The 56409-nt window shown below is 58.4% G+C and carries 60 protein-coding genes and 2 other annotated features (1 of these 62 only partly in view); of the genes, 52 read left to right on the top strand and 8 right to left on the bottom strand.

Features of this window, described 5'->3' with window-relative positions:
• Positions 1 to 1158: the 3' portion of a replication-associated recombination protein A gene (locus tag Q0Z69_RS03305; protein WP_298029792.1), read on the top strand. Its footprint begins 105 nt before the window's first position; 1158 of the gene's 1263 nt are visible here — the last part of the coding sequence; the start codon falls outside the window, past its left edge; the stop codon is at positions 1156 to 1158.
• On the opposite strand, the gene Q0Z69_RS03300 is transcribed toward Q0Z69_RS03305, so the two are convergent.
• Positions 1145 to 2074 carry a S1 RNA-binding domain-containing protein gene (locus Q0Z69_RS03300; RefSeq protein WP_298029791.1) on the bottom strand — a complete coding sequence of 310 codons (930 nt, stop codon included), beginning with the start codon at positions 2072 to 2074 and terminating at the stop codon, positions 1145 to 1147. The two genes, Q0Z69_RS03305 and Q0Z69_RS03300, sit on opposite strands and share 14 nt — an antisense overlap.
• Positions 2075 to 2159: 85 nt before the next feature.
• On the opposite strand from Q0Z69_RS03300, the gene Q0Z69_RS03295 reads away from it, so the two are divergent.
• The 27 genes from Q0Z69_RS03295 to recN all read left to right on the top strand — a co-directional run bounded on the left by Q0Z69_RS03295 (position 2160) and on the right by recN (position 28046).
• Entirely contained in the window at positions 2160 to 2351 is a 192-nt protein-coding gene (locus Q0Z69_RS03295; protein WP_298029790.1) for a DUF951 domain-containing protein, read from the top strand.
• Positions 2352 to 2557: 206 nt separating this feature from the next.
• Positions 2558 to 3583, top strand: a complete 1026-nt coding sequence (locus tag Q0Z69_RS03290) for a sigma-E processing peptidase SpoIIGA (RefSeq protein WP_298029789.1) — start codon at positions 2558 to 2560, stop codon at positions 3581 to 3583.
• Positions 3468 to 4124, top strand: a complete 657-nt coding sequence (sigE, locus tag Q0Z69_RS03285; protein WP_298029892.1) for an RNA polymerase sporulation sigma factor SigE — start codon at positions 3468 to 3470, stop codon at positions 4122 to 4124. Before Q0Z69_RS03290 ends, sigE begins: the two co-directional genes overlap by 116 nt.
• Before the next feature lie 45 nt (positions 4125 to 4169).
• Positions 4170 to 4399: a binding site (T-box leader), on the top strand.
• A gap of 44 nt (positions 4400 to 4443) precedes the next feature.
• Positions 4444 to 4875: an MmcQ/YjbR family DNA-binding protein gene (locus Q0Z69_RS03280; protein ID WP_367272211.1), complete on the top strand. Its 432-nt coding sequence runs from the start codon at positions 4444 to 4446 to the stop codon at positions 4873 to 4875.
• A 12-nt stretch (positions 4876 to 4887) separates the two neighbouring features.
• The gene (locus Q0Z69_RS03275; protein WP_298029788.1) at positions 4888 to 7524 is read left to right on the top strand and encodes a valine--tRNA ligase; all 2637 of its coding nucleotides are present in this window, start codon (positions 4888 to 4890) and stop codon (positions 7522 to 7524) included.
• Positions 7525 to 7721: 197 nt separating this feature from the next.
• Positions 7722 to 8636 carry a stage III sporulation protein AA gene (locus Q0Z69_RS03270; RefSeq protein ID WP_298029787.1) on the top strand — a complete coding sequence of 305 codons (915 nt, stop codon included), beginning with the start codon at positions 7722 to 7724 and terminating at the stop codon, positions 8634 to 8636.
• Positions 8630 to 9121 (top strand): stage III sporulation protein AB, encoded by a 492-nt coding sequence (locus tag Q0Z69_RS03265; protein ID WP_298029786.1) that lies wholly within the window; start codon positions 8630 to 8632, stop codon positions 9119 to 9121. Before Q0Z69_RS03270 ends, Q0Z69_RS03265 begins: the two co-directional genes overlap by 7 nt.
• Before the next feature lie 23 nt (positions 9122 to 9144).
• Complete coding sequence (spoIIIAC, locus tag Q0Z69_RS03260; protein ID WP_298029785.1) at positions 9145 to 9339, top strand: stage III sporulation protein AC; 195 nt, start codon at positions 9145 to 9147, stop codon at positions 9337 to 9339.
• Between the two features lie 2 nt (positions 9340 to 9341).
• Complete coding sequence (locus Q0Z69_RS03255) at positions 9342 to 9731, top strand: SpoIIIAC/SpoIIIAD family protein (RefSeq protein ID WP_298029890.1); 390 nt, start codon at positions 9342 to 9344, stop codon at positions 9729 to 9731.
• On the top strand, positions 9728 to 10801 hold the full coding sequence (locus Q0Z69_RS03250) for a stage III sporulation protein AE (RefSeq protein WP_298029784.1): 1074 nt from the start codon (positions 9728 to 9730) through the stop codon (positions 10799 to 10801). Before Q0Z69_RS03255 ends, Q0Z69_RS03250 begins: the two co-directional genes overlap by 4 nt.
• The gene (locus tag Q0Z69_RS03245; protein ID WP_298029783.1) at positions 10798 to 11268 is read left to right on the top strand and encodes a stage III sporulation protein AF; all 471 of its coding nucleotides are present in this window, start codon (positions 10798 to 10800) and stop codon (positions 11266 to 11268) included. Before Q0Z69_RS03250 ends, Q0Z69_RS03245 begins: the two co-directional genes overlap by 4 nt.
• Complete coding sequence (locus Q0Z69_RS03240; protein ID WP_298029782.1) at positions 11255 to 11752, top strand: hypothetical protein; 498 nt, start codon at positions 11255 to 11257, stop codon at positions 11750 to 11752. Before Q0Z69_RS03245 ends, Q0Z69_RS03240 begins: the two co-directional genes overlap by 14 nt.
• A 20-nt stretch (positions 11753 to 11772) precedes the next feature.
• Positions 11773 to 12324, top strand: a complete 552-nt coding sequence (locus tag Q0Z69_RS03235) for a SpoIIIAH-like family protein (RefSeq protein WP_298029781.1) — start codon at positions 11773 to 11775, stop codon at positions 12322 to 12324.
• Between the two features lie 102 nt (positions 12325 to 12426).
• The gene (locus tag Q0Z69_RS03230) at positions 12427 to 12804 is read left to right on the top strand and encodes an Asp23/Gls24 family envelope stress response protein (protein ID WP_298029780.1); all 378 of its coding nucleotides are present in this window, start codon (positions 12427 to 12429) and stop codon (positions 12802 to 12804) included.
• A gap of 35 nt (positions 12805 to 12839) precedes the next feature.
• Complete coding sequence (gene nusB / locus Q0Z69_RS03225; RefSeq protein ID WP_298029779.1) at positions 12840 to 13289, top strand: transcription antitermination factor NusB; 450 nt, start codon at positions 12840 to 12842, stop codon at positions 13287 to 13289.
• 81 nt (positions 13290 to 13370) lie between these two features.
• Complete coding sequence (gene xseA, locus Q0Z69_RS03220) at positions 13371 to 14588, top strand: exodeoxyribonuclease VII large subunit (RefSeq protein ID WP_298029778.1); 1218 nt, start codon at positions 13371 to 13373, stop codon at positions 14586 to 14588.
• Positions 14585 to 14821 carry an exodeoxyribonuclease VII small subunit gene (gene xseB, locus Q0Z69_RS03215; RefSeq protein ID WP_298029777.1) on the top strand — a complete coding sequence of 79 codons (237 nt, stop codon included), beginning with the start codon at positions 14585 to 14587 and terminating at the stop codon, positions 14819 to 14821. The genes xseA and xseB overlap by 4 nt, the downstream gene beginning before the upstream one ends.
• A 1-nt stretch (position 14822) precedes the next feature.
• Complete coding sequence (locus Q0Z69_RS03210) at positions 14823 to 15725, top strand: polyprenyl synthetase family protein (protein WP_298029776.1); 903 nt, start codon at positions 14823 to 14825, stop codon at positions 15723 to 15725.
• 268 nt (positions 15726 to 15993) lie between these two features.
• A complete protein-coding gene (locus tag Q0Z69_RS03205; RefSeq protein ID WP_298029775.1) occupies positions 15994 to 16596 on the top strand; it encodes a recombinase family protein in 603 nt (200 codons plus the stop codon).
• A gap of 122 nt (positions 16597 to 16718) precedes the next feature.
• Positions 16719 to 17279 (top strand): hypothetical protein, encoded by a 561-nt coding sequence (locus Q0Z69_RS03200; protein ID WP_298029774.1) that lies wholly within the window; start codon positions 16719 to 16721, stop codon positions 17277 to 17279.
• Between the two features lie 117 nt (positions 17280 to 17396).
• Positions 17397 to 20750 carry a Cna B-type domain-containing protein gene (locus tag Q0Z69_RS03195; protein ID WP_298029773.1) on the top strand — a complete coding sequence of 1118 codons (3354 nt, stop codon included), beginning with the start codon at positions 17397 to 17399 and terminating at the stop codon, positions 20748 to 20750.
• Positions 20751 to 21591: 841 nt separating this feature from the next.
• Positions 21592 to 22152: a hypothetical protein gene (locus Q0Z69_RS03190; RefSeq protein ID WP_298029772.1), complete on the top strand. Its 561-nt coding sequence runs from the start codon at positions 21592 to 21594 to the stop codon at positions 22150 to 22152.
• Positions 22153 to 22165: 13 nt separating this feature from the next.
• On the top strand, positions 22166 to 24028 hold the full coding sequence (dxs, locus tag Q0Z69_RS03185) for a 1-deoxy-D-xylulose-5-phosphate synthase (RefSeq protein ID WP_298029771.1): 1863 nt from the start codon (positions 22166 to 22168) through the stop codon (positions 24026 to 24028).
• On the top strand, positions 24018 to 24833 hold the full coding sequence (locus Q0Z69_RS03180) for a TlyA family RNA methyltransferase (protein WP_298029770.1): 816 nt from the start codon (positions 24018 to 24020) through the stop codon (positions 24831 to 24833). The genes dxs and Q0Z69_RS03180 overlap by 11 nt, the downstream gene beginning before the upstream one ends.
• Complete coding sequence (locus Q0Z69_RS03175) at positions 24830 to 25702, top strand: NAD(+)/NADH kinase (protein ID WP_298029769.1); 873 nt, start codon at positions 24830 to 24832, stop codon at positions 25700 to 25702. Before Q0Z69_RS03180 ends, Q0Z69_RS03175 begins: the two co-directional genes overlap by 4 nt.
• The gene (gene argR, locus Q0Z69_RS03170; protein ID WP_298029768.1) at positions 25699 to 26148 is read left to right on the top strand and encodes an arginine repressor; all 450 of its coding nucleotides are present in this window, start codon (positions 25699 to 25701) and stop codon (positions 26146 to 26148) included. The genes Q0Z69_RS03175 and argR overlap by 4 nt, the downstream gene beginning before the upstream one ends.
• Before the next feature lie 215 nt (positions 26149 to 26363).
• Positions 26364 to 28046, top strand: a complete 1683-nt coding sequence (gene recN / locus Q0Z69_RS03165; protein ID WP_298029767.1) for a DNA repair protein RecN — start codon at positions 26364 to 26366, stop codon at positions 28044 to 28046.
• A 29-nt stretch (positions 28047 to 28075) separates the two neighbouring features.
• Here recN and Q0Z69_RS03160 read toward each other — a convergent pair whose 3' ends face one another.
• Positions 28076 to 28264, bottom strand: coding sequence for a hypothetical protein (locus Q0Z69_RS03160; RefSeq protein WP_298029766.1), 189 nt, complete (start codon positions 28262 to 28264; stop codon positions 28076 to 28078).
• A gap of 139 nt (positions 28265 to 28403) precedes the next feature.
• On the opposite strand from Q0Z69_RS03160, the gene Q0Z69_RS03155 reads away from it, so the two are divergent.
• From Q0Z69_RS03155 to Q0Z69_RS03135, 5 genes are all read left to right on the top strand, one after another.
• Entirely contained in the window at positions 28404 to 28550 is a 147-nt protein-coding gene (locus tag Q0Z69_RS03155; protein WP_298029765.1) for a hypothetical protein, read from the top strand.
• Positions 28551 to 28625: 75 nt separating this feature from the next.
• Positions 28626 to 28868 (top strand) — a binding site (T-box leader).
• A gap of 62 nt (positions 28869 to 28930) precedes the next feature.
• On the top strand, positions 28931 to 30157 hold the full coding sequence (tyrS, locus tag Q0Z69_RS03150) for a tyrosine--tRNA ligase (protein WP_298029764.1): 1227 nt from the start codon (positions 28931 to 28933) through the stop codon (positions 30155 to 30157).
• A gap of 135 nt (positions 30158 to 30292) precedes the next feature.
• Entirely contained in the window at positions 30293 to 31903 is a 1611-nt protein-coding gene (locus tag Q0Z69_RS03145) for an ABC-F family ATP-binding cassette domain-containing protein (RefSeq protein WP_298029763.1), read from the top strand.
• 150 nt (positions 31904 to 32053) lie between these two features.
• Positions 32054 to 33208 carry a hypothetical protein gene (locus tag Q0Z69_RS03140; protein ID WP_298029762.1) on the top strand — a complete coding sequence of 385 codons (1155 nt, stop codon included), beginning with the start codon at positions 32054 to 32056 and terminating at the stop codon, positions 33206 to 33208.
• A gap of 204 nt (positions 33209 to 33412) precedes the next feature.
• Positions 33413 to 33949: a YcxB family protein gene (locus tag Q0Z69_RS03135; protein WP_298029761.1), complete on the top strand. Its 537-nt coding sequence runs from the start codon at positions 33413 to 33415 to the stop codon at positions 33947 to 33949.
• A gap of 47 nt (positions 33950 to 33996) precedes the next feature.
• Here the strand turns inward: Q0Z69_RS03135 and Q0Z69_RS03130 are convergent, their stop codons facing one another.
• From Q0Z69_RS03130 to Q0Z69_RS03120, 3 genes are all read right to left on the bottom strand, one after another.
• On the bottom strand, positions 33997 to 35940 hold the full coding sequence (locus tag Q0Z69_RS03130) for a TRAP transporter permease (RefSeq protein WP_298029760.1): 1944 nt from the start codon (positions 35938 to 35940) through the stop codon (positions 33997 to 33999).
• 78 nt (positions 35941 to 36018) lie between these two features.
• Positions 36019 to 36699, bottom strand: a complete 681-nt coding sequence (locus tag Q0Z69_RS03125; RefSeq protein ID WP_298029889.1) for a TAXI family TRAP transporter solute-binding subunit — start codon at positions 36697 to 36699, stop codon at positions 36019 to 36021.
• A gap of 35 nt (positions 36700 to 36734) precedes the next feature.
• Positions 36735 to 37061 (bottom strand): TAXI family TRAP transporter solute-binding subunit, encoded by a 327-nt coding sequence (locus Q0Z69_RS03120; RefSeq protein ID WP_298029759.1) that lies wholly within the window; start codon positions 37059 to 37061, stop codon positions 36735 to 36737.
• A gap of 262 nt (positions 37062 to 37323) precedes the next feature.
• Here Q0Z69_RS03120 and Q0Z69_RS03115 point away from each other — a divergent pair, with 262 nt between their 5' ends.
• Both Q0Z69_RS03115 and Q0Z69_RS03110 read left to right on the top strand, forming a co-directional pair.
• Positions 37324 to 38172: a MurR/RpiR family transcriptional regulator gene (locus Q0Z69_RS03115; protein WP_298029758.1), complete on the top strand. Its 849-nt coding sequence runs from the start codon at positions 37324 to 37326 to the stop codon at positions 38170 to 38172.
• Between the two features lie 14 nt (positions 38173 to 38186).
• A complete protein-coding gene (locus Q0Z69_RS03110) occupies positions 38187 to 39416 on the top strand; it encodes an MFS transporter (RefSeq protein WP_298029757.1) in 1230 nt (409 codons plus the stop codon).
• Positions 39417 to 39549: 133 nt separating this feature from the next.
• Here the strand turns inward: Q0Z69_RS03110 and dapA are convergent, their stop codons facing one another.
• Both dapA and asd read right to left on the bottom strand, forming a co-directional pair.
• A complete protein-coding gene (gene dapA, locus Q0Z69_RS03105) occupies positions 39550 to 40440 on the bottom strand; it encodes a 4-hydroxy-tetrahydrodipicolinate synthase (RefSeq protein ID WP_298029756.1) in 891 nt (296 codons plus the stop codon).
• A 184-nt stretch (positions 40441 to 40624) separates the two neighbouring features.
• Complete coding sequence (asd, locus tag Q0Z69_RS03100; protein ID WP_298029755.1) at positions 40625 to 41716, bottom strand: aspartate-semialdehyde dehydrogenase; 1092 nt, start codon at positions 41714 to 41716, stop codon at positions 40625 to 40627.
• Positions 41717 to 41919: 203 nt separating this feature from the next.
• On the opposite strand from asd, the gene Q0Z69_RS03095 reads away from it, so the two are divergent.
• Together Q0Z69_RS03095 and queA are read left to right on the top strand one after the other, a co-directional pair.
• Positions 41920 to 43572 (top strand): SpoIID/LytB domain-containing protein, encoded by a 1653-nt coding sequence (locus tag Q0Z69_RS03095; protein WP_298029754.1) that lies wholly within the window; start codon positions 41920 to 41922, stop codon positions 43570 to 43572.
• 61 nt (positions 43573 to 43633) lie between these two features.
• Positions 43634 to 44659 (top strand): tRNA preQ1(34) S-adenosylmethionine ribosyltransferase-isomerase QueA, encoded by a 1026-nt coding sequence (gene queA / locus Q0Z69_RS03090; RefSeq protein ID WP_298029753.1) that lies wholly within the window; start codon positions 43634 to 43636, stop codon positions 44657 to 44659.
• Here queA and Q0Z69_RS03085 read toward each other — a convergent pair.
• Entirely contained in the window at positions 44649 to 44864 is a 216-nt protein-coding gene (locus Q0Z69_RS03085) for a hypothetical protein (RefSeq protein ID WP_298029752.1), read from the bottom strand. The two genes, queA and Q0Z69_RS03085, sit on opposite strands and share 11 nt — an antisense overlap.
• Positions 44865 to 44949: 85 nt before the next feature.
• On the opposite strand from Q0Z69_RS03085, the gene Q0Z69_RS03080 reads away from it, so the two are divergent.
• From Q0Z69_RS03080 to Q0Z69_RS03010, 15 genes are all read left to right on the top strand, one after another.
• Positions 44950 to 45156, top strand: a complete 207-nt coding sequence (locus Q0Z69_RS03080; protein WP_298029751.1) for a helix-turn-helix domain-containing protein — start codon at positions 44950 to 44952, stop codon at positions 45154 to 45156.
• Between the two features lie 40 nt (positions 45157 to 45196).
• Positions 45197 to 46330 (top strand): tRNA guanosine(34) transglycosylase Tgt, encoded by a 1134-nt coding sequence (tgt, locus tag Q0Z69_RS03075; RefSeq protein ID WP_298029750.1) that lies wholly within the window; start codon positions 45197 to 45199, stop codon positions 46328 to 46330.
• A 112-nt stretch (positions 46331 to 46442) separates the two neighbouring features.
• Entirely contained in the window at positions 46443 to 46790 is a 348-nt protein-coding gene (gene yajC, locus Q0Z69_RS03070; RefSeq protein ID WP_298029749.1) for a preprotein translocase subunit YajC, read from the top strand.
• Between the two features lie 66 nt (positions 46791 to 46856).
• Positions 46857 to 47276: a hypothetical protein gene (locus tag Q0Z69_RS03065; RefSeq protein WP_298029748.1), complete on the top strand. Its 420-nt coding sequence runs from the start codon at positions 46857 to 46859 to the stop codon at positions 47274 to 47276.
• A gap of 416 nt (positions 47277 to 47692) precedes the next feature.
• Positions 47693 to 48226, top strand: a complete 534-nt coding sequence (locus tag Q0Z69_RS03060; RefSeq protein ID WP_298029888.1) for a hypothetical protein — start codon at positions 47693 to 47695, stop codon at positions 48224 to 48226.
• A gap of 23 nt (positions 48227 to 48249) precedes the next feature.
• Complete coding sequence (xerD, locus tag Q0Z69_RS03055; RefSeq protein ID WP_298029747.1) at positions 48250 to 49116, top strand: site-specific tyrosine recombinase XerD; 867 nt, start codon at positions 48250 to 48252, stop codon at positions 49114 to 49116.
• Between the two features lie 215 nt (positions 49117 to 49331).
• Entirely contained in the window at positions 49332 to 49802 is a 471-nt protein-coding gene (locus Q0Z69_RS03050; protein ID WP_298029746.1) for a sigma-70 family RNA polymerase sigma factor, read from the top strand.
• On the top strand, positions 49799 to 51193 hold the full coding sequence (locus tag Q0Z69_RS03045) for a DUF4179 domain-containing protein (RefSeq protein WP_298029745.1): 1395 nt from the start codon (positions 49799 to 49801) through the stop codon (positions 51191 to 51193). The genes Q0Z69_RS03050 and Q0Z69_RS03045 overlap by 4 nt, the downstream gene beginning before the upstream one ends.
• Before the next feature lie 140 nt (positions 51194 to 51333).
• Positions 51334 to 51843, top strand: a complete 510-nt coding sequence (ruvC, locus tag Q0Z69_RS03040; protein ID WP_298029744.1) for a crossover junction endodeoxyribonuclease RuvC — start codon at positions 51334 to 51336, stop codon at positions 51841 to 51843.
• A gap of 125 nt (positions 51844 to 51968) precedes the next feature.
• Entirely contained in the window at positions 51969 to 52574 is a 606-nt protein-coding gene (gene ruvA / locus Q0Z69_RS03035) for a Holliday junction branch migration protein RuvA (protein WP_298029743.1), read from the top strand.
• Between the two features lie 15 nt (positions 52575 to 52589).
• The gene (locus Q0Z69_RS03030) at positions 52590 to 53240 is read left to right on the top strand and encodes a suppressor of fused domain protein (RefSeq protein WP_298029742.1); all 651 of its coding nucleotides are present in this window, start codon (positions 52590 to 52592) and stop codon (positions 53238 to 53240) included.
• Positions 53241 to 53302: 62 nt separating this feature from the next.
• A complete protein-coding gene (locus Q0Z69_RS03025; protein ID WP_298029741.1) occupies positions 53303 to 54424 on the top strand; it encodes an immunity 26/phosphotriesterase HocA family protein in 1122 nt (373 codons plus the stop codon).
• A 23-nt stretch (positions 54425 to 54447) separates the two neighbouring features.
• Positions 54448 to 54696 carry a hypothetical protein gene (locus Q0Z69_RS03020; RefSeq protein ID WP_298029740.1) on the top strand — a complete coding sequence of 83 codons (249 nt, stop codon included), beginning with the start codon at positions 54448 to 54450 and terminating at the stop codon, positions 54694 to 54696.
• A gap of 7 nt (positions 54697 to 54703) precedes the next feature.
• A complete protein-coding gene (gene ruvB / locus Q0Z69_RS03015) occupies positions 54704 to 55765 on the top strand; it encodes a Holliday junction branch migration DNA helicase RuvB (RefSeq protein ID WP_298029739.1) in 1062 nt (353 codons plus the stop codon).
• Between the two features lie 129 nt (positions 55766 to 55894).
• On the top strand, positions 55895 to 56409 hold a 515-nt coding region (locus Q0Z69_RS03010; RefSeq protein WP_298029738.1), incomplete at its 3' end, for a sigma-70 family RNA polymerase sigma factor.

Genomic DNA, 56409 nt, shown 5'->3' with positions numbered 1-56409 from the left:
AGCGGGACAGACGCCAATCTGGTGTTCTACGGTCCCTCCGGCACCGGCAAGACCACCATCGCCAACATCATTGCGGAAAGGACCAATAAGACACTGTACCGGCTGAACGCCACCACGGCGACCTTGCAGGACATCAAGGATATCATCGCCGATGTGGGAACCCTGCTGGCCCCTGGCGGCGTACTGCTGTATCTGGACGAGATCCAGTATTTCAACAAGAAACAGCAGCAGAGCCTGCTGGAATTCATGGAAAACGGCAAGCTGACGCTGATCGCCTCCACGACGGAGAATCCCTATTTCTATGTATACGGCGCCCTGCTGTCCCGCAGCACGGTGTTCGAGTTCAAAGCAGTGACGGCCAGAGAGGCGGAAGCCGCCGTTCTGCGGGCGCTGAAGATCCAGCAGGAACGGAGCCAGCTTCCGCTGGACTGGGAGGAAGGGGTCCCGCTGCAGATCGCCACCGCCTGCGGCGGCGACGTGCGGAAGGCCATCAATGCCGTGGAGCTGCTGTGTCAGGCGGCAGTGCCAATAAAGGGCAAGCTGTTTTTGACAAGGAATGACGCTTCTCAGGTGGCGCAGCGCAGCGCCATGCGGTATGACAAGGGCGGCGACGCCATGTATGATCTGGCTTCTGCTCTGATGAAGTCCCTGCGGGGCAGCGACCCTGACGCGGCCCTCCATTATCTGGCGCGGTTCCTGGAGGCGGGAGATCTGATCACGCCCTGCCGCCGCCTGCTGTGCTCCGCCAGCGAGGATGTGGGCATGGCATATCCCCAGGCGGTCTCCATTGTGAAGGCTTGCGTGGATACCGCCATGCAGTTGGGGCTGCCGGAGGCACAGCTGCCGCTGGCTCAGGCGGCAGTTCTGCTGGCTACGGCCCCCAAGTCCAACAGTGTTTCCGCAGGTATCGCCGCTGCCTGGGCGGATGTGCGGGCGGGCCGAACCGGAGATGTGCCTCGGGAGCTGCAAAATGTTCACGCCGACTCCGCTGGCATGGAGCGGGAGCAGGGCTATCTCTATCCCCATAATTTTGCCGGACATTGGGTGGAGCAGCAATACCTGCCGGACATTTTGAAAGACGTCTGCTACTACCAGTGGGGCGACAACAAAACAGAACAGGCCGCCAAGGCCTATTGGGAGAAGATCAAAGGCAAGTGAAATCTGTCTCCACCGGCTCCTTTTCGTAGTTGGGCGGCGAGTAGACCCACCGGTCCAAGGTCCCGTCAGTGATCTGATATCGCAGAGGCTCCGGCACTGCCAGCGGCGGCAGTTTTTCGATGACCTGGAGTTTGATCTTCATCCGGTCCGGGCGGATGCTCTTGATAAAGATAGATACGCCGTCTCCGGGAGACAGTCCTTCCCGAGCGTCTGCCAGCCCGGACAGATTGGGGGACAGCTCAATGAAGCTGCCATAGTCCTTCACACTGCGGACGATCCCACGCACCGTTTCACCGGGAGCGAAGCGACTGGCGTTTTCCATCCAGGTACCCAACAGCTCCCGGTGGGTCAAGGTGATCCGGCGGCGTTCCCGGTCTATGGTCCAAACTGCCGCCAGCAGCTTCTGTCCCTCCCGAAACCGCTCTTTGGCATGACAGACGCGGGAGACGGACATCCGTTCAACAGGGAGCATGGCTACGATGCCGCAGCCGATGTCTACAAAAGCGCCAAAGGATTCCAGGCGCGTGATCCGGCAGGTGAGGACCGCGCCTGGCCGCAGGTGCTCCAAAAAGTACCCCATAGCCCGCTCCTGAACCGCCCGCCGGGACAGCAGAGCCACCGGCGCGCCTTTTTCGTCGGACTGCACGCTGGAAACTGTAAAGCATATCTGCTTGCCAACTCTTGACAGAACGGCAATATCCCGGCTAGCGCCGTTGATCCAGGGGGCGGTGACCTCCTGGCGGGGCATTTGGGCGGCCACACCGTTCAGGGAGAGGTGCAGGGTGTGTTCCGTGTCGCACCGCTGGACGACGCCCTCCAGGATCTGGCCGCTGTCGGCGGCACGCTTCAGGTCCGCAAGGGTATATTTTGTGGGAGGGCGCAGCCCTTCCGGGGGAAATAGGTTGTTTTCCGGCATTATGGGTCCCATCCTATCTGCCGTGGAAACGGCGTTGATAGACTACTATATGCATTGGAAAAGCTTGGATTGACAGGAGGTCGCCATGGAACTGCATCTGCACGATAAAGTGGAATTGAAAAAGCCCCATCCCTGCGGCAGCACCCAGTGGGAGATCCTGCGGGTCGGGATGGACATCAAGCTGAAATGCCTGGGCTGCGGCCATGAGCTGATGGTTCCCCGCAGCAAGGCGGAGAAGAGCATCCGCAAGATCTTGACGGAGGAGGGGACGAAATGAACAAAAAGGCGACACGGGTCATCGCCTTGACCTTGGTAGTGGTGATGATCGTGGCTTTGGTTGCCTCAATGATCGTACCCTATGTATGATATGTGCGCATGGAACGCCCGCCTGAGAAGGCGGGCTTCTTTTTTGCTCGCCTCCCTTTTGCGACGGCTTTTCCCGCCGGCTTGCCCTATAATACTGCCTGAAAGGGAGGCGGGGCCGTGACGGTGGTGTACATAGACAGCGTGTTCGTTCTGAACACGGTCATGGATTACCTGCTGCTGCTGGCCGCTGCGCGGCTGGCAGGCAGGCCCCTGCGGCGAAGACGCTACCTGCTGGCGGCTCTGGCGGGAGGCGTGTACGCGGTGGCGGCGTTCCTGCCGGGCTGTGGATTTCTGACCCATCCCGCCGTCAAGCTGGCGGCAGGCGTTCTGATGGCTTTGTTGGCCTACGGCGGGGAGGAACGGCTGCTGCGGCTGACGCTGTTGCTGTTGGCGGTATCCTGCGCCATGGCAGGCTGCGTGCTGGCCCTAGGCCTGCTGGCAGGAGGCGGCGTGCCGGTGGTAAACGGCGTTTTTTACACCAATGTGGATGCAAAAGTGCTTCTGATCGCCGCTACTTCTGCCTACCTGGTGCTGACCGTGGTGTTTCGGGCAGCCATGCGGCAGGGCATCAGCGGCCAGCTTCTGCCGGTGCGGATCCGCATTGGTGGGCGGTGCGCGGAACTGACGGCTTTGTGGGACAGCGGCTGCGGCCTCCGGGACCCGGTGGGGGGACAGCCGGTGCTGGTACTGGCTCCCGGCGCATTAGACGGTATTCTGTCCGTAGAGCTGCGGCACTTGCTGACGCCGGAGAGGCTTCGATGTCCGGCGGAGCTGCTGGAGCCTCTCCGATCAGCGGCGCCGGAGCTGCGGCCCCGGCTGCTGACCTATCAGGCGGTAGGAACTGGAGGGGGGCTTCTGCTTACTTTACGGACAGAGTGGACGGAGATCGCCGGGACCGCCTATCCCGGTCTGGCAGCAGCCCTGTCGCCAACGGCGCTGGGAGATGGATATGCGGCCCTGTGGGGCGGGGAAAGGAGAAAACGCTATGCTGATTTTTCGAATGGTCCTGCGATGGCTGCTGGACCGCTTGCTGCCTCAGGAGGGCGTCCACTACATCGGCGGCAGCGATACCCTGCCGCCGCCTCTGACCCGGGAGCGGGAGGCGGAGCTGCTGGAGCGGCTGGACGAAGAGAGCGCCCGTAAGGAGCTGATCGAGCATAATCTGCGGCTGGTGGTGTACATTGCCCGGCGGTTTGAGAACACGGGCATCAACATCGAGGACCTGATCTCCATCGGAACCATCGGCCTCATCAAGGCGGTGGGGACCTACCGTGCGGACAAGAACATCAAGCTGGCTACCTATGCCTCCCGGTGTATTGAAAATGAGATCTTGATGTATCTGCGGAAAAACGCTAACCGCAGGGGAGAGGTCTCCTTTGACGAGCCGCTCAACACAGATTGGGACGGCAATGAGCTGCTGCTGTCGGATGTGCTGGGGACCGACGCCGACGTGGTGATGCGCCCCATTGAGGAGGACGTGGACCGCAGCCTGCTGGCGGCGGCTATCAGCGTCCTGTCTCCCCGGGAGAAGCAGATCGTCACCATGCGTTTCGGACTGGGGGGCGGCAGGGAGCAGACCCAAAAGGAAGTGGCGGACCAGCTGGGCATCTCCCAGAGCTACATCTCTCGGCTGGAAAAACGCATTATTTCCAGACTGAAAAAAGAGATTTTACGGTTATCCTGAGCTTGACAATCCAAACCGGGTATACTATACTATCAAGGTATATTGGAAACTGCGAGGATGGGAAGCAGTACCTGGTCAGTGGAAGCCAAGAGAGGGAACGGATGGTGAGAGTTCCCGTGAAGCGGCTGGGGAAGTCGTCCCGGAGCATTGGACTGAAAATGCAGTAGGTTTCAACGGTGATCCCTCCGTTACCGGGGAAGGGCGTCCAGGCGCCCATGAGCGCGGGATATTCCCGAATCCAGGTGGTACCACGGACAGAACTGTTCGCCCTGAGCCGAAAGGCTCAGGGCGTTTTTATTTGACCGGGAGGTGATATGTGATGGAGATGGCGCGCCGGGAAAATGTTTCACAATATATCGAAAGCCGGTACGCGGCGGTGCCGGAGCACCTGTGGGCGAAATATCCGGCCTATGCGGTTTTCCGCAGACAAAATAACCGAAAATGGTTTGCGGTCCTGATGGATGTTCCCCGGAACAGGTTTGGTTTGAATGGAGAAGAGAGCGTCGACATTCTGGACATCAAATGCGACCCGAAACTGGCTGGGAGCCTCCGGGAAAACAGGGGCTTTCTTCCGGCCTATCACATGAATAAGACCAGCTGGATCACCGTCCTGCTGGATGGCTCGGTTTCCATGGAGGAATTGGCGCCCTTGCTGGATATGAGTTACGATCTGGCGGACCACGGCAGGCGGTGTGCGCGGAAGACAGGCTCAGCTGCCGAATCAGAATCAGAACAAAAGTTCAAAAGATAGGAGAATCAACACATGAACAAAGAACTGCCAAAGGTGTATGAACCCCAGCAGGTGGAGTCCCGCATCTATCAGATGTGGGAGGACAACGACTGCTTTGCCAGCACCCCCGACCCGGAGAAAAAACCCTTCTCCATCGTCATGCCGCCACCCAACGTCACCGGTCAGCTCCACATGGGCCACGCCATGGACTCAACCCTTCAGGACATCCTGATCCGTTTCAAGCGGATGCAGGGCTATGAGGCGTTGTGGGTCCCCGGCGTGGACCACGCAGGCATTTCCACGCAGGTGAAGGTGGAGGAGGACCTGCGGGTCAAGGAGGGAAAGACCCGCTATGACCTGGGCCGTGAAAAGTTCCTGGAGCGCGTCTGGGAGTGGAAGGAGAAGTACGGAAACCGCATCGTTCAGCAGCAGAAAAAGATGGGTATCTCCTGTGACTGGAGCCGCTCCCGTTTCACCATGGACGAGGGCCTTTCCAAGGCTGTCCGGGAGACCTTCTGCGAGCTGTATGACAAGGGCCTCATCTACAAGGGCAGCCGCATCATCAACTGGTGCCCCCACTGCGTGACGGCCCTCTCCGACGCGGAGGTGGAATATCAGGACAAGCCCGGCCACCTGTGGTACGTCCGCTATCCGCTCTCCGACGGCTCCGGCGACATCGTGGTGGCCACCACCCGTCCTGAGACCATGATGGGCGATACCGGAGTGGCGGTGAATCCGGAGGATGAGAAGTTCAAGCACCTCATCGGTAAGACCTGCATCCTGCCTATCATGAACCGGGAGATCCCCATCGTGGGAGACGAGTACTGCGAGATCGGCTTCGGCACCGGCGCCGTGAAGATGACCCCCGCCCACGACCCCAATGACTTCGAGGTAGGCCAGCGCCACAACCTGGAGATTATCCGGGTCATTGATGACAATGGCAGGATCAACGAGAATGGCGGCCCCTATAACGGTATGGACCGCTACGAGTGCCGCAAGGCCATCGTGAAGGACCTGGAGGAGCAGGGCTATCTGGTCAAGACCGAGCCTTACAATCACAACGTTGGCACCTGCTACCGCTGCCATAACGACGTGGAGCCGCTAATCTCCGCCCAGTGGTTCGTGAAGATGGAGCCTCTGGCCAAGGAGGCCCTGCGGGTTGTGCGGGACGGCGAAGTGAAATTCGTCCCGGAGCGGTTCGCCAAGACCTACACCAACTGGATGGAGAACGTCCACGACTGGTGCATCTCCCGCCAATTGTGGTGGGGCCACCAGATCCCCGCTTGGTACTGTGACGACTGCGGCCACATCAATGTCAGCCGGGAGGACCCCACCAAGTGCGAAAAGTGCGGTTCCGCCCATCTGACCCGGGACCCCGACGTGCTGGATACCTGGTTCTCCTCCGCCCTGTGGCCCTTCTCGACCCTGGGCTGGCCGGAAAAGACCGAGGACCTGGCCTATTATTATCCCACCTCCGTCATGATCACCGGCTACGACATCATCTTCTTCTGGGTCGCTCGGATGATCTTCTCCGGCTGTGAGCAGATGAAGCAGATCCCCTTCCGCACGGTCCTGATCCATGGCCTGGTGCGGGATGACAAGGGCCGCAAAATGTCCAAGTCCCTGGGCAACGGCATCGATCCTCTGGAGATCGCTGAGAAATATGGCGCTGACGCTCTGCGCTTCAACCTCATCACCGGCAACAGCCCCGGCAACGACATGCGCTTCTACACCGAGAAGTGCGAGGCCATGCGGAACTTCGCCAACAAGGTCTGGAACGCCAGCCGCTTTGTCATGATGAACCTGACCATCGATCACTGCGAGCTGCCCGCGGCGGACCAGTTGGCTCCGGAGGACAAATGGGTCCTCAGCAAGCTGAACACACTGGTGAAGGAGGTCACTGAGAACCTGGACGCCTATGAAATCGGCGTGGCCTCTGCCAAGGTCTACGACTTCCTGTGGGATACCTATTGCGACTGGTATATCGAACTGACCAAGACCCGGCTGAACGGCCAGGACGAGAACGCCAAGCTGGTGGCCCAGAACGTGCTTTGTTATGTGCTGACTGACCTTTTGAAGCTGCTGCATCCCTTCATGCCCTTCATCACCGAGGAGATCTTCCAGGCACTGCCTCATGAGGGCGATTTCATCATGAAGTCCCAGTGGCCGGAGTATCAGGAGGCCCTGAGTTTCCCCGAAGAAGAGGCTGCCATAGAGGCGGTGATGGATACGATCAAGGCTATCCGCGCTCGCCGGGCGGAGATGAACGTGCCGCCCTCCAAGAAGGCGGAGGTGCTGTTGGTCACCACCACGCCGGAGATCTACCGGCAGGGCCTGCACTTTATCCAGCGCCTGGCCTACGCCAGCGAGGTGACCTTCGCCAAAGCGGCCCCCGCCGACGTCAGCAAGCAGGTGTCCGTGGTGACCCACAACGCTACGGCCTATATGCCCCTGAGCGAGCTGGTGGACATGGCCGCCGAGCTGGACCGCATCCAGAAGGAGCTGGAGAAGGCCCGGAATGGCCTGCGGATCGTGGAGCAGAAGCTCTCCAACGAAAAGTTCACTTCCCGCGCCCCCGAGGCGGTGGTCAATGCGGAGCGGGAGAAGGCTGCCAAGTATCAGGAACTGATCACCAAGCTGGAGGAATCCGCCAAGGCAATGCAGGCATGATGCCATAAAGATAAATCACTTTATAGAAAATAAAAACAGGCCGCGTGAGGATACAGTTCCTCACGCGGCCTGTTTTCACGTCTGATACTCTTTGTTCACTTAGATTAGGCTGGCGGAAATTTTTGTGGGACAGACCGTCATAGAGAAGGACGAGCCGTCATACAGTGGAACAGTTAAAGAACGGGAGGGAGACGCGCTTGGGAAAGGACCAGGATATTTTGCGCTATGAGGAAGCCGCCGCCGTGCTGCCCAACCGTCTGCGGCGGCTGGCCATGGCTCTGCCGCCGGAGCGGAAGGCGGCTGTGGAAGAATTTCGCCTGCGGGCTGGCCGCCCCATGACAGTGCTGCTGCCGGATGGGGAACTGCCGTTGGATGCCGTAGTAGAGCCGGAGGAGCTGGAAACGCTCTGCGATCTGGCCACGGAGTTTTCCCGCTACGCCGCGGCAGAGACGCTGCGGGAGGGCTATCTGTCCGTTCGGGGCGGCTTCCGGGTCGGCCTGTGCGGCACGGTGGTGATGAAGGAGGGTGCAAACACCAATCTGAAGGGCTTTTCATCCGCCGCCATCCGCATCGCCCGGGAGCGGCGGGGTGTGGCGGAGCCGCTGGCCCCCAATCTGTTTCCGGAAGGGCGCTTTGCCAGCACGCTGATCCTCTCGCCGCCGGGGGGCGGCAAGACCACGTTGCTGCGGGACATGGTGCGCTGCCTGTCCCTGGGTGAGGCAGAACGTCCGCCCCAGCGGATCGCCCTCATCGACGAGCGGGGAGAGGTGGCGGTGGTCCACCATGGGGAGCCGCAGATGGATGTGGGGCCGTGCACCGATGTACTGGATGCTTGTCCCAAAGCACTGGGTATCCCTATGGTGCTGCGAGCCATGAATCCCCAGATCATTGCTGTGGACGAGATCACGCTGCGGGAGGATATCAGGGCGATGGTGCTGGCGGCGGGCTGCGGCGTTGGGCTGCTTGCCACCATCCACGCCGGAAACACAGCGGAGCTGGCGGAAAAGCCTCTGTACCGCCAGCTGTTGGAGGAGCGGGTGTTTCGCCTGGCGGTGTGCATCACCACAGCGGCGGGAGAGCGGCGCTATGAGGTGGAAGAGCTGCCATGGTGAAGCTGGTGGGGAGCCTGTGCATCCTGGCTGGCAGCGGACTGGCCCGCTGGGCCCGTCTGGCGGAGCGGCGAAGGCGGCGGCAGACGCTGTCGGATATCCTGACGGCGCTGCGGCGGATGGATGAGGAGATCCGTCAGGCCCGCACGATGCTGCCGGACCTGTTGGAGCAGGCGGCGGCGGACTGCGGACCTGACGCGGCAGCGCTGTTCCGGACAGCCGCCCAGGCGGCGGCCCAGGGAGAGGATGTGTCGCGGGCATGGCGGCAGGCGGCGGGAGACCTGCCCCTGGCGGAGGCGGACAAGAGATGCCTTGCCGCCTTGGAGCTGCGGGGCGACGAGGAGCAGGTGCGGGGTGCCATCGCCTTAACGGCCTCCGCACTGGCCCGAAGCGGAGAGGAGCAGGACAAGCGGCGGCAGTCGGAGGACCAGCGGGCTACTGCGCTCTGCTTTTCCGCCGCTGCGCTGCTGGTGATCCTGCTGATCTGAAAATCAACATAGGAGAAGTGCGTATGGATGTGGATCTGATCTTCAAAATAGCCGCCATCGGCATCCTGGTGGCGGTGCTGAATCAGCTGCTGATCCGCTCCGGCCGGGAGGAACAGGCAATGATGACGACACTGGCGGGGCTGGTGGTGGTGCTGATGATCCTGGTGCAGGAGATCAGCGATCTGTTCGACCTCATCAAGACCCTGTTCCGTTTTTGACCGTGGAAGCGGCGGTGCAGGTGACGGTCCTCTGTGTGGTCAGTGCGCTATTGGCGCTGATCCTGAAACGGAGCACGCCGGAATGGGCGCTGCTGCTGGCAGTGGCGGCCATTGGGGCTGCGGCGCTGTTTTTGACAGAGGCCCTTGGGGAAGCGGCGGAGCTTTTACGGGAGTTGACGGAGGGGAGCGGTGTCGATCCGGCGCTGTTTCTGCCGCTGTATAAAACTGTGGGCATCGCCCTGGTGGTAAAAGTGGGGGCCAGCCTCTGCCGGGATGCCGGGGAATCGGCTTTGGCCGCGGCGGTGGAGACGGCGGGAGCGGTGTGTGCGCTGCTGGTGTCCCTGCCGCTGCTGCGGGCGGTGCTGTCCATGCTGTTGGAGTTGATGGGATGAAACGAGCGATCATATGTCTGCTGGCGGCGGCGGCTCTTACCGTCTCTGCCCGGGCGGCGGAGGTGCCGGAGGAACTGACAGAAGCCCTGCCCAGAGGGGCGGAGGAACTGCTGGAGGATGCGGACTTTTCCGGCGTCCAGGGCTTTTCCGGCGGTGTGGACCGCATTTTGGAAGCAGTCAGCGGCCAGGTGGGGACTGTGCTCCGGCAGCGGGTCAAGGGAGCTGCCTCGGTGCTGCTGGTGGTGGTACTGTGCGGCGCGGTGGACGGCTTTTCCCAAAGCGCCGGCGGCAGGACGGCGTTTCTGCCCATGGTGGGGGCGCTGTCGGTGACGATGGCCACGGCGGGCAGCTTGGACACGCTGATCGGCCTGGGAGCGGAGACCATCGACCAGCTGCACCTGTTCTCTCAGGCGCTGCTGCCCACTTTGGCAGCGGCCACGGCCGCCAGCGGCGCGGTGACCACCGCCGCCTTTCACCAGGTGGCGGCCGTGTTCGCGGCGGACCTGCTGCTGCAATTGATCGACGGTCTGCTGCTGCCGCTTGTCTATCTCTACATCGGGGTCCTGACCGCCGCCAGCTGTCTGCCGGAAAACCGGCTGGGCGTTTTGGCGGAGGGCTTGAAAAAGGGAATATCCTGGCTGCTGACTGCCGGATTGCTTCTGTTCACCGGGTATCTGTCCATGGCACGGGTCGTCTCCGGCACCGTGGATGGGGCCGCGGTCAAGTTGACCAAGGCCGCCATCTCCGGCGCGGTGCCAGTGGTGGGAGGGGTCATCTCCGAGGCGGCGGAGACCGTGCTTGCCGGAGCGGGGATGTTGAAAAGCACTGTGGGCCTGTTCGGGATGCTGGCCATTCTAGCGGCCTGTGCCTATCCCTTTTTGCAGCTGGGAATCCAGTACCTGCTGTACAAGCTGACGGCGGCATTAGCCGCCGTTGTAGGAGCGCCGGGACTCTGCAAGCTCATCGACGGACTGGGGGGAGCCTTCGGACTGGTATTGGGGATGACTGGAAGCTGCGCCCTGGTGCTCCTGATCTCCATCATTTCCTCCGTGGCGGCGGTGATGCCATGATCGGGGCGGTACGTGAGTGGCTCACCGCCATCGTGGCATCGTCGATCCTGCTGTCCGCCGTCCAGACCCTGCTCCCTGATGGGACGGCGCGGCGGATCGCGGCCTTTACCGGCGGCCTGCTTCTGCTGGCGGTGATGTTGCGGCCGGTACTGGGAGTCGAGCTGGAGCGGTTGGACCTGGGGGACTATGAGGCCGCTGTGGAACAGCGGCGGCAGGAGCTGGAGGAAGTGAAAAAAGAGGAGCTGGAGTCGCTCATAGCGGAGCGGACAGCCGCATATATATCGGACAAAGCGGCGTCTCTGGACCTGAGCGTGACAGCGCGGGTCGAGACAGAACCGGGGCCGGAAGGCATCCCCATCCCTGCCGCCGTCCACTTGGAGGGACAGCGGAGCGAGGAGCTGGCGGCGTATATGGAACGGGATCTGGGCATCTCCCGGGAGAGGCAGGTTTGGCATGAAGAAAACTGAAGGAGCGAGAAAGCTATGGGACAGGTACAAATGCGCGGCACTGGTGGTGCTGGTGGGCGTTGGGCTGCTGCTGTGGCCCGATGGGAGCGGCGATACGGGGCCATCCTGGAAAGAGCAGGAGATGCGGGATATCCAGACGGAGATCGCCGAGATCCTGGGGTCCATGAGCGGTGTGGGCCAGGTGAAAGTGATGCTGACTTTGGAGAGCGACGGACAGCGGCAGCTGGCTCAGGACACGGAGCTGACATACAGCGGCGACACCAAGGCGCCGGCGGACTATTCCCGCCGCTCCGAAACCGTGCTGGTGGACGGCGGCTCCGGCGACCAGGTGGTGGTGATACAAAATCAGTATCCCACCTATCGTGGCGCCCTGGTGGTGTGCCAGGGCGGCGGCAGGGCAGAGGTGAAGCTGGCGGTGACGGAGGCGGTGGCGGCGCTGACCGGCCTTTCCGCCGGCCGCATCACAGTGGCAGAATGGCAGTGATCATTTGGAGGAGGAATCATATGACTAGATGGAAGCGAAATGCGGTGGTGGCCACGATGGCGATCTTGGTGTGTGCGGCGGTAGGATTGAACTGGAAATACTCCAGCCAGGAGGCGGTGCGGGAGGCCGAGGAAGCGGGCACGAAGATCCTGGGGGAGGCGGCTCTTGTGTCTGGCCAGGAGGAAGGCGCTGTGGATGAGACAGCGGTGTACGACGGCGAGGACTACTTTGCCTCTGCCCGGCTGACTCGCCAGCAGGCCAGGGACAACGCGATATCGCTCTTGCAGGAGGCAGCAGCCCAGGAGGACGCGGACCAGAGCGTGGCCAATGAGGCCAGCGAGAGCATCCAGGTGCTGGCGGCCTATACCCTGCAGGAGGCCCAGGTGGAGAACCTGGTGGGAGCCAAGGGATATCAGGACTGTGTGGCGTTTATGAGCGACGGCAGCATGAGTGTAGTGGTATCCACGGAGAGCGGGGAGCTGACAGCGGAGGATGTGGCCCGCATCACCGACATCGCCATGTCGGAAACAGGCCTGCCCGCCAGCGGCATCAAGATCATGACGGCAAATTAGCTGTTGTAATTTGCGGGATACCATGGTAAAATACATCATAAGTATGCGGAAGCGGGGCGCTGGCCCCAATTACCAAGGATATCACGGATAAGGAGAATCACAATGGCCGAAAGCAAGGAATACATGACGCTGCCGGAGGAGAACGGGAGCATCAACATCTCTGAGGAGGTCATCGCCGCCATCGCTGTGGGGGCCGTCCGGGAGGTAGAGGGCGTGTCCGGCATGATGACCAGTATGGGCGGCAGCGTCACCGACCTAATGACCAACAAGAAAAACGCCCAGAAGAGCATCAAGGGCGTAAAGATCGACATGACCGGCGCTGCCATGGTGCTGGACCTGTATCTGACGGTGGAATACGGCCATCCCATTCCCGAGGTGGCGGAGAACGCCCAGAAGGCGGTCTCTTCTGCGGTGGAAGCCATGACCGGTTGTCCCGTGGAGGCCGTCAACATTCATGTGGGCGGCGTGACTCTGGCCTGATCCAGTGAACGAGAGAGAAAAGGACGAATTGCATTATGGTACGGAACACCGCGCGGGAGATCGCCATCCATCTCTCCTATGAGTTGAGCTTTACCGACAAAACCGTCGACGCTCTGCTGGATGAGCGCCTGACGGCTGACAGCTTTGCCGCTTTAGCGGAGGAGGACTCCATTTATCAGGAGGCCCCCAACGCCAAGCAGGCGGACTACATCCGCCGGCTGGTGCGGGGCGTGGCCGAGCACGCGGCGGAGCTGGACGGATACATTGCCAAATATGCCAAAGGCTGGAGCTTTGCCCGGATCCCGCTGGTGGCCTCTGCTATTATGCGGGTGTGCATGTACGAAGTGCTGTATATGCCGGACATCCCCGACGGTGCCGCCATCAACGAGGCGGTGGAGATCGCCAAGAAATACGAGACGCCGGAAACGGTGAAGTTTATCAACGGCATCCTTGGCAGCTTCGTGCGGCAGGAGATCGGGGAATAAAGAGCCAACAGAGCGGGACAGGGCGGCGGAGCCGCTCCCTGTCCGGCTCTGTCTTTGTACTTGCGTGTTAGGAGGACCTCTGTGGAAAAGCATATTTTCACCGTGGCCGAGGTGAACCAGCTGGTGAAGCTGCTGCTGGACAACGAGCCGATGCTGCGGAACATCTGTGTTCGGGGCGAGCTGTCCAACTATAAGATATACCCCTCTGGCCATCACTATTTCACCCTGAAGGACCCGGAAGGGGCTTTGCGCTGCGTCATGTTCAAAGGCTCTGCTATGCGGCTGCGGTTCCGGCCGGAGAACGGTATGAAGGTGCTGGTCACGGGCCGGGTCTCCGTGTTTCCACGGGACGGTGCTTACCAGCTCTACTGTGATACGCTGACGCCGGAGGGGGTCGGAGACCTAGCGGCGGCTTTTGAACAGCTGAAGGCCAAACTGTATGCCGAGGGCCTGTTCGACCCGGACCACAAGAAGCCCCTGCCCGCTTATCCGGAGCGGATCGCCATTGTTACCTCCTCAGCGGGGGCGGCGGTCCACGACATGATCCGCATCCTGCGCCGGCGGTATCCCATCGCTAAGGTGCTTCTGCTGCCGGTGCGGGTCCAGGGCGCGGAGGCTCCGCCGGAGATCGCCGGAGCCATCCGGTACGCCGACCGGTGGAAGATCGGCGACGTCATCATCACCGGCCGGGGCGGCGGCTCCATGGAAGACCTGTGGGCCTTCAACGACGAGCGGGTCGCCCGAGCCATCTATGATTGTGAAACGCCCGTTATCTCCGCCGTGGGCCATGAGCCGGATGTGACCATCTCTGATTTCGTGGCGGACGCTCGGGCCAGCACCCCCTCCAACGCTGCGGAGATCGCCGTGCCGGATCAGGTAGAGCTGCGGCGGTGGCTCCATGGCACGGGAGAGCGGATGGAGCAGAGCGAGACGGCCCGGCTGGAGGCCATGCGCCAGCGGCTGGAGGCTTTGGCACAAAAGCGTGTGATGACCGATCACCTGGCCTATGTGCAGGACAAGCGGATGGAACTGGTCCATGTCCAGCAGCGGCTCTCTGATCTGTCGGCGGCCCAGACGGCCCGGAAGCGGCAGCAGTTTTCCGCCTTGGCGGCGGCCCTGGACGCTATGAGCCCTTTGAAAGTGCTGGGGCGGGGCTACGCTATGGCTCAAAACGGCGATGGGCAGATTTTGAAAAGCTATCGGGAAGTGACAGCCGGAGAACGGGTGTCCGTGACGCTGGGGGAGGGCGGCTTTACCTGCACAGTGGACGAGCCGTTTGGAAAGGAGAAGAAAACATGAGCGCGAAAAAGTTGACGTTTGAGCAGCAGCTTGCCCGGCTGGAGGAGATCGTGGCGGCCCTGGAAAAGGGCGACGCCCAATTGGCGGACTCCCTGGCGCTGTTCGAAGAGGGAACGAAGCTGATCGCCGCCTGCCAGAAGCAGCTGGACCAGGCGGAGCAGCAGGTGGTGAAGCTGATGAAGGGTGCCGACGGCGCGCCAGTGGAGCTGCCCTTCGAGGCACAGGAGGATTGACATGGAACTGTTTGCACAGCAGATGGAATCGGCCCGCCGGATGGTGGAGGCGCGGCTGGCAGAATATTTCCCCGGAGATGATCTGCAAAGCGCCATGCGGTACAGCCTGCTGGCCGGAGGCAAGCGCATCCGTCCTATTCTCTGCATGAAGTTCTGCGAGGCGGCAGGCGGGACCATGGAGGAGGCGCTGGATTTTGGCTGCGGCGTGGAGATGCTCCACACCTATTCCCTGATCCATGATGACCTGCCCTGCATGGACAACGATGACCTGCGCCGGGGCAAGCCCACCAATCACAAGGTATTCGGCGAGTGTGTAGCGACCTTGGCAGGGGACGCATTACAGGCGGCGGCCTTCGAGACGGTGCTCTCCGCGGAAGGGAAGTGGCGGCACGGCGGCGGAGCTTCCCGTGCGACGGCGGCGCTGCTCCTGGCAAAGGCCGCTGGCGAAGCGGGCATGTGCGGCGGACAGTATTACGACACCATTGGCGACGGTAAGGTGATCCACACCGCCGAAGAGCTGACGGCCATTAACGATAAAAAGACCGGGGCCTTGCTGCGGGCGGCCTGCATGATGGGGGTCGCCGCGTCCCTAGGCCGCCGGTCGGTGGACGGCAGCTGCATGGACGCCGCCCGGGATTATGCCACAAATCTGGGCCTGGCCTTTCAGATCCGGGACGACATGCTGGACGTGATCGGCAGCGCCGAGGAATTTGGCAAGCCCATCGGTTCCGACGCCTCTAATGAGAAATCCACCTATGTGACGCTGCTGGGCCTGGAGGAGTGCGGCCGCCGGGTGCTGGACTACACGGCTAAGGCCAAAGCTGCGCTGGAGAAGGGGAAGTGGCGCGGCGGCACGGAATTTCTCGCTGCCCTGGCGGACAGTCTGGCAGAGCGAAACAATTAATAAAGATATGCGATCATTCCCTCAATAAAGCAGATCACGAAAAAAGACCAGTTCAGATCGAACTGGTCTTTTTCTATATATACCCACGATGAACAAAGGACAACATGTTTTTTCAGGGGATCTTGAGCTGCTGGCAGATAACCGCTCTTTGTCACGGAGGGAACTTGGCAGGAAAAGAAAAGCCTCCGCGCTGCCGCTGGTATAGGCAATGGAACATGCGGACGGAGCGTGGATGGCGGCGCGGAAGTATAAAAGGGAGGTCTATAACATGGGAAATTACGGCTATATCCGGGTCAGCACCAGAGAGCAGAACGAGGACCGGCAGCTCCTCGCTCTGCGGGAACTGCCTATTCCGGAAAAAAATATTTTCATGGATAAGCAGTCTGGCAAGGATTTCGACCGCCCGCAGTATCGCAGGCTGGTGCGGCGGCTGAAGCAGGATGACCTGCTGTATGTCAAAAGCATAGATAGGCTTGGCCGCAACTACAAAGACATTTTGGAGCAGTGGCGTATCCTCACCAAGAACAAGGGCGTGGACATCGTGGTGCTGGACATGCCCCTGTTAGATACCCGCAGAGGCAAGGATTTGATGGGCACGTTTTTGAGCGATATCGTCCTGCAGGTGCTGTCCTTCGTAGCGGAAAACGAGCGCGCAAATATCCGGCAGCGGCAGGCGGAGGGGATTGCCGCCGCCAAGGTCCGGGGCGTGAGATTCGGCAGGCCGCCCCTGCCTCTACCGGACAATTTTAACGAGATATGCAAGGCGTGGCGGGCCAAGCGGCTGACGCTGAAACAGGCGGCGATGGCCTGTGAAATGCCGGTGGGGACCTTTTACGCAAAAGCTATCAGGCTTGAAAAAACTGCGGAATAACAGTAGCCCTGCGGTTCGAAAAAGTGTACTTTTACAAATTTTTATTTTTAGCAAGATTCACTTGTATTATACACAAAATTTTCCATTCTTTCAACACCTTTTTTCCATTATGTATAGCAAACATGAAATTTCATAAATGTACACTTTTTTATAAGGAGGTGGTACAGATCAAAAATACGATCGAAGCAGCGGATCATAGCCTCCCCACAAACGCGGCAAACAACGCCAGGGGCGGCGGACTATGGCCGGATTACTGCCATACGATGCTCATCTGTGTGGACAGCTTTCAGAACAGACTGGCTGCGGGCCGTTTATACACTTACTGTTATTCCTATGCCCGGATTTTCCACAGCCTGGATCAAATGCTGTTTCAGGTCGAGTCTATTCTGGATGAGACCGGCCTTGCGCAGCGGTGGAACCGGCCTCGGACATTATTGGAGTCAGATCAGGAAGAGACGTCCAAAGCCGCTTTTCCGGACCGGCACATGCCCGCTCTGAAGCCCCAGCATCTGCAAACGATACGGGGAAAGCTGGCCACTTTCCAGCTGCGGGTGTACGCGCGGCAGAACGCCTCCATGCAGGGAATCCTTGAGTTTGTGGAGGGAGGGCGCGCCAGCTTTCGCAGTGCCTTGGAGCTGACCCGCATGATCCTGGAAGTTGTGGAGGCAAAAGGCGATGGATAGCCCACCCTGGAGAGGACAGACTCCGCCGCTCGGCACGGCATTACTTGACAGCGGAACGCATAGAAATTTCAGGGGCCCGTGCCCCAAAACATGGAGAGAAAATCGGAGGGGAAATACATGAAAAGACGGATATTCGCAAGTTTGCTGGCGCTTTGCCTGCTGGCTGGTTTGCCAGTGAAGGCCTTGGCGGCAGAGGACGCGGACAATGAGCAAGAAATAACCGCGCCTGCGGAGAATATCGTGCAGGAGCCGGAAGGTGAAACGTCTCCGGAGACCTGCACATTGACAGAGGGCTGTACGCTGCCCGCTGGGCATGAGGGCGAGTGCGTCCTGGACCCGGCAGATACCAGGAATGAGGAAATGATCGCAGACCCTGCGCCGGGGGAAGCGCTCTGCACAAAGACTGCCGGCTGCACCCTGCCGGACGGCCACGAGGGCGAGTGCGTCCTGGAACCAGAGGAAGAACCGGAAAATGGGGCATCATTGGATGCAAGCAATGTAATCGAAGTTGATACCGCTGATGGATTGGCAGCAGCGATTAAGAATGCTTCGCCGGATGCACCTACTACGATTCAGATCAATGCCGACTTGCGCTTAACCAGAGAAATTGTCACAAATAAGGAAATCATTTTAACATCCAATGGAACGCATACCATCACCTTTTCTTCTGTGGATGGGAAGAGGATCGGTTTTAATATTTATGGCGGCGGGTCGTTGACCATTGGAACGTTAGGGGACGATGTGAATACCCTGACTCTCATTGCGGAAAGCGCAGAAAGTGTGCGCTGTCTGGTCAATTGCAGCAACGACGGCAGCTCCTTTGTGTTAAACAGCGGCGAATTGAAGAGCAGCGCTGCCAATATGACGCACGGCGTTGTTTGCCTCACATACGGAGGCGAATTCACCATGAACGGCGGCACAATCAACGTTGATTCTAACGTTGATTCTAACGTTGATTCTAAGGCGCGGAATGTTTGGGTGGATAGTTCCACTTTTATCATGAACGATGGTGAAATCACAGGCGGCAAGGTTGATAATCAAGACGGCCAAAGAGGACAAGGCGGCGGCGTCTACCTGAGCGGAACAAATTCCCGCTTTGTCATGAACGGCGGCTCAATTACGAAATGTGAGGCCATTTATAATGGCGGCGGCGTCGCCCTGATGTCCAGTGCTGCATTTGTAATGAACGGCGGTACCATTTCAGCCTGCACATCCAATGTTGGCGGCGGCGTTTACATGAGAAATGGTGAGAACTCCTTTACTATGAACGGCGGCACCATCACTGGATGCACCGCCAAATTTGGCGGTGGCGGCGTTTATATGGAGGATCATAATCGCTTTACCATGAATGACGGCACAATCTCCGATTGCGGACGTGTGGAAGGAGGAACTACGGTCTCCAACGGCGGCGGTGTTTGGGTGAAAGGAGCCGATGCGACCTTTACCATGAACGGCGGCGAGATCACCAGATGCAAAGCGCCTGACAACAATGGCGGCGGTATTTACGCGGAGGACGCCACTGTGACCCTCAAGGGAACCATCAGCCATTGCGAGGCTCAATTTGGCGGCGGCGTAGTTGGCTCGGGCAAGCTGAATATTGAAGAAGAGGGAGCCATTAATAACTGCACAGCTGCAACACATGGCGGCGGCGTTTTCGTGAATGGTTCCGAGGCCGAACTAACAATGAACGGCGGAGTAATCACGGACTGCACAGCTCTTCAGGGCGGCGGCGTGTTTTTCCGTGAAGGCAAGACGTTTGCATTGCAGGACGGAGAAATCTCCCGCTGTACGGCCACCGGCAATATGGCGAACGGCGGCGGTGTGTTTTTGCAAAAAATCCAAACGTTTTCCATGTCAGGCGGAACGATCACCGGGAACATCGCTCCATATTTGGGCGGCGGTATTTACATGGGTCAGGAGGACACACCTGCGGGCAGCTATCAAATAACGGCGGGTGAAATCTCTCAAAACAGCGTCAGAGATCCTTATGGATTTGGCGGCGGTATTTACGTGCAGAAGGGCATAACACTTTACCTGGAGAATACACTTGTCACAGGAAACACGGCTTCTGCGCTCGGCGGCGGCATCTGGGCCTGTCGGACCGGGGATATCAAGGTTTATGTGACGGACGGCGGAGCCGTTTATGACAATGACGCGCAAGGAGCAGGTGGAGCCAAAACGCCGAGTCAGGCCGGAGATGATATCGCATTTGTAGCTTCTTTAGGGACTGCTTCGACCATGACCCTGTATCAAAGGATGCTGGGCGGCGGACTCAATCACTATTATAAAGACGGCGGCATCACTTGGCTGGAGCCCGGAGCTGACCACACCGCAGGGCTCGGCCTGGGCGCACCGGACGGCACAACATCCCGCCATGGAGACAATTACAAGGAGCTTTGCACAAACACGGAGAATATGACCGGCTTTACTGCCCTGAAAAATGTTGTGACCGATGAAGCGGAAGCTGCGGCCCAGGCCGCCGCGAAGCTGACTATCACCGGCAACAGTGCCTCCCGGGGCGGCGGTATAGGCACCAACGGAAACCTCATCATCGGCAGGCCAGATGAGACTTATACCCTCACTGTCAAAAAGGATTGGAGCACCACGCCGGAGAACAGACAGGTCGCGATCACGGTGTACTTGATGGCAGGGGACACGAGGCTGGATTCCGTAGTCTTGAACGAAGAGAACAGCTGGACGGCAGAGTTTACCGGCCTGCCTGCCCCGGCTGCGAGCTACACAGTAGTGGAGGAAACCATATCGGGAGATTTCCAAACTACATATTCCGAAGCCGTAGTGGATGAAGCAAATCACACGATCTCCATCACGATCACCAACACCTATGATCCGCAAACAGGCGGCCTGACCGTTTCCAAGACCGTCTCCGGCAGCGGGGCCAGCAGAAGCAAGCGGTTCACCTTCACCGTAACGCTGGACGACAAGTCCGTCAGCGGCAAATTTGGCGATATGGCCTTTGAAAAGGGCGAAGCCGTCTTTGAGCTGAAGCACGGTCAGAGCGCCACAGCCACCGGCCTGCCGAAGGATATTGGCTACTCAGTGAAAGAGAGCGGCAATGGTGGCTATGATGTGACCGCAAAGGGAGATACGGGGACGATCCCTGCGGGCGATATCGCGGAAGCGATTTTTAAGAACTATAAGGATGACGATCCAGATGAGCCCGATGATCCCGACGATCCCCCGGAGCCTCCGCCCGACGACCCGGATGATCCCCCTCCGCCGCCGGACGATTCCGACGACCCGGACGATCCCCCGCCCCCTCCGCCGGACACTCCGGATACGCCCGATGAGCCCGGCGACCCCACGCTGGACCTTCCACAGCCGGGCGTTCCCCAGCAGGGCACTTATCCTCCCGCCACCGGCGACAACTCCATAGTCTGGTGGGCGGCCCTCCTGCTGTCCGCCTGCGGCTTGGCTGTTCTGGCCCTGCTGAAAAAGCGCGGGGAGGCGTGAGCCGTACAGTCGATCCCATTCCAACAAAAGCAGTCGGGTCCCAAGGGACCCGGCTGTTCTTTTCAGATGCCGTCCAGCGAGTCAAAAAAATTCACAGTTTGTATATACAGAAAATATTGTATATTCGGAATATTCGTGCTATACTATATCACGCTAAGCGGCGGCGCAGTATTCTAGTCAGATCTGCCGTTTCCGAGGGAGGGCCTAAAAATCCTCTGAAGGGCACATCGATGAAACCTCTGGTGCCTGCTTGATACGCCCAGTCTTGGGTGGGTGCTGGGGGGAAGCGCGCTGCGCGCGCTTGCGGACTCAGGGCGATGAACAATGGCATGTTTGACCCGACCCTGTTTCTGTGGAGACCTGCTCTTGTGCGCGGACGTACTCCCGTTGTGGTATTTCCGGCCCGCGTACGAAGCAGATTGTGAACCTGCAATGCGGTGCATCGGTCCAGCAGGGCCGTAACGCTGTGTGCAGACGTAGCCTGCCTTGCGTGGGGCGGGTGGATGAGGGATCAACGCAGCGAGCAGCTCTGGCCAGAGCGACTGACTGCGATCGCCCTTTGAAACCCGTTCTGCAAAAGAGGCTAAAGAAGCGGACGGACTGTGGTGGAAATCACCTAGGCTGTCTTGACCGGGCAGGAAAAGGATTGCAGTGCGGACTAAGTGGCAATCGGGTAGTGCCGATGGCAACACGGTACTGCGGAGCCGAACGGGGAACCGCCTCCATCGGCAACGAGAGGTGCTTCGTGGGGAAATCCAACCCGTACCTAAGCCGTAAGATTTACTTTTCCTGCCGCCGCTGGCTTAGCATACTTACGTTTATCCTCTATGGAGGTATTTGTTTGAAAAAACAGCAAAGTGGAAAAGAGAAGAGGGGCGGCGAATCCTCCCAATATCGGTGGGCCTTGACGGTCTTTTTGATGGCGGTCTCCCTGTCCGCAGCATTATCTCTGGCATCTCAGTCAATGCTGGATGGCGCGGGCGTGGTAGTCGCTGTTTTGATTTTATCCCTGTTTATTGGTCTTGGCATCGTGTTCGATGTGATCGGCGTCGCTACCACAGCGGCAGATCCGAAACCCTTTCATTCCATGGCAGCCCATAAGGAGAAGGGCGCTAAGGAATCCCTGTACCTGCTGCGAAATGCCAGTCATGTTTCCAGTGTCTGCAACGATGTGGTGGGAGATATCTGCGGGATCGTCTCAGGCGCTACCGGCGCGGTGATCGTGACCCAGCTTCAAAATGCTTTGAATACGCGAAATGTTTTGATTTCCGTGGGCGTTACCGCCTTGGTGTCTGGCTTGACCATTGGCGGTAAGGCGTTGTCCAAAACGTTTGCCATGAAACAGAGTACCAAGGTGGTGTATTGGGCGGGGCGTTTCCTGCACATTTTCCATCGGGGATAGAAAGGCGTCTCATATGATATTGGAATCCATCCACTCTCCCGCCGATGTAAAGGCGCTGGGAAAGGAAGAACTTCCCCGCCTCTGCCAGGAACTGCGGGAGTTTCTCATAGACAACGTCTCCCAGACCGGCGGCCATCTGGCCTCCAATTTGGGAGCGGTCGAGCTGACAGTGGCTATCCACCGGGTATTTGACACCAGCCAGGACCGGCTGGTATTCGACGTGGGACATCAATGCTACGTCCACAAGGCCCTCACCGGGCGGCAGGAACTGTTTTCCACGCTCCGTCAGTTTGGCGGCCTGTCCGGTTTCCCAAAGCCTTACGAGAGCGGCCATGACGCTTTTATTGCCGGACATGCTTCTAATTCTGTTTCGGTGGCGCTTGGAATGGCAAGGGCAAGAACTTTACAGAACATTGAATACAGCGTCCTGGCGCTGATCGGTGACGGCGCGCTCACCGGCGGGCTTGCCTACGAGGGTCTGAACAACGCTGGAGCTTCCCGTGAACCGCTGATCGTGATTTTGAATGACAACGGCATGTCCATCAATCCAAACGTGGGGGCCATGCCGGGGCATCTGAGCCGCCTGCGGAGCAAGCCGGCCTACTATCACTTCAAAAAATGGTACCGAAGCCTGTTCGGAAAGGACCCTGCGAAGCATCCCCTTTACCGCTTCAGCCATCAGGTCAAGACCTCTCTGAAAAAAGCGCTTTGGCCTGGGAGCACCCTGTTTGAGGATATGGGCTTCACTTATTTGGGGCCGGTGGACGGCCATGACATCCAGCGGCTGTGCGACACGCTGACTTGGGCCAGGGAGCTGCGGTGTCCGGTGGTGGTCCATGTCAACACAGTAAAGGGGAAGGGCTACTCCTTCGCGGAGCGGGATCCCGGTCGGTTCCACGGCATTGGCCCCTTTGATCCAGTGACAGGCCTGGCGAAAAAGAGAGATGCGGAGACCTTCTCCTCCGTGTTCGGGAAAACGCTGACAGACTGCGCCGCCGGTGACCCGCGTGTCTGCGCCATTACCGCCGCCATGGCCGACGGCACCGGCCTGACAGGCTTTGCGAAGCATTTTCCGGACCGTTTCTTCGACGTGGCCATTGCTGAGGGACACGGCGTTTCCATGGCGGCGGGCATGGCCAGTCAGGGATTGCTGCCGGTGTTCGCGGTGTACTCCACTTTTTTGCAGCGAAGCTATGACATGCTGATCCACGATGTGGCCCTTGAGCGGCTCCATGTGGTGCTGGCGGTGGACCGGGCGGGGCTGGTGGGCGCCGACGGTGAGACCCACCACGGCTGTTTCGATCCGCTGTTTCTATGCACCATCCCCGGCTTCACAGTGCTGTGTCCCGCCAGCTTTGCGGAACTGCGGTCCATGCTGCGGCAGGCGCTGTTTGAATTGAATGGCCCGGTGGCGGTCCGGTATCCCCGGGGCGGGGAAGGGACCTTTCGGGGGGATCGCTCGGACAGGCCCATGGTCTCCCTGCGGTCCGGGACCGGGGGCTTGACTCTTGCCGGCTACGGCATATTGGTCAATCATCTGCTGGAGGCTGCTCGGCTGCTGGAGGCCGACGGCATCCAGACGGAGGTCGTGAAGCTGAACCGGATCTCGCCGCTGGACCATGAGACGGTTTGTCAGATGCTGGGGGATCGGGAGCTTCTGCTGGTGCTGGAGGATTCCTTCGGCGCGGGCTGCGTGGGGCAGCGGCTGGCCGCCATTCTGGCGGAGCATGGCCGGGCGCCCAAACGGCTGATCCTGAAAAATCTTGGAAAGACCTTTGCCCCGGAGGGCAGCGTGGCAGAGCTGGAACACAGCTTTGGCCTGGACGCCGCCGCCATAGCGGAGGCTGTACGGGAGGCGGTGACCCATGGCGAATAAAACACGGCTGGATGTGCTCCTGGTGGAGCGGGGCCTGCAGGAGAGCCGCCAGAAGGCACAGGCCACCATCATGAGCGGCCTGGTTTTCGTGAAGGGCCAGAGGATTGACAAGCCCGGCACTGCCATTTCCAACGATGCGGAGATCGAGATCCGGGGAAATGCGCTGAAATACGTCAGCCGGGGCGGTTTGAAGCTGGAAAAGGCCATGGCGGTCTTTCCCGTTCGCCTGGATGGGGCAGTCTGCGGTGATATCGGTGCCTCCACCGGCGGTTTTACGGACTGTATGCTGCAAAACGGCGCGGCCAAAGTCTACGCCGTGGATGTGGGCTATGGCCAACTGGCATGGAAGCTGCGGGAGGACCCCCGGGTCGTCTGCTTGGAGCGGACCAACGCCCGGTATCTGACCCATGAGCAAGTGCCGGAGGAACTGGATTTTGCGTCCATAGATGTCAGCTTCATCTCTTTGAAATTGATCCTGCCCTCCGTCTGCGGTATCCTGAAGAACGGCGGCCATGTGGCCTGTCTGATCAAACCACAGTTTGAAGCGGGCCGGGAAAAGGTAGGCAAAAAGGGCGTTGTCCGGGACCCAGCTGTCCATCTGGAGGTGTTGGAGCACTTTCTGGAACATGCAAAGTATTCCGGCTTTACAGTACTTGGAATGACGTATTCTCCCATCCGGGGACCGGAAGGGAACATTGAATATCTGGGATATTTGGAAAAGAACCCTTGGCGGGAGGAGACCTTTGATCTGAACGCTTTGGTGGAGGAATCCCACCGTGTATTGAAGGAGAGCGGAGAGGCATGAAAAAGATCATTTTGTGTCCCAATCCCAATCGGGATCAGGGCATGACCGCGACCCGGGCGGCGGAGAAGATCCTCCGGGAGCTGGGCTTTCAAACCGTGGTGTGCTCACCCTTCAAGGACCAGAAGGAGGGGGCATTTGCCCACTATGATGTGCGGCCCCTGCCCCAGGAACTGAAGGACGCTGACCTGCTCATCACCTTCGGCGGCGATGGAACTATTCTGCATCTGGCCAAGCTGGCGGCGCTGCACAAGATTCCGGTGCTGGGCATCAACATGGGCGGACTGGGTTTCGTGGCGGAGCTGGAGGCCGGAGAGCTGGAAACGCTGCGGAAGCTGAAAGATTGGGAATTTGAAACGGAGCAGCGGATGATGCTGGACGTGGCCGTATTCCGTGAGGGGCGGCAGATCTACACCAATCTTGGATTGAACGAGGCCGTCATCCGGGAGGGACCCATCTCCCACGTCATTCACTTGAAAATCTCCTCCGACGGCCGCCATCTGGCGGATATTGCCGGCGATGGCGTCATCGTTTCCACGCCTACCGGATCCACGGCCTATTCTCTGTCCGCCGGCGGTCCGGTGGTAGAGCCGGTGGCCCAGACCATGGTGGTCTGTCCCATCTGTATCCACAACATGCGCTTTTCCTCGTATGTTCTGTCTCCGGAGCATGTGCTGACGGTGGAGCTGGAGCGCAATGGCCGAAAGCCGGTATATCTCTGCGTGGACGAGAGCCGGGCCTTCGCCCTCCGCTCCGATGATAAGGTCCAGATCCGGCGCAGCAAGTACGCGCTGCGGCTGGTCCGCCTGACTGAGAAGAGCTTTTGCGAAATATTTGCCCAAAAAATGCTGCCGGGAGGATTTGAGCGATGAAAAATGACCGTCAATCCATGATTTTGGATATCATTTCCCAGGAAAATATCGAGACCCAGGAGCAGCTACTGGTCCGGCTCCAGGAGCGGGGCATTACCAGCACCCAGGCGACCATTTCCCGGGACATCAAGCAGATGCACCTTATCAAGGAGCCTATGGGCCAGGGAGCGTACAAATATGCTGTGTCCGGCAACCGGACCAAGCTGAACTTCGCGGAGAAGCTGCGGACCATCTTCCGGGAGAGCATCACCAGCATTGCCTACGCGCAGAACATCGTGGTGCTGAAAACGATGCCGGGTCTTGCCAACGCCGCCGCCGCGGCGCTGGATAATATGGATATCGGGTATATGGTTGGATCGCTTGCAGGGGACGACACGGCGTTTTTGCTGATGCGGGACACGGAATCCGCGGCGATCTTCTGCGAGGAGATCAAAGAGATGCTGTAAAATGCTAGGAGGGGAGCAGGCTCCCCTCCTAACCTCCCCACCAGTCTTGCGGACTGGTGAACGCCGCCCAAGGCGGCTAAATCAGGGTATTTTCGCCACGCGCATGTCGCGGCGAAAATAATTGGATGATATTCGCTTTGCCTTTGACAAAGCGATGAGAGAAATTACAGATTTTTTTAGTTATTCGGCGGCTATTGCGGGAAAGGAGTATTCCTATGCTGGAACTGCTTCACATTGAAAATATCGCCGTGATCGAGCAGGCGGATATCCAGTTTCGCCCGGGCTTCAACGCCCTCACCGGCGAGACCGGCGCGGGCAAGTCCATCGTCATCGACGCCATGGGCGCGGTGCTGGGGGGGCGGACCTCCCGGGATCTGATCCGGACCGGCGCGGACAAGGCGTTTGTCAGCGCCGCATTTTCTGGTGTGTCTCAGGACCAGCCGGGACTGGCGGAAAACGGCGTGGTCCCGGACGAGAATGGGGAGCTGCTGCTTCAGCGGGAGATCGGCAGCGATGGAAAGAACATCTGCCGGGCGAATGGACGGCCCATCACTGTCAGCCAGCTGCGGCAGATCGGCGGGGAGCTGCTGAACATCCACGGCCAGCACGACGGCCAGCAGCTCTTGGACGAGGAGCAGCACGGCACCTACCTGGACCGCTTCGGGCGGACGGAGGCCCCTTTGGCGGCCTATCAGGCGGCTTACGCCGTCATGACGGAGCTGAAGGCCCAGATCCGGGCGCTGGAAATGGACGAGGCAAAAAAGGCCCGCCGTGTGGACAGCCTCCGCTTCCAGATCGGCGAGCTGGAACGGGCGGAGCTGGTCCCCGGCGAGGAGGAGGAGCTGACCGCCCGCCGGAATCTCCTGCGGAACGGCGAGAAGTATCTCTCAGCTCTCTCCGGCGCGGACTATTGCCTCAGCGGCGGAGAGGAGAGTGCCGGGGCTGTGGACCAGCTCCGGGACGCGGAAGAGGCGCTGTCGGGCATCCGGACCCTGGGCGACGACCTGATGGAGTTGTTCAAACGGCTGGGAGAACTGCGGTGTGAAGCATATGACCTTGCGGATACCATCCGGGACAAGCGGGCGGAATTTGATTTTTCGCCTGCTGAGCTGGACGCAGTGGAGAGCCGGTCCGACCAGCTGTACCGGTTGAAAAAGAAGTATGGGGCCACTGTGGAGGACATGCTGACCTATCTGGACAAGTGCCGCGCCGAGCTGGACGCCATCGAGACGGCGGACAGCACGCTCCTTCTGCTGGAAGGGAAGCTGAAAAAGGCGGAACAGGCCGTCCGGGAAACAGGAAATACTCTGACTGCCGCCCGGCAGGCAGCCGCCAAGGTCCTGGAATCGCGGATCCAAGCAGAGCTGCGGGACCTGGATATGCATCGGGTCCGCTTCGCCATCCAGTTCGAGGAAAAGGATCCGTCTCCCGACGGCTTGGATGCCATTCGCTTTCTGATGTCCGCCAACGTGGGGGAGGACCTGCGGCCCATCGCCAAGATCGCCTCCGGTGGCGAGCTGGCCCGGATCATGCTGGCACTGAAAAACGTGCTGGCGGAGCAGGAGGCCATCGCCACTTTGGTGTTCGATGAGGTGGACACCGGCGTGTCCGGCCGGGCGGCCCAGAAGGTGGCGGAGAAGCTGGCCCAGGTCAGCCGCCGCAAGCAGGTACTGTGCGTGACCCATCTGCCCCAGCTGGCTGCCATGGCGGACACCCACTTCTCTGTGGAGAAGGGGGAGAGCAAGGGGAGAACCTTTACACGTGTTGTCCAGCTGGACCGGGAGCGCCGCAAGGCGGAGCTGGCTCGGATCACCGGCGGCAGCAAGGTGACGGAGGCACTGCTGGAGAGCGCCGGGGAGCTGCTGGACGAGGCGGAGGCCTACCGGCGGACGCTGTGAGGAGAGATCAAGAAAACGGCTGACATTCGTCAGCCGTTTTCTTCTTTGTTGAGTTCGATTTTGCCGTGTTCTTTTTCGAATTCGACAATGCACCGGCGGATCAGATAGAGGACCTGTGCGCTTCCGCTACGACCCTCATACTCGGCAATATAAAAGATTTTGTCATGGGCCTCATTGTCCAGCCGAATGCCTAGGTGCTTTTCATATTTCTTTTTCATATTGTACTCCAATCAAACTATTTATAAGTTGATTTTAAGTACAAAATGCGTTATTATGCAAAAATGCACGCAATATGTATGCACTATTAGTACGAAAGGATTGGGGATCATGGAAATGAAAGGACCGGATTAGAAGAAAATGTACCTGGCGCTGTTTGAAAAACTGGAGGACGCGCTGGAGGCGCTGCCGCCATTCCCCGAAAATGCCAGGACTTATGAGATCCTGCAGGGCGCCATGCAGGATGCGGAGGACATCTACTGTGAGGCGGAAACAGAAGATGACTGACACATACGCATAAAATCACGTTGTTTTCCCAAATTCAGTTGACAATTCTCAATAAATCGGCTACAATACACACTGCATACAGCGAGGAAGCGGAGGAGTAACCGGAGCGGACCTGCCAAGAGAGCCCCTGGACGGTGGAAAGGGGAGAGGGACCTGCGGCGAATACACCGTGGAGCTGGCACCCAAACGGCTTTTGCCCAGTAGGCGTGCTCCGGGTGCGCCCGTTACCGCGCTGCCGTGTGTTGGCACGGCTTGAGGCGCCGCTCGTGAGGACGGCGCGAACCAGAGGTGGTACCGCGAAATGCTTTCGCCCTCTGTCCCAAAGGGACGGAGGGCGTTTTTTCTCTGTCCCGAACATTGAAAATAAGGAGATAACAAGTATGCAGATCTATGAAGAACTGAAGGCCCGGGGCCTTATCGCCCAGGTCACCGACGAGGAGGAGATCCGGAAGCTGGTCAACGAGGGCAAGGCGGTCTTTTATATCGGCTTTGACCCCACCGCCGACAGCCTCCATGTGGGCCACTTCATGGCCCTGTGCCTGATGAAGCGGCTCCAGATGGCGGGCAACCGGCCTATCGCCCTGATCGGCGGCGGCACCGCCATGATCGGCGATCCCTCCGGCCGTACTGACATGCGCTCCATGATGACTCGGGAGACCATCCAGCACAACAGCGAATGCTTCAAGAAGCAAATGGAGCGGTTCATCGAGTTCGGCGAGGGCAAGGCCATGATGGTCAATAACGCCGACTGGCTGCTGAACCTGAACTATGTGGATTTCATCCGGGATATCGGCGCCTGCTTCTCCGTGAACAACATGCTGCGGGCCGAGTGCTTCAAGCAGCGGATGGAGAAGGGCCTCAGCTTCCTGGAGTTCAACTATATGCCCATGCAGTCCTATGACTTCTACCACCTGTATCAGGAATACGGATGCAACATGCAGTTCGGCGGCAACGACCAGTGGAGCAACATGCTGGGGGGCACGGAGCTGATCCGCCGCAAGCTGGGAAAGGACGCTCACGCTATGACCATCACCCTGCTGCTGACTTCCGAGGGCAAGAAGATGGGCAAGACCGCCAAGGGCGCCGTATGGCTGGACCCCAACAAGACCCCGCCCTACGAGTTCTATCAGTACTGGAGGAACATCGAGGACGCCGACGTGCTCAAGTGCATCCGGATGCTGACCTTCCTGCCTTTGGAGCAGATCGATGAGATGGACAAGTGGGAGGGCAGCCAGCTGAACCGGGCCAAGGAGATCCTGGCCTATGAGCTGACCAAGCTTGTCCATGGCGAGGAGGAGGCGGTCAAGGCCCAGGAGACTGCCCGGGGTTTGTTCTCCGGCAGCGGCGACACCTCTAATATGCCCGCCACAGAGCTGCCTGCCGACAAATTTGAAAACGGCGCTATCGGAGTCATCGGCCTGTTGGTGGCCTGCGGCCTGTGCGCCTCTAACGGTGAGGCCCGGCGGCTCATCCAGCAGGGCGGCGTGACGGTGAACGAGCGCAAGGTGGCCTCTATCGACGTGACCTTTGACCAGGCGGACTTCCAGGGCGACGGCGTGGTCATCAAGAAGGGCAAAAAGGTATTCCACAGGGCCTACGTCAAATAAAAGATCATCGCCGCTTTGCGGCTGGATAGCTGGATAAGAGATAAAAGATAACTTTCAGAGGAAAGGATATCTCTTATCTCTTATCCTTTATCTCTTATCTTGTTTCAACTCTATGATATACAGAAAGGAAACAGTATGATCACAGTCAACGACATCAGCATGAACTTTTCCGGTCAGACGCTGTTCAAGCATGTGGACCTGAAATTTATTCCCGGCAACTGCTACGGGATCATCGGCGCCAATGGGGCGGGCAAATCTACCTTCCTCCGTATTCTCTCCGGCGACCTGGAGCCTACCACTGGCGAGGTGGTCATCTCCAAGGAGGACCGCATGTCCATCCTGAAGCAGGACCATTTCCAATATGATGCGTATACCGTGCTGGACACCGTTATTCTGGGAAACCAGCATCTGTACGATGTGATGAAGGAGAAGGACGCTCTGTATGAAAAGGAGGACTTCACCGACGAGGACGGCGTGAAAGCCTCTGAGCTGGAGGCGGAGTTTGCCGAGATGGGCGGCTGGGAGGCCGAGAGCGACGTCTCCCGGCTCATCCAGGGCCTGGGTCTCAGGGGCGACATTTTGTACAGCGAGATGTCCGCCCTCACCGCCAAGGAGAAGGTGAAGGTGCTGCTGGCCCAGGCGCTGTTCGGCAAACCGGACATCATCCTGCTGGACGAGCCGACAAACCATCTGGACATCCAGGCCATCGAGTGGCTGGAGGACTTTTTGATGGACTGCGAGGCACTGACCCTGGTGGTCAGCCACGACCGCCACTTCCTGAATACGGTCTGCACCAACATTGTGGACGTGGACTACGGCCAGATCAGGATGTACGTGGGCAACTACGAGTTCTGGTACGAGTCCAGCCAGATGGTCCAGAAGATGATCCGGGATCAGAACCGGCGGAACGAGGATAAGATCAAGGAATTGCAGCTCTTCATCCAGCGCTTCTCCGCCAACAAGTCCAAGAGCAAGCAGGCCACCGCCCGCCGCAAGCTCTTGGACAAGCTGACGGTAGAGGAGATGCCCGCGTCCTCCCGGCGGTATCCCTTCGTGGGCTTCAAAATGGACCGGGAGTGCGGCAAGGAGATCTTGACCGTTGAAAATCTGAGCAAGACCGTGGACGGCCGCAAGGTGCTGGACAATGTCAGCTTTCGGGTCAACAAAGGGGACAAGATCGCCTTTGTAGGCGAGGATGAGATCGCCAAGACGACCCTCTTCAAGATCATCATGGGGGAGCTGGAGCCGGACGAGGGCAGCTACAAGTGGGGCACCACCATCACCACCAGTTATTTTCCTTTGGACAACTCCGCTTTTTTCAATGGCTGCGACCTGAACCTGGTGGACTGGCTGGGCCAGTACACGGCGGATAACGCCGAAGAGGGAACGGAGTCCTTCAAGCGCTCTTTCCTGGGCCGGATGCTGTTCTCCGGCGACGATGTGTTCAAGCCGGTGAAGGTCCTCTCCGGCGGCGAGAAGGTGCGGTGTATGCTGTCCCGGATGATGCTGTACGGCTCCAACGTGCTGGTGCTGGACCAGCCCACCAATCACCTGGATCTGGAATCCATCACTGCCGTCAACAACGGCCTCATCGACTTCAAGGGCGTGGTGCTGTTTGCCAGCCATGACCATGAATTCGTTCAGACTGTGGCCAACCGAATCATGGAATTTGAAAGCGGAAAGCTCATTGATAAGATGGGGACCTATGAGGACTATATCGCCTTCCGCCGGGAGCGGATGGCTTGAAAAAGATCATAAAATAAAGGTTTTTCCCTTGGAAACAGGCGGCTGTCAGCCGTCTGTTTCCAATTTGTAACCGCTTGTCATCGTTTTGTAGTTGATATCAGATTTTGCCATCGTTATACTGTGTGTATTCCGGTACAGGGGTGGTATTTTATGCAGAAACAACAGCTTTTGGGGGCGCTGATCCTGCTGGCGCTGACGGCGGGAACGATCCTCGCGGCCCAGCCCGCGGCGGCCCGGCAGCGGGAGGCGGCCCAGACGGAGAAGGCGTATGCAGAGCTGCTGGCCGCAACGCCGGTAGCGGAACTGGAGGGGGAGGGGACCTCTCCCAACGGCAGGTTTGAAGTGCGGACCGTGGGGGAGAGCCAGCACTATGTCAGCGGCGTGGTGACGCCGGAAAAGCTCCAGGTGGTGAACACTGCTACCGGCCAGGTCCTTTGGGAGGACATGGGCTATGTTTCACAATCCGCCCTGTGGTCGCCGGACGGCAAATTTCTGGCCCTGTCCTACGGGGGCCGTACCTGGAGCTACGTAAGACTTTTTGAGACAGACACCTGGACCAGCTGGGACTTCACCCTGCCAGACGGCTCCCCCATCCCGGAGTATACCTTCCTGCCGGAGGACTGGGGGCACTGGGAGCGGAACCGGGCGGTCCCGGAGGAGACCTACCACCTGCTTTTGACCGTGGGCCGGGGCGGCGACGGGGAGGAGGTCCACACCTACCGCTGCTCCCTACGAATGGAGGAGGGGCTGCTGACCGGCTCTGTTCTGGAGCAGACCCGGTCGCTCCTGTCCGAGAGCTATGACTTTGACCACGACGGAGTGGCTGAGACCACGGAGCTGGTGACGGTCTGGGAGCCGGAGGGGGACCGAGCGGCCTGGTATGAGGTACAGGTCACAAGGGCAGACGGCACCCTGCTTTGGTTGGAGACCGCGGCGGATTACCATGCCGGGATCAACTCTCTGTACGCGTTAAAGCTGGATGGCCGGGATTACCTGCTTCAGTACTGCCCATACATGGGACAGGGCTATTGTACGTACCAGTACCGTGTGTTTTCGCTGGGCGGCGACGGGGAGCCGGTGGTCTATCAGGAGAACGGCGTAGAGTTTGACATCAACTTCGGCAGTCCCATACACAAGAGCTTTGATGTAAAGTCCATCGCCGCATTCCTGCACCAGGTCCACGGGTATCTGGACAGCGCCCAGGTGCTGGTGGATACCACCTGGGGAGAGCTGCTGCCGGAGGACACGGACTACAGCGACCTCCCGGCCCTGGAAAGGGCTTTGGAGGATTATCAGAGGGAATGACCTCATAAAATCAGCCGCCCGAAAAAATTTTTCAGGCGGCTGTGTCATATTCCAGTATCCTGGAAGCGTTACAAAGAGCAGAAGGCGCATTACTGGCATTTGCGGGCCGCCTGATCTGACGATCCTCTTGCGCAAAGCCGCATTCTGTCGTATAATCAGAGCAGCAAGCGGGACGAGTGCGTTCCGGGTCAGTTGAGGGACGATATGGAGAAGATTCAAGCGGAATTTGAGGTCACGGTGGGCGATTTCCGAAAGGCGTTTTATTTCGGTACTTTTCTGCGGCACCGCCGCCCGCTGCAGATCATGTTTGTTGTGCTGGCTGTAGGGGTCCTCTATGCCATCGGGATGCAGATGGGCCTGGGACCGGGGAACTATTTGGTGCTGTTCCTGGCAGCGGCTTATCTGGTCTGGGGCCTGCTGCTGCTGGCCGGAACAGAGCGGAATATCCGCCGGAGCCTCCGGGCACCGGGCTGCCTTATCGGCAGCCGCTATGTCATGACGCTGGAGAGCCATCGTATCCGTATCCAGATTCCCGCGAGGAAGGTGGATATCACCAAGCAGGTGAATCAGTTGGCCTGCGTATTTGAGCTGAGCCAGCTGTTTCTGATCTATGTGGACAGCCAGCAGGTCTATCTGCTGCCGCACCGCAGCTTAACAGAGCAGCAGCGTCTGGCCTTGCGGAAAAACTTCCGGGAGCGGCTGGAAGACCGATTCAGCTCCAGATTTGAAAAAAGACGATAAAAAGGCATCCCCGCTGTGGAACCACAGCGGGGATGTTTTTTAATGGATCATTTGCTGACTGCGGCAGGCTTAGACCTGCTGGAGATCCGATTGGTGAAGTAAACCAGCAGGACCAGGGCGATGCCCAGGATATCGGTAAAGGTGCCGGGAATCACCAGGCAGAGGCCGCCGGCCAGAGAGACCAGGCGCATCAGGGGATTCACGGGACCGTTCAGATAACCGATAAAGCCAGCGCCGATGCCCACCAGGCCGATGATGGCGGTGATGATCATGGGCAGGGCCTCCAGGAAGGAGCCGCCGATCATGATCATTTTGGGATTCAGCGCAAACATATAGGGTATCAGGAAAGCCGCGATGGCCAGCTTTGTGGCGTTGACGCCGGTTTTGAAGGCGTTGCCCTTGGCGATGGCGGAGCCGGCATAAGCGGCCAGGGCCACAGGCGGGGTGATGTCGGCCACAATGCCGAAATAGAAGCAGAACATGTGAGACGCCAGCATGGGAATGCCGGCCTTGATCAGAATAGGCGCCGCGATGGTGGAGGTGATCAGGTAGTTGGAGGTGGTGGAGACACCCATGCCCAGGATCAGGGAGGTGAACATGGCGCACACCAGAGCCAGGAATACGTTGTTGCCCACCAGATCGAAAATGCCGGCGCCGATGCGCTGGCCCAGACCAGTCAGCGTCACCATGCCGATGATGATGCCGGCGGTAGAGCAGGCGGTGGCCACGGAGACCACATTGCGGGCGGCCTGGGGCAGAGCGGTGAAGATCTGCCGGAAGGGAACGTGGGTACCCTTGCGCAGATAGGGGACGATGATGCAGACCAGGCAGCCGATCAGGGCGGAGCGGGTCACGGTGAAGCCGGACACCATCAGGTAGATAATGGCGATCAGCGGCAGGAGCAGATGGCCCTTGTCCCGGATCAGCGGCCACAGCTTGGGAAGCTCGCTGCGGGGCGTTCCCTTCAGGCCCAGGCGCTTTGCCTCCAGATGGACGCTGATCCAAATGCCGATGAAGTACAGCGCGGCGGGAATTACGGCGATGAGCATCAGCTCCCGGTAGGGGACACCGCAGGATTCAGAGATCAGGAAGGCGGCGGAGCCCATGACCGGCGGCATGATCTGACCGCCGGTAGAGGCGGCAGCTTCCACAGCGCCGGCAAACTCAGGCGTGTAGCCCAAGGATTTCATCAGAGGAATGGTAAAGGACCCGGTGGACACCGTGTTGGACACGGAGGAACCGGAAACGGTCCCCTGCAGTGCGGAGGAAAGAACAGCTACCTTAGCGGGGCCGCCGGCCGCCCAGCCGGCCAGAGAGTTGGCCAGATCAATAAAGAATTGACCGATGCCGGTCTTTTCCAGGAAGGCACCGAACAGGATGAACAGGAAAATGTACGTGGAGCAGACGCCCAGGGGATTGCCGATGACGCCCTCTGTGGTGATGAACAGGTGGGTTATGATCCGCTTCAAGGCGAAGCCGCGGTGCTGAAGGAAACTGCCCATGTACTTGCCAACCATGCCGTAAACAAAGAAGCAGGAGGCGATGATGACGATGGGAGGCCCCACCACGCGCCAGCAGGCGCACAGGACCAGCAGGATGCCGAGACCAGCCATGATGGTGTCCATCATCGTATAAGCGCCGGCGCGGAACTGCAGGCCCTTATAGTTGAGGATGAAGTATCCGATCACGCAGGCGAACAGCGCAGCCAGGACACAGTCATACCAAGGCAGCTTTTTGCGGTCCGCGTTTTTGGTAGCGGGATAGATCAGAAATGCCAGGCAGATAGCAAAGCCCAGGTGGGTATAGCGCAGGATCTGCAGAGGGACCTTGTTGGAAATGGAAGCGTACAGCTGAAACAGGGCAAAGACCGTCAGAACGACCTGAAGGATCTTCTCCCCGCGGGGTGAAAAAATCTTGTATTTTGACTCACGGTCGATGGCGGACAGATCCACTTCTTCCGGAGGAGTCTGTTGTTTCTTAAAAAAGGCCATACCGTCTCTCCTTGTAAGTTTGGTAAGAAACAGGCAGGACAAAACAGCGCTCTGTCCTGCCTGTTCGGTGCAAAAGACTTACTTCAGATAGTCGGGGATCTCAACGCCCTGCTCCTCATAATACTTCATGGCGCCAGGATGCAGGTCGCTGGGGATGCCGCTCAGGGCGCTTTCCAGGCTCATGTAGTTGCCCTTGGCGTTGATCTCCTGGATGTCGCCCAGGTTCTCATAGATAGCCTTGGTCAGAGCGTAGATCTCGTCCTCAGAGAAGGTATCGAGGCAGACCAGCATGGACTTGACAGCCACAGAGGTGACCTCGTGGCCCAGGTTGTATTCGTCGGTCTCGGTGGTGAAGGCGGAATAGAAGGGATACGCCTCCAGCAGCTTGTTCAGGTGCTCGTCGTCGATGGTCAGGACCTCAATGTTGCCGTTCAGGGACAGCTCGGTGACATTGGCGTTGGGATAACCGGAGCACATGAACATGGCGTCGAAGGTGCCGTCCTGGATGCCGTTCTTGGCGGTGGACTGGTCGGCGAAGGTCTCGTTGATGTCGTCATAGCTCATGTCGTAAGCGCCCAGGATCTGACGGGCAGCGACCTCATAGCCGGAGCCGACGGCGCCGACGCAGATGTTCTTACCGGCCATGTCAGCCACGGAGCTGATGCCGCTGTCCTTCCGGACCACGATCTGCACCATCTCGGGATAGCAGGCGGTGACGGCCTGGAAGTTGGTGATGGGATCGCCGTCAAACAGCTCAATGCCCGCGTGGGCATAGCTGTAAACGTCAGACTGGATCAGGGCGAACTCGTTTTCAGCGGCACCAGCAGGCGGGCGTTCTCGGTGGAGCCGCCGGTGGCGTTGACGGTCATGTTAGCGCCGGTGACGTTGTTGATGACGGTGCACATGGCGTTGCCGAAGTTGTAGTAGTTGCCGGTGGCGGAGCCGGTGCCCACCAGATAACTGCCGGAGAAGGTGGGTTCGCTCTCGGCGGGGGCGGCAGGCTCAGCGGTCTGGGTATCAGGTTCCTTCGTGTCTGCGGGTTCTTCCGCTTTCTTGCCGCCGCAAGCGGTCATGGACAGGACCAGCAGAAGGGTCAGCAGCAGAGATAAAAACTTTTTCATACGATTTCCTCCAGTAAAAATATGAGTTTTGCTTATTTGCAAAAAAATGCAACAATAAGCAAAATCATTATACTAAAAAATCGTCAAGATTTCCACGCATTAGATTTAACAAGATTTTTTTGCAAAATTTACGATTCTGATATAAAATGGCTTAAATTAAATTTCATTCAATCATTACATCGAAAATTTGTCTATATTTTTAAATTTTACTCATTGTATTTTTCAAAAAAAGGTATATACTCACTCAAAAGGAAGGGAGCGGATGGCAATGGTGGTAGAGCGCATCCAAAACAGCTATTCTAAGATGTCCACTGTGGAAAAACGGATCGCGGATGTTATTTTGCAGGACCCTGTGAAGGTCACAAACATGACAGTAGCGCATCTGGCGTCTCTGGCCGGCGTGTCCGAGGGCAGCGTCATCAATTTTTCTGGCCGTTTGGGAATGCGGGGTTTCAGTGCTCTGAAGATTGCCCTGGCCCGGGAGAGCGACAGCTTCAAGGGCTTTTCCTTCGGCAGTGTGAGCAGGGAGGATAATCCATGGTCTGCCATGCAGAAGGTGATGGGCAACGCGGTGGACGCGTTTCAAAAGACCGGACAGGCACTGCAGGCTTCAGAGCTGATGATCGCGGCGGACCTGCTCATGAGCGCCAAACGTATCGACATTTATGGCGCTGGAGATTCTGCTCTGATGGCGCAGGATGCCTATCTTCATTTCATGCGGATCGGCCTTCCCGCTTATGCGGTGCCGGATTATCTGACGCTGAGTATCGCTGCTTCACAGCTGGACAGCGGCTGCGTGGCCCTGGCGATCTCCCATTCCGGTCAGACGATGGAGGTCCTTCAGGCCATGAGCCTTGCCAAGCGGCGGAAGGCAAAGACCATCTGCATCACCTCCTATGCGGAGAGTACTTTGGCTGGGTTGTGTGACACAGCACTGGTGACGTTCTCCAAAGAGGCGGAGCGCCACGAAGAAGCGTCGATCTCCCGCCTGACCCATCTGCTGGTGCTGGACGGTCTGTGCGCCTATATCAGCGCACAGGGAGGCACAGCGGCGATGGAGCGGGAGGAACAGGTCAATTTGCAGCTGATGCGGCATCGCCGCCCACGCTGAGAGGAGCGAGAAGGATGGAGCAAAAACGAGTCTTGCGGACAGTGCTTCTGCTGTCCTGGATGACTTATATGACGGCCTATCTCTGCCGGGTGAACCTGTCCACCGTGCTGGACAAGCTGGCGGTAGGACTGGGCGTCAGTGTGGAATATCTGGGTGCCGCCAGCTCCGTATATTTTGTTACCTATGCCGTGGGCCAGCTGCTGAACGGCGCCATCGGGGACCGGGTGAACCCACACCGCTTTTTGATGCTGGCGCTGGTCATGACCGGCGGCATCAATTTGATCATTGGCCTGCAAAGCAGCGGATCTCTGTTTTTCCTGCTGTGGGGGCTGAATGGCTTTTGCCAGTCCATGTTCTGGAGCACACTGCTGCGGCTGCTGTCTGTTTATTCAAAGGAAGAGCAACGAAAAAATGTCTCCACCATCATGTCTACCTGTTCCGTAACAGGCTATCTGCTGTCCTGGGTCGTGCTGAGCAGCATGCTGCAAACTCTCAGCTTCCGGCCGTATTTCCTGATCCCGGGCGTGATCGCGCTGGCTCTGGCGCTGCCATGGTATGTCCTCTCCAAAAAACTGCCCTTTCAGGCATCTTCTGCCGGCCGCAGGCCCACGCCGCCGCTGAGAGAGGTGGCCCGGGAATTTGCTGAGGATCAGCTTTATTTCATCTGCCTTCTCTGCATGGTAGTGGGTGCTATCCAAGAAGGTGCGGTGTTCTGGCTGCCGCTGATCTTCACCAGCGTGCTGAATCTGGGAGAGCAGTCACTCTTGCTTCTGGTGCTGATCCCCTTCGCCAAACTGGCGGGCGTGTTCCTGGCCCGAGCTGTTTTGGCGGTATTTCGGGAAAATGTCCGCACTGCCATGATCGCCATGCTGACGCTGGCCTGCGGCATTGCGGGGACGCTGGTCCTGACCAGCCGGCACACAGCCTTTTTCACAGTTCTGCTGATCGCCGGACTGATCGCGGTCATCAATGCCAGCAACTGGTACATGATCTCTTATCTGCCCCTGTATTTTTCCGGGCGGAATATCGTGTCCACACTGGTAGGCACATTTGATTTCTCCACATATGTAGGCGCTTCCATCATGTCCGGCCTGTTGGGCGTGTTGCTGAACCGCTTTGGCTGGATCGCCCTGCCGCTGCTTTGGCTGGCGCTGTCGGCGGCTGGACTGCTTTTGGCTCTGACTGGCACAGGCGGATGCCTCCGCAGAAAGGGTGCCCGCCGGAATGCCATGACAAGCGTTTGAACACTGCGGCTATACCTAAAATAATATCAAAGAGACTGCCAATAAGGCAGATACCCATTGAGAATAGCCCTGTGTTCTGCCTCCCTGAAACACATCTGCAAAAAACCGCCCATGCTGAGGCATGGGCGGTTTTTTAACAAGGGAGAAGGCCGTATTTTATGAGGATGTTTTTGATCCGCTCCAGGTTTGGTTTGCTTGGCTCGCACAATGGAAGCCGCAGCGCTCCAGCCTCCCAGCCCAATAGGTTCAGAGCCGTTTTCACTGGGATGGGATTTACCTCACAGAACATGGCGTCGCAAAGCTCCTTTAAGTACAATTGCAGCTTTCCAGCGGAGGCAAAGTCATTTTCCTGACACAGCTTTACCAGAGCGTGCATCTGGGCGGGGATAATATTGGCAGCTACGGAGATAACTCCCACGCCTCCCAGCGCGCAGATGGTCACAGTCTCGTCGTCATTGCCGGACCAGATATAAAAATCCTCGGGACAGAGGTTCCGGGTCCGCTGGATGACGCCCAGGTTCCCGCTGGCCTCCTTGACGCCGTTGATATTGGGGTTCTTCGCCAGCTCCGCGTAAGTCTCTGCCGTAATATGAACCCCAGTGCGGGACGGGACGTTATACAGGATGCATGGAATGGACACCGCGTCGGCGATGATGTTGTAATGGCGGATCAGGCCCATTTGGGTCGCCTTGTTGTAATATGGCGTTACGAGAAGCAGGCCGTCCGCTCCGGCTCGCTCCGCGTCTTTGGAAAGCGTCATCGAGATCTCCGTGGAGTTGGATCCGCTGCCGGCAATGACCGGGACCCGGCCCGCCACATGCTCCACACAGACCTCAATGGTCCGCATCCGCTCATGGTAGGTCATGGTGGAGGCCTCGCCGGTGGTGCCGCAGACAATAACGGCGTCGGTGCCGTTTTCCAATTGAAAGTCCAGGAGCTTCCGCAGGGTCGTAAAGTCCACGGTCTCACGGTTGAAGGGGGTCACAATGGCCACGCCGGAGCCGGTGAAAATTGGCTTTCGCATATCAGTACCTCCTGTTCTGTGGGGACAGGTCAAGGGCCTGTTACCAGAATACAGTATCACTTTATGCGCGATAAGGTAAAAATATGCGGTAAAACATGCAAAACATGTCCAATTATGCAGCCCATGAGAAAAAGAGTGGACGTTCCTTTAGACGCCCACACTTTTTCAGGTATTTTATTGGAGCTTATTTGGCTGTGATGTATCCCTTGGCGCACAGCAGCTCTGCCAGCAGCACCGCGCCGCCGGCGGCGCCCCGGAGGGTGTTGTGGCTCAGGCAGGCAAATTTGTAGTCATACTGGGTGTCTGGGCGCAGGCGGCCGATGGAGACTGCCATGCCATGCTCCAGGTTCCGGTCCAGCCGGGTCTGAGGGCGGTTTTCCTCCTCAAAATAGTGCAGGAACTGCTTGGGGGCGGAGGGGAGGTCCAGCTCCTGGGCGGGACCGCGGAAAGCGGCCCAGTCAGCCTTGATCTGTTCCATAGAGGGCTTCTGCCCCTCAGCAAACTTCATGAACACGGCCGCCATGTGGCCGTCCTGACAGGCGACCCGGAAGCACTGGGCGGTGATAGAGGGACCTGCTGCCTTGACGATTTTGCCGTTCTCGATATGGCCCCACAGCTTCAGCGGCTCCTGCTCGCTCTTCTCCTCTTCGCCGCCGATGTAGGGGATGCAGTTATCCACCATTTCAGGCCAGCGCTGGAAGGTCTTTCCCGCACCGGAGATGGCTTGATAGGTGCAGACCAGGACCTGTTCCAATCCATACTTTCTCAGGGGGTGCAGAGCGGGAACGTAGCTCTGGAGCGAGCAGTTGCTCTTCACGGCGATGAAGCCCCGCTTGGTCCCCAGACGCTTGCGCTGGGATTCGATGATCTGAATGTGATCGGCGTTGATCTCCGGCACCACCATGGGCACGTCGTCGGTCCAGCGGTGGGCGGAGTTATTGGAGACGATGGGACATTCCAGTTTGGCGTATTTCTCCTCCAAAGCGCGGATATCCTCTTTTTTCATATCCACGGCGCAGAAGCAGAAATCCACCATTCCGGCCAGCTTCTCAGCGTCGGCCTCGGCATCCAGCACCACCAGCTTTTTGGCCTCCTCCGGCAGGGGAAGGTCCATAGCCCAGCGGCCTTCCACCGCCTCTTCATAGGTCTTTCCGGCGCTGCGGGCGCTGGCCGCGATGGCAGTGAGCTGGAACCAGGGGTGGTTCTCCATCAGTGTGATGAACCGCTGGCCCACCATGCCGGTGCAGCCGATGATGCCGACTTTGTACTGTTTCATAGGTCGTTCCTCCTGTTTTGGGAGCGGCAGGCAAAAAATTGTCCGGTCCCATCATTTTTAGTTGAATGTTCGGGCCATTTATACTATAATGTTCTCCATATGGGAAACACGTCGCATGTGTTTCTGACACGGACATTTGTTTTCTTGATGTATGATAGCACGCTTTGCAGCTTCCGTCAAGACTGCCGGTATTGGGAGGTTCCATGAAAAAAATACTGTGGACTGCATTTATTGTTGTGACATTTTTCGCTTTGACCGCCGTTTCCGCCTCTGCGGAAGAGCTGGAAACCGTGCGGGTCGGACTTCGGTATGGCTCCACGGCTCTGTTTTCCGCCAATCTGGAAAACGCGGAGGGCAGCGGCTACGAATTTGGCTATTATGAGGACGGAGATTTCACGTCCTTGGGCTGGACGGACGAACGGACCATCTCCATGACCGCCGCTGGTGATATCTATATGAGTACCAGCGGGACTTATTCCGCTGCCCCGCCCTCCGGCGGCTTCCGGCATATGGGGGCGTGGCATGTGGAGCTGGACGGCTTCCGGGATTTCGAGGAGGCACAGGAAGCAGCTTGGGAACAGGGCGGGTATCCTGCCTGGATCGATTGGGAATATGTAGTTCGGGTCGGCTGCTATGATTCCCGCTCTGAAGCGGAGGACGCGGCGGCAGATCTGGATGGATACGCGGTCCAGTCCTCTTCCACTGGCGTGATGGTGACGGTGACCAAGACCACGGACGTTATTTTTGAATTCGACTGCAGCGGCATTTTGGACCTGGGGGTCTTGCCGGACGGCCAGGGCGGGGAGCCGGTCACCTGGTTCAAGGGCTACCGCTACGCGGGAGGATTTTCCTATCCCCGGGTCACTGGAGGGAACCTCAGCGTGGTGAACATGGTGAGCCTGGAGGATTATGTGAAGGGCGTCATCCCCTCGGAAATGAGCGGGAGCTGGCCTCTGGAGGCGCTGAAGGCCCAGGCGGTCTGCGCCCGGACCTATGCCTGCCGCACCAGCAAGCATACCGCCTACAACATCGACGTGTGTGCCACCAGCGACTGCCAGGTGTACAACGGCCGCAGCCAGGCCTCCACCGCCAGCGACCAGGCGGTGGATGAGACAGCGGGGGAGAAGCTGTACTATGACGGCTATCTGGTCCAGGACCCGGTGTACCACTCCTCCAACGGCGGCGCCACGGAGGACTGCGTCAATGTGTGGGGAACGGCCAAGGGATATCTGCAGGGGAAGGAAGATCCCTATGAGGCAAGGATCAGCATCCCCAACTACACCTGGTCCGTCACCTATTCCGCCTCGGAGCTGAGCTGGATCCTTCAGCAGAAGGGCTACGATGTCGGTACAGTGAAAAATGTGTACGTCTCGGAATACACCCCCATGGGCAACGTGAAAAAGGTGATTTTTGAGGGGACAGGCGGCACAAAGACCGTCACCGGCGACACCTGCCGGACGATTTTTTACAGCAGTACCTACAATAAGTCTGTCAAGAGCCTGCGGTTTTCCATCAACGGCGGCGGGCCGGTCTCCGGCGGAAGCGTCTACGTCAACAGTTCTGGGGACAGTCTGTCCTCTCTGGACGGAGTGGCTGTGATCTCCGGCGGCGGTAAGATCACATCTCTGGATGGCGGCGCGGTCTCCGTGATCTCCTCCTCCGGCACCTCCACAGTGTCGGCCGGCGGCTCCACGGCAAGGCCTTCGTCCGCCGGGACAGACAGCTTCACGATCACCGGCACCGGCAGCGGCCACAACGTGGGCATGAGCCAGTACGGGGCTAAAGCCATGGCGGAAGCGTGCTATGACTATCTGGAGATCCTGGAATTTTATTACACAGACATTGAAATCTATTGAATCAGGAATAGGGCAATTCCCAATTTCTCATTCCTCATTCCTAATTGTTAGCGGGGTTACTATGAAAACAAGCGACTTTTACTATGAGCTTCCACCGGAACTGATCGCCCAAACGCCCATTGAAAAGCGGGACGCTTCCCGCCTGATGACCCTGGACCGGAATACGGGCGCGGTGACGCACCACCACTTTTATGAGCTGCCGGACTTTTTGAATCCCGGTGACTGCCTGATCCTGAACGATTCCCGGGTCCTTCCGGCGCGGCTCCTGGGCCAGCGGCTGCCGGGCGGCGGCGCCTGCGAGGTGCTGCTGCTGATCGATAGGGGAGACAAGACCTGGGAATGCCTTGTCCGGCCCGGACGGAAAATGCGCACGGGAGCGAAACTGTCCTTCGGAGACGGAGAGCTGACGGCGGAAGTAGTGGGCGAAGTGGAGGACGGAAACCGACTGGTCCGTTTCAACTATGAGGGGATCTTCCTGGAGGTGTTGGAGCGGCTGGGCAAGATGCCTCTGCCGCCTTACATCAAGGAGGAGCTGCAGGACCAGGAGCGGTATCAGACCGTTTACTCCAAGGTCCTGGGCAGTGCTGCTGCCCCCACGGCCGGTCTGCACTTTACCCCTGAGCTGCTGGAAAAGATCGCGGCCAAGGGCGTCGGCATCGGCTATGTGACGCTGCACGTTGGCCTTGGGACCTTCCGCCCTGTAAAGGAAGAAAACATTACAGATCATGAAATGCACAGCGAATACTGCGTCATCTCTCAGGAGACGGCAGATCTGATCAATCGCACCAGGGCCAGCGGCGGACGCTGCATCTGCGTGGGGACCACTTCCTGCCGGACGCTGGAATCCTGGGCCAATGACGACGGCACCATGGAGGCCAAAGCGGGGTGGACCAGCATCTATATCTACCCGGGATACAAATTCAAGGTGATGGATGGTTTGGTGACCAATTTCCACCTGCCGGAGAGCACCCTCATCATGCTGGTGTCCGCCTTTGCCGGACGGGAGCGTATTCTGGATGCTTATCAGGAGGCCGTGCGGGAAAAATACCGGTTCTTCAGTTTTGGCGACGCCATGTTTATTTCATAGGAACGGGCAGACCTTGTCCGGTGCGAAGCCCCAGCAAAAAGGCGTGAATGGCGGCAAATTCCTGGCATTTTTCAAATTTCTCCCGCATGTCCGGGGTCATTACGCTGTCCATGAGCGAGAGCCAGAAGAAGTAGTCGTCCTGCGGCACGGTGTCCAGATAGGGTTTGATGTAGTGGATATAGAGCCACTTCATAAAGTCCGACATAGAAAAACTCCTTTCAAACGCTATATAAAGCGTGCGATGTAAGGATAGTGTATCACGCTCAAATAAGCGTGTCAAGGGGGCAATTATGGGACTGAGTGAAAAATTAAAGGAACTACGCAAGGAACGGGGAGAAACGCAAAAGCAGGTTGCTGCTGCTATCGGTATCCGGGAGCGGCCTTATCAATATCTGGAGTCTGGCGAACATCAGCCAAGTCTGGATACTTTCATTGCCCTGGCGGATCATTTCGGCGTGTCTCTGGACTATCTGGCGGGGCGGACGGAAAAGCGCTGAAAGACGTACCGCATCAAATCAGTAAGAAATGAGAGGAAATATGTTCAAAGTTCTCAAGACCGAGGGCCGCGCACGGCGCGGCCAGTTTTCCTGCGCCCATGGCGGCGTGGTCCAGACCCCTGTTTTTATGAACGTGGGCACCCAGGCGGCCATCAAGGGTGGCGTGTCCGCCCAGGACCTGAAGGAGGTGGGCTGCCAGATCGAGCTGAGCAACACCTATCACCTCCACCTGCGCCCCGGCGACAAGCTGGTGCGGCAGCTGGGCGGCCTCCATAAGTTCATGAACTGGGACGGCCCCATCCTGACGGACTCCGGCGGGTTCCAGGTGTTTTCCCTGGCGTCTCTGCGGAAAATCAAGGAAGAGGGCGTCTATTTCGCCAGCCACATCGACGGCCGCAAGATCTTCATGGGGCCTGAGGAATCCATGCAGATCCAGTCCAATCTGGGCAGCGATATCGCCATGGCTTTTGACGAATGTGTGGAAAATCCTGCTCGCTACGAGTATGCCAAGGCTTCGGTTGAGAGGACTCTCCGCTGGCTGGAGCGGTGTAAACTGGAGCATGACCGGCTCAACGGTCTTCCGGATACGGTGAATCCGGGCCAGATGCTCTTTGGAATCAACCAGGGTGCGACCTTCCCTGACCTCCGGGCCTGGCACGCCCGGGAGATCGCGAAACTGGACTGCGATGGCTACGCCATTGGAGGACTGGCGGTAGGGGAGCCTGCCGAGGTGATGTATGAGATGATCGACGTGGTTGCCCCGGAGCTGCCGGAGGACAAGCCCCGGTATCTCATGGGCGTGGGAACTCCCAGCAATATCATCGAGGCTGTCAGCCGGGGTGTGGACTTCTTCGACTGCGTGATGCCTTCCCGCAACGGCCGCCACGGCAAGCTCTTCACCTGGGAGGGCACGGTAAACATCCTCAACGAGAAGTACGCCGCTGATGAGCGGCCCATCAGCGAGAGCTGTCACTGTCCCGCCTGCCGGAACTATTCCCGGGCCTATCTGCGGCACCTGTTCAAGGCGGACGAGGTGCTGGCATTGCGGCTGGCGGTGCTCCATAACCTGTATTTCTACAACGATCTGATGACCAAGATCCGGCAGGCCCTGGACGAAGGGGCCTTTGCGGACTTCCGCGCCCGATACAGCGGACGGCTGGAGGAACGGGTATGAAAGGCGCGGACCTGCACGGCCTGACGGCAAAAAAGAAAGTTCTTGCAAAACTGTTATTGTCTGATATAATGGTATTATTCTGAATTTACAGAGGAAAAGGAGTTCAGTCAATATGGATGCTAGTTTTTTGATTATGCTGGTCGTTTTCATGCTCATCATGTACTTCATGATGATCCGGCCTGAAAACAAGCGGAAGAAGAAGGCTCAGGAGATGCGGGACAGCCTGAAGAAAGGCGATGTCATCACCTCCATTGGCGGTATCGTGGGCAAGATCGTGATGGTCAATAAGGACACCATCATTATTGAGACCAGCGAGGACCGTGTTCGCATGGAACTGACCAAGTGGGCTGTGTCCACTGTGGGCGTTCAGAGCAGCGAGCAGCCGGAGGAGAAGAAGGGCAAGGAAGAGGCGCTGCCCGAAGAGCCTACCGAGCCTGCTGACGAGGCTGAGGAGAAGTAAACTGGATTCATAAAGAGACCTTCCCTGGAATATGCTCTAGCAGCATGTTGCAGGGGAGGTTTTTTCATGGCTAAAAAGAGGAAGGAGACAGGGCCTCTTCTGGGAACGGCGCTGGCTCTGGGAGTATATCTGTTGGGACTGCTGGCGCTTGCCTGGCTGCTGGTGCGGGGAACGCTGCCGGAGAGTGCTGCCTTCCCCGCGGTGGCGGGCCTGTGCGCGGCGGCGACATTCAGCGGGGGACTGGTCTCGGCCCGGCGGATGAACATCGGGACCTTGCCAGCCGCGCTGCTGCCAGTGGGCTGCTTCATCCTGGTCCTGCTGGCGGTGGGATTCGGCGTGTGGCAGAATGTGGCCTACACAGGCCGAAGCGGAGGACTGCTCCTGTGCGCTCTGGCCGGGGGCCTGCTAGCTGGCCTGCTGGGGGGCAGAAGGAAACGGAAGCCCAGAAGGGCAGGGAAGTCAATTGTGGATTTCCACAAAAATTGAAAATTACCACTTGTTTTTGAATTTGAGCGCTCTTATGTGCCGGCATCCCCACTTGCGGGGAGAAAAGCGGCAGATATGGGGCGCTCTTTTTCTGAAAGACCCCAGATATTGACTTGCAAAGGGCCTCGGCGGCACTGCTCTGCCACATGGTTAATATAGTTTACATAATAATGTTTACATAAAATTTTGACATAACTGACAAAAAACTTCTTTTTCCCGTAAATTCCTTGATAAATTTGGAAGAAAGGACTATGATGAGAGACGTAAAGCGTTTATGTCAACGGGTCATAAAACCGCCGAGTGCCACATAGGATGTCCCGAGGTGAGGCGGTTTGAAAACACATCACAGGCTTTCCCAGGGGGGGCCGACGGCCCTGCCCCGCCTTTTTTTATTGGCATTGTGCTTTTTCTGTGGCGTGGTTTTGGGACAGGTCTTGGCCGGTCGAGTACCGGACGCCACTGGCGACGAGCTGAAGCGGTACTTGTCAGACTACCTGGCCTTGGAGGGCGGGAACTCTGCGGAGACGGGGCTGTCTTGTTTGATCCTGTATTTTCGTTATCCGCTGCTGGCGTTTCTGCTGGGCTTCGCATCTATCGGCGCGGTGCTGCTGCCGTGTACAGCCGTTGTGTTTGGGACGTTTTTGTCCTTTTCTGTGTGCTGCTTTACAGCGGCCTTCGGCGGAGACGGCGTACTGCTGGCCTTGGCAGTGTTCGGTCTGCGGTGTGCGGTGACGCTGCCGGTCTTTTTCCTGTTGGCGTCGTCGGCTTGGGGGCGGTCTATGTCCCTGGCTGCTATTTCCCTTGGGAGAGGACGCGCACCGGTGGTCTATGGCCGGGATTGGTGGATGACAGTGTTTGTCTGCTGCGGCGTGCTGGTGGTGGCTGTGGGTGCAGATCTGGCGATCTCGCCGCCGCTGCTGCGGCTGGCTTTGGGACGGCTGTTCCCGTGATATGAGAGTAAGGAGGGACTGACATGGATGATATCGACCGTTATGGGGCCTATCTGGCGGATGAAAAAAAGGCATCCCAGAACACAGTCAGTTCCTATCTGCGGGATGTACGGCAGTTTGCCGCGCATCTGGATTGTGATCTGCGGGACGTGACCCAGGAGCAGGTGCGGGATTACATGAGCTGGATGCAGAGCCGCGGGAAGTCCGCCGCCTCTGTGACCCGGTTTTTGGCCTCTGTGAAGTCCTTTTACAACTTCCTGCTGGCGGACGGCTTCGTTCGGGAAAATCCCACTCGGGGCGTGGCTGCCGCGAAAGTGGAACGAAAATACCCGGAGATCCTCACCGCCAAGGAAGTAGAGCTGTTTTTGGAGCAGCCCCAGTGCGTGGACGCCAAGGGCTTCCGGGATCATGCCATGCTGGAGCTGCTGTATGCCACCGGCATCCGGGTCAGCGAGCTGATCTCTCTGGACATGGACGACCTGAATCTGGCGGCTAGTTTTATCCGGTGTGAGAGCAAGGGTAAGGAGCGGATCATCCCCTTGTACCACACCGCGGTGAAGGCATTGCAGGACTATGTGCGGAATATCCGGCCCCAGCTGGCGGACGAGGAGGAGACGGCCCTGTTCGTCAACATGAACGGCGAGCGCATGAGCCGTCAGGGCTTCTGGAAGATCATCAAGTATTATCAGGAGAAGGCAGGTATCGAGAAGGACATCACTCCCCACACCCTGCGCCACTCCTTTGCCGTCCACCTGCTGGAAAACGGCGCGGACCTGCGGTCCATTCAGGAGATGCTGGGCCATGCGGACATCTCGTCGACCCAGATCTACACCCATGTGGTGAAGCGGCAGCTGAAGGACGTCTATCAAAAAGCGCACCCAAGAGCGTAAACGATCAGCACGGTGAAAATCGTGCTGATTTTTTTAATGAGGAATTAGAAAGTTTGGTGCCTGGCGGAACCGAACAGATTTTGATTGATTCCGCCAACGGCGGAATCCTTCCATTCCTAATTTCTCATTCCTCATTTCTAATTTTTTCTTGATTTGGGAAAACAAAATAGCTGCCTAAAGACTCTAATGTACAGAAACACGGAAGGAGGGCGCCTATGGACAAGGACGAATTCGCCGCCCGGACAGAAGCGGTCAAGACCCGGCTGTACCGGACCGCTTACCTGTACCTGGGCAGCGATGCCGACGCCCTGGAGGCGGTAGACGAGGCAGTTTACCAAGCTTTGCGGGCTTTGAAAAAGCTCCGGGAGCCGGAGTTTTTTGAGACCTGGCTGACCCGCATCCTGATCAACGAATGCCACCGGGAACTGCGCCGCCGGAAACGTTTGGCAGGGGAGGAGGCCATTCCGGAGGCCGCTGGGCCGGACGCTTACGATGCCCTGCCGCTGAAGGAGGCTGTCCGCCGCCTGCCGGAGGAGCTGCGTCTGGTGGTGATCCTGCGATTTTTCGCCGGATACACCCAGGCGGAGACCGCCGCCGCTCTGGACATTCCCCAGGGCACCGCAGCGACCCGGCAGAGAAAGGCCTTGCAATTGCTGCGGCTGGAATTGGGGGAGGAGATATCATGACCCGAAATGAGGAATACAAAGCGCTGCTCACCGAGCTGGAAGCGGTTCCGGCGGCGCTGGAATATACAGTGTCAAGAGCACTGACAAGGGAAAAAACTTCACAAAAAAAGCGGTGGGCCTGGGGGATTTCCGCCGGTAGTCTGGCTACCTGCTTTGCATGCTTCGTGCTGCTGGTGAATCTGTCCATTCCCTTTGCCCGAGCCTGCGGAAACGTGCCGGTGCTGCGGGAACTGGCCAAGGCCGTGGCGTGGTCGCCGTCCCTCTCTGCCGCGGTGGAAAATGACTATGTGCAGCCTATCGGGCAGAGCCAGTCCGTTAACGGTATTACGGCCACTGTGGAATACGTCATTGTTGACATGAAGCAGCTCAATATCTATTACACCCTGGATTCCCGGCACTATCCCCAACTGGAGGCGGAGTGTCATGCCAGCCTGCCGGGAGAACCGGGAGGCTATACCACCAGCAGCGGCTCCTTCGGAACACCGAACGGTGAACTGCGGTCCGCCCGAATGGATTTCATCGAACGGGATATCCCGAAAACACTGGATTTCCAGATAAAAGTTTACGCCGGACACAGCGGTGAGGAACCGGCGTTACCGGCCCAAGCTGAAGAGAAGGACCCTTTCGCTCCCACCGGCAGCGACCCGGAGTATCTGGCGGAGTTTACCTTCCCCCTGGAACTGGACCCCGCTTTCACCGCTAAGGGGGAGCTGTTCCCGGTAGACACCGAGTTCCAATTGGATGGCCGCACAGTCTCCATCACAGAGGCGGAGGTTTATCCAACCCATATGCGGTTGAATGTCCGCACAGACCCGAACAATAACGCGTGGCTCACTGGACTGGAGTTCTATATGGAGGATGAAAGGGGACATCAGTTCCGGCCCGCTACCAACGGCATCCTGTCTACCGGCATGACCGGCGGCAGCGACGATTCCACCATCTGGTTGGACAGCCCCTATTTTGAAAACAGCCAGCGTCTGACCCTCCACATTACCAAGGCGGAGTGGCTGGACAAGTCAGCGCCCCGGGTCCGGCTGGATCTGCGGCAGGGCATGGCGGAAAATCTGCCGGAGGACATCCGCTTTTTGAAGGCGGAGGAGCTGTCCGGCGGCTGGATCGTCTCCTTCCTGGCCGGGATCAAGGGAGAGAACACCATGTTCGGCCTGTTCCAGCACACCTTCTGGGACGAGGCGGGACAGGAACACGATATCACCTGGGAGAGCAGCACCTATGGATATGAGGACCCTGCCACAGGAGAGCAGGTGGATGACGGCAGCGTATTCACCGCTGAATTCCCACTGGCAGACTACCATGGCGACACGGCGTATCTGGAGCCTTTGTTCAGCCATACCACGCAATTTGAAACGCCCGTCGTTATCCCCATCAAATAGCGGAAACCGCACAAAAGGCCACCTGTTTGGGTGGCCTTTTCGTATTTCGTACATTTGTTCGCATTTCTTGCTTTCACGGCTTGCGCTTTCTGAAAGGATTTGGTATACTGGCTATGTATCTAATAGGGAAGGGGCGTATTATGCGCATTTTGGGCATCGATCCCGGCTTCGCTACCATTGGCTTCGGCCTGATCGAGGCGGAGCGGGCACAAGTCCATATGGTGACCTACGGGGCCATCACCACTCCGGCGGGACTGCCCCTCAGTCGGAGGCTGTACCAGATCGGCACGGACATGGAGGACCTGATCGGCCAATTGAAGCCAGACGTTATCGCCATCGAGGAGCTGTTCTTCAACACCAACATCACCACCGGCATCGCTGTGGCCCATGGCAGGGGGGTCCTGCTGTACGCCGCTGAGAAGTGCAGTGTCCCCCTCCATGAGTACACCCCCTCCCAGGTAAAGTTGGCGGTAACGGGCTACGGCAAGGCGGAGAAGCGCCAGGTGATGGACATGACGAAGCGGCTGTTGAAGCTGAAGTCCGTCCCCCGGCCTGACGACGCTGCGGACGCGCTGGCCTTGGCGCTATGCCACGCAAGGAGTTTCACATCCCGTCTGCCGCAGCAGGGGGATGTGAAGGAAACCGTGTGAATTTTAGATTAAAGACAAAGATAAGAGATAAAAGATATATCTTCCAGCAGCGCTGTATATCTCCTATCTTTTACCTCATATCTTTTCTTTCGTTTATCTCATATCTTTTGTTTGCGGAGGGATTTATGTTCTACTATTTGGACGGTACCGTGGCGGAGCTTCTGCCTTATCTGGCGGTCATTGATTGCGGCGGGGTGGGCTATGCCTGTAAGACCACGAACCACACCTTAGCCAGCCTGAAAAAAGGCCAGCGGGGGAGGCTGTACACCTATCTGAACGTGGCGGAGGATATCTTTGAGCTGTACGGTTTTGCCACTCAAAATGAGCTGAACAGCTTCAAACTGCTGATCGGCGTGTCCGGCGTCGGTCCCAAGGCGGCGCTGGCCATTCTGTCCTCCACCACGCCAGAGAGTTTGGCCATGGCCATCGTGACGGAGGATACCAAGACCCTCACCGCCGCCCCGGGCATCGGCAAAAAGATCGCCCAGCGGATCATTCTGGAGCTGAAGGACAAGATGGCCAAGGCGTCTGCTGCCACCGGCCTGGATTTCTCTGGCGGCGTGTCTGTGAATGTTCCAGCCTTTACAAACAAGGCAACAGAAGCCGCCCAGGCCTTGGCGGTACTGGGTTATTCCAGCCAGGAGGTTTCCATAGCCCTCAAAGGCGTGGATGTAGAGAACCTGCCCTTGGAGGAGATCATCCGGCAGGCTCTCAAAAAGATGGTGAAGTGATTAGGAGGAGTCTGGATGAGTACATTGGAAAATATGTCAGAAAAGAGAAATCACGAGGAGCTTCCTGACCCTGTGGGCTGGGATGCCATCACCGCTGCCTTTGACAAACTGTACCCTGGCCAGGAGAGCCCCAGGCACTTCGGATGCCTGATCCCCTGGCGGCTGGGCGGTCCGGACCCTCTCCAGGGCGTCAGCGCCTACGACGGCGGGGACTGCTTTCACTTCGTCACCTACGGCCTGTCCGACCTGTATGAGAAGGAGGGCAAGGACCCGGAGTACAGTGGCTTTGGCCTGGAGTTCACCCTGAAGCTGCGCAAGGAGGGGATGGGGGACGAGCTGCAGGAGCAGCGGTGCATCGTGCGGATCTTCAACGATCTGGCCCGACTCACCTTTGAAAAGGGAGAGCAGTTCTTCCCAGACGAATACATCTACACCGGCCAGACCACCGGCATCGACGTCAATCAGAGATCCAAGATCACCGGTTTTGTCACCGCTCTGGATGAGGCCGGGACCATCGACACCCCCAACGGCAAGGTGGATTTCGTGAAACTGATCGGGGCCACGGACACAGAGCTGAAGGCCATTATGGACAAAAAACTTCGGGTCCGAGATCTGGTGGAAATGATCGGGGATGTGACCGATTACACCCGGGACAGCGTACTATAAGGAGTTTCAAGATACCTGTGGCCGAGGGAGGGACCGCCCTTTGCCGCGGAAAGGAGCGCGCCGTGTTTCAGCTGACCAATGAACAGCGGGCCTGTTTGGGCCTGACCATCGTGGAGCCGGGCTGGGAGTGGGTGCAGTTAAAGAACTCCCCCTATGACACCGGCTTTGAGACCTGGGCCTGCTTTGACGGTCCGGTGATCCGCAAGGCGGTGCAGGTGGGACCTGACTCCTATCAGGAGTCTGCCTACTGCGAGAAGACGGCGGAGGACCGGACGCTGCTCCTGCCCAGAACGGCCAGGGGAAAGCCCAAAAAGCTGTCCGCTGTGACCCTGACGGAGCGGAGGCCCCTGGGGATGCGCTTCTCCTGGTCAGGAGAGCGGGGTTTCATATCCCTGGTAAATCTGGACACGGAGCGGACCTATTATTCCAATGTTTACGAGACGGAACGGCCCAAGACCTTTTCGGATTTCACTGCATGGCTGGACTGCTGGTCGGCGGAGACGACCCCAGAGGACATGGCGGCGCTGGCCGGCTTTCTTCGGGAGAAGCGGCAGCACGTCAAATTCCGGGAGGGGGACTTCTTCCGTTTTTCCGTGGGACGGCGGCAATATGGCTATGGTCGTGTCCTGCTGGACTTCTACCGGCTGAGCAAATGCCAGCCCTGCTGGAATATTCTCATGACCCGGCCTGTGATCGTGAAGGTGTACCACCTGATCACCGATGATCCCAGCCTGCCGGTGGAGGAGCTGCGAAAGCTGCCCGCCCTGCCGTCCCAGTACATGATGGACAACGACCTGTATTATGGAGAATTTCCCATCGTGGGGAATCTGCCTCTGGAGGACAGCGAGCTGGATTTTCCCATCATGTACGGCGCCAGCATCTCCGCGCTGGACTTTGGAAAAAAGAAGGTACTGCTGCAATGCGGCCCCCTGTTCCGGGAGCTGGAGGAGGCGGAAATCCCGGAGGGCTGCGGAGGCTTCCGCAACAACGGGATCGGCGGCCTTCACATGGACCGGGCCGATTGGGAGGCCTGCATCGCCGCCGGCAGTAACGCCCCCTTGTGGGATAAAACGCCGGAGCGTTACTATCTGCGCTGTGACCTGCGGAACCCGGCATACCGGGAGCAATTGAAGCGCGTGTGCGCCCAGTTCGGCCTGAGGCCGGAGGACCTGCACATCTGTTAGCTGCCAGAGGGGATTGGTGCTGTGTGATGAGAGAGCCCGTGGTCTATACTGGAACTTCCCGGGACCGCAGCGCGCGCTTTGAAGTGGTAGAACGGAGAGACGGCCTTTATGAGATCTGGGGCCAGTATTTTCAGACAGATGGATTTTACCCAGGAGAATCCTGGTATGCGGACATCCGGGACGGCGCGCACTTTGCCTCCACGCTGGAGGCGGCCATTCAGATCGGTGAGGAAATACTGAGGAATTTGACAGACGCAAATGCGGGGGAGTGAACATCGTTTGAGCATCGACTTTGGAAATGATATCTACGAGGAGCCCATCGTGGCCAAGACCTTCCTCCAGGAGGACGCCCAGGAGGGGTCGCTGCGGCCTAAGACTTTGCGGGAGTACATCGGCCAGGAGAAGGCCAAGGACAACCTGGCCATCTTCATCGCTGCGGCTCAAAAGCGGGAGGAGGCCCTGGACCACGTGCTGCTCCACGGCCCCCCGGGCCTGGGCAAAACGACGCTGGCAGGCATCATCGCCCAGGAGATGGGCGTGAATATCCGCATCACCTCCGGCCCTGCCATCGAAAAGCCCGGCGACCTGGCGGCTCTTTTGACCAACCTGAACGAGGGGGACATTCTCTTTGTGGACGAGATCCACCGGCTGAACCGCTCTGTGGAGGAGATCCTGTACCCTGCCATGGAGGACTACGCCCTGGACATCATTGTGGGCAAGGGGCCGTCAGCCAATTCCATCCGCTTGGACCTGCCCCAATTTACCCTCATCGGCGCCACCACTCGGGCGGGCCAGCTGTCCGCGCCCCTGCGGGACCGCTTCGGCGTGACGCTGCGGCTGGAACTGTATACCCCGGAGGAACTGGCAAAGATCGTCACGAGAAGTGCCGGTATCCTGAATGTGGATATCGTGCCGGAGGGTGCCTATGAGATCGCCCGCCGCAGCCGGGGCACGCCCCGAATCGCCAACCGGATGCTCCGCCGGGTCCGGGACTTCGCCCAGGTGAAGGCCAACGGCGTCATCACCAAGGACGTGGCGGATGAGGCGCTGTGCGCCCTGGAGATCGACTACCTGGGCCTGGACCCGGTGGACCGGCGGATGCTGGGGGCCATCATTGAGAATTACAACGGCGGCCCCGTGGGCCTGGAGACTCTGGCCGCCACCATTGGTGAGGAAGCCATCACGCTGGAGGATGTCTACGAGCCGTATTTGATGCAGCTGGGATTCCTGACCCGGACGCCCCGGGGCCGGTGTGTGACCCAGAAGGCATATCAGCACCTCCACAAGCCCATCCCCGGTGGTTTGGATGCCGCCCCGCCCATGGAACAATTGAGCCTGTGAGCGGCGCCGGAGGGAAAAAAGAGGGATTTTTCGACGGTTTTTATAAAATTCCGAAAAAATTTCTGGCTTTTTTTCCGCAGATTCAATAATTTGCTTGACATTTCAATGAATAGACGGGTATAATACGATATGTACAAATGCAATGAGGATCATTTTCCTGAGCAGCTTTCCGATGAAGTGCTGTGTGCTTTGGCGGTTTCCGGAGACCGGATGGCGGAGGAAACGCTCGTCACACGGTATCGTCGGTTTGTCCGCACCTGTGCCAGGCCCTTCTTTCTGATCGGTGGTGACAGCGAAGATTTGATCCAGGAGGGAATGGTAGGTCTCATCCGTGCCGTCCGGGAATACGACGCCTCTAAGGAGACTGCTTTCCGGACCTTTGCAGAAACTTGTATACGCAACCGGCTGTATTCCGTTCTCCGCGATATGTCGCGGGATAAGCACAAAGCGCTCAATCAGTCGGTTTCTCTGGATACTCCCGAATTTGGCAGTCATTCCTACACCTCTGGTACCAATAATTTGGCGCAGCGCGATCCTGAAGACCTCCTGGTGGACAGGGAGCACACGGCAGCCCTCTTATCCGGTGTCCGGAAACAGTTGTCCGAATTTGAAGCGAAGATTTTGGGGTACTATTTAGACGGTCT

The organism is uncultured Dysosmobacter sp., from assembly GCF_947631165.1.
Taxonomy (GTDB): Bacteria; Bacillota; Clostridia; order Oscillospirales; family Oscillospiraceae; genus Oscillibacter.
This window is presented reverse-complemented; position numbering and strand designations above follow the sequence as displayed.

Coding starts and splice junctions, on each gene's coding strand:
- Q0Z69_RS03300 (WP_298029791.1), bottom strand. CDS start 2,074: ATGCCGGAAAACAACCTATTTCCCCCGGAAGGGCTGCGCCCTCCCACA.
- Q0Z69_RS03295 (WP_298029790.1), top strand. CDS start 2,160: ATGGAACTGCATCTGCACGATAAAGTGGAATTGAAAAAGCCCCATCCC.
- Q0Z69_RS03280 (WP_367272211.1), top strand. CDS start 4,444: ATGGAGATGGCGCGCCGGGAAAATGTTTCACAATATATCGAAAGCCGG.
- Q0Z69_RS03275 (WP_298029788.1), top strand. CDS start 4,888: ATGAACAAAGAACTGCCAAAGGTGTATGAACCCCAGCAGGTGGAGTCC.
- Q0Z69_RS03265 (WP_298029786.1), top strand. CDS start 8,630: ATGGTGAAGCTGGTGGGGAGCCTGTGCATCCTGGCTGGCAGCGGACTG.
- spoIIIAC (WP_298029785.1), top strand. CDS start 9,145: ATGGATGTGGATCTGATCTTCAAAATAGCCGCCATCGGCATCCTGGTG.
- Q0Z69_RS03250 (WP_298029784.1), top strand. CDS start 9,728: ATGAAACGAGCGATCATATGTCTGCTGGCGGCGGCGGCTCTTACCGTC.
- Q0Z69_RS03245 (WP_298029783.1), top strand. CDS start 10,798: ATGATCGGGGCGGTACGTGAGTGGCTCACCGCCATCGTGGCATCGTCG.
- Q0Z69_RS03240 (WP_298029782.1), top strand. CDS start 11,255: ATGAAGAAAACTGAAGGAGCGAGAAAGCTATGGGACAGGTACAAATGC.
- Q0Z69_RS03235 (WP_298029781.1), top strand. CDS start 11,773: ATGACTAGATGGAAGCGAAATGCGGTGGTGGCCACGATGGCGATCTTG.
- Q0Z69_RS03230 (WP_298029780.1), top strand. CDS start 12,427: ATGGCCGAAAGCAAGGAATACATGACGCTGCCGGAGGAGAACGGGAGC.
- nusB (WP_298029779.1), top strand. CDS start 12,840: ATGGTACGGAACACCGCGCGGGAGATCGCCATCCATCTCTCCTATGAG.
- xseB (WP_298029777.1), top strand. CDS start 14,585: ATGAGCGCGAAAAAGTTGACGTTTGAGCAGCAGCTTGCCCGGCTGGAG.
- Q0Z69_RS03210 (WP_298029776.1), top strand. CDS start 14,823: ATGGAACTGTTTGCACAGCAGATGGAATCGGCCCGCCGGATGGTGGAG.
- Q0Z69_RS03205 (WP_298029775.1), top strand. CDS start 15,994: ATGGGAAATTACGGCTATATCCGGGTCAGCACCAGAGAGCAGAACGAG.
- Q0Z69_RS03200 (WP_298029774.1), top strand. CDS start 16,719: ATGAAATTTCATAAATGTACACTTTTTTATAAGGAGGTGGTACAGATC.
- Q0Z69_RS03195 (WP_298029773.1), top strand. CDS start 17,397: ATGAAAAGACGGATATTCGCAAGTTTGCTGGCGCTTTGCCTGCTGGCT.
- dxs (WP_298029771.1), top strand. CDS start 22,166: ATGATATTGGAATCCATCCACTCTCCCGCCGATGTAAAGGCGCTGGGA.
- Q0Z69_RS03180 (WP_298029770.1), top strand. CDS start 24,018: ATGGCGAATAAAACACGGCTGGATGTGCTCCTGGTGGAGCGGGGCCTG.
- Q0Z69_RS03175 (WP_298029769.1), top strand. CDS start 24,830: ATGAAAAAGATCATTTTGTGTCCCAATCCCAATCGGGATCAGGGCATG.
- argR (WP_298029768.1), top strand. CDS start 25,699: ATGAAAAATGACCGTCAATCCATGATTTTGGATATCATTTCCCAGGAA.
- recN (WP_298029767.1), top strand. CDS start 26,364: ATGCTGGAACTGCTTCACATTGAAAATATCGCCGTGATCGAGCAGGCG.
- Q0Z69_RS03160 (WP_298029766.1), bottom strand. CDS start 28,264: ATGAAAAAGAAATATGAAAAGCACCTAGGCATTCGGCTGGACAATGAG.
- Q0Z69_RS03155 (WP_298029765.1), top strand. CDS start 28,404: ATGTACCTGGCGCTGTTTGAAAAACTGGAGGACGCGCTGGAGGCGCTG.
- tyrS (WP_298029764.1), top strand. CDS start 28,931: ATGCAGATCTATGAAGAACTGAAGGCCCGGGGCCTTATCGCCCAGGTC.
- Q0Z69_RS03145 (WP_298029763.1), top strand. CDS start 30,293: ATGATCACAGTCAACGACATCAGCATGAACTTTTCCGGTCAGACGCTG.
- Q0Z69_RS03140 (WP_298029762.1), top strand. CDS start 32,054: ATGCAGAAACAACAGCTTTTGGGGGCGCTGATCCTGCTGGCGCTGACG.
- Q0Z69_RS03135 (WP_298029761.1), top strand. CDS start 33,413: ATGGAGAAGATTCAAGCGGAATTTGAGGTCACGGTGGGCGATTTCCGA.
- Q0Z69_RS03130 (WP_298029760.1), bottom strand. CDS start 35,940: ATGGCCTTTTTTAAGAAACAACAGACTCCTCCGGAAGAAGTGGATCTG.
- Q0Z69_RS03120 (WP_298029759.1), bottom strand. CDS start 37,061: ATGAAAAAGTTTTTATCTCTGCTGCTGACCCTTCTGCTGGTCCTGTCC.
- Q0Z69_RS03115 (WP_298029758.1), top strand. CDS start 37,324: ATGGCAATGGTGGTAGAGCGCATCCAAAACAGCTATTCTAAGATGTCC.
- Q0Z69_RS03110 (WP_298029757.1), top strand. CDS start 38,187: ATGGAGCAAAAACGAGTCTTGCGGACAGTGCTTCTGCTGTCCTGGATG.
- dapA (WP_298029756.1), bottom strand. CDS start 40,440: ATGCGAAAGCCAATTTTCACCGGCTCCGGCGTGGCCATTGTGACCCCC.
- asd (WP_298029755.1), bottom strand. CDS start 41,716: ATGAAACAGTACAAAGTCGGCATCATCGGCTGCACCGGCATGGTGGGC.
- Q0Z69_RS03095 (WP_298029754.1), top strand. CDS start 41,920: ATGAAAAAAATACTGTGGACTGCATTTATTGTTGTGACATTTTTCGCT.
- queA (WP_298029753.1), top strand. CDS start 43,634: ATGAAAACAAGCGACTTTTACTATGAGCTTCCACCGGAACTGATCGCC.
- Q0Z69_RS03085 (WP_298029752.1), bottom strand. CDS start 44,864: ATGTCGGACTTTATGAAGTGGCTCTATATCCACTACATCAAACCCTAT.
- Q0Z69_RS03080 (WP_298029751.1), top strand. CDS start 44,950: ATGGGACTGAGTGAAAAATTAAAGGAACTACGCAAGGAACGGGGAGAA.
- tgt (WP_298029750.1), top strand. CDS start 45,197: ATGTTCAAAGTTCTCAAGACCGAGGGCCGCGCACGGCGCGGCCAGTTT.
- yajC (WP_298029749.1), top strand. CDS start 46,443: ATGGATGCTAGTTTTTTGATTATGCTGGTCGTTTTCATGCTCATCATG.
- Q0Z69_RS03065 (WP_298029748.1), top strand. CDS start 46,857: ATGGCTAAAAAGAGGAAGGAGACAGGGCCTCTTCTGGGAACGGCGCTG.
- xerD (WP_298029747.1), top strand. CDS start 48,250: ATGGATGATATCGACCGTTATGGGGCCTATCTGGCGGATGAAAAAAAG.
- Q0Z69_RS03050 (WP_298029746.1), top strand. CDS start 49,332: ATGGACAAGGACGAATTCGCCGCCCGGACAGAAGCGGTCAAGACCCGG.
- Q0Z69_RS03045 (WP_298029745.1), top strand. CDS start 49,799: ATGACCCGAAATGAGGAATACAAAGCGCTGCTCACCGAGCTGGAAGCG.
- ruvC (WP_298029744.1), top strand. CDS start 51,334: ATGCGCATTTTGGGCATCGATCCCGGCTTCGCTACCATTGGCTTCGGC.
- ruvA (WP_298029743.1), top strand. CDS start 51,969: ATGTTCTACTATTTGGACGGTACCGTGGCGGAGCTTCTGCCTTATCTG.
- Q0Z69_RS03030 (WP_298029742.1), top strand. CDS start 52,590: ATGAGTACATTGGAAAATATGTCAGAAAAGAGAAATCACGAGGAGCTT.